The sequence below is a fragment of the Chromobacterium sinusclupearum genome, from assembly GCF_002902845.1.
Taxonomy (GTDB): Bacteria; Pseudomonadota; Gammaproteobacteria; order Burkholderiales; family Chromobacteriaceae; genus Chromobacterium; species Chromobacterium sinusclupearum.
Map to the genome: position 1 here is coordinate 1 of NZ_PPTF01000017.1, position 42557 is coordinate 42557.

At 61.8% G+C, this 42557-nt stretch carries 40 protein-coding genes; 8 read left to right on the forward strand and 32 right to left on the reverse strand.

The window, feature by feature from the left end; translation table 11 throughout:
- Together C2134_RS04695 and C2134_RS04700 are read right to left on the reverse strand one after the other, a co-directional pair.
- Positions 1-530 (reverse strand): hypothetical protein (locus C2134_RS04695; RefSeq protein ID WP_103317950.1); only part of this gene is annotated, 530 nt, incomplete at its 3' end.
- Between the two features lie 97 nt (positions 531-627).
- Positions 628-3198, reverse strand: a complete 2571-nt coding sequence (locus tag C2134_RS04700) for a TonB-dependent receptor (protein WP_103317952.1) — start codon at positions 3196-3198, stop codon at positions 628-630.
- A gap of 737 nt (positions 3199-3935) precedes the next feature.
- Here C2134_RS04700 and C2134_RS04705 point away from each other — a divergent pair.
- The 3 genes from C2134_RS04705 to C2134_RS04715 all read left to right on the forward strand — a co-directional run bounded on the left by C2134_RS04705 (position 3936) and on the right by C2134_RS04715 (position 8179).
- Entirely contained in the window at positions 3936-5573 is a 1638-nt protein-coding gene (locus C2134_RS04705) for a S53 family peptidase (RefSeq protein ID WP_103317953.1), read from the forward strand.
- A 251-nt stretch (positions 5574-5824) separates the two neighbouring features.
- Positions 5825-7444 (forward strand): S53 family peptidase, encoded by a 1620-nt coding sequence (locus tag C2134_RS04710; RefSeq protein WP_103317955.1) that lies wholly within the window; start codon positions 5825-5827, stop codon positions 7442-7444.
- A 102-nt stretch (positions 7445-7546) separates the two neighbouring features.
- Positions 7547-8179, forward strand: coding sequence for a HugZ family pyridoxamine 5'-phosphate oxidase (locus C2134_RS04715; RefSeq protein ID WP_103317957.1), 633 nt, complete (start codon positions 7547-7549; stop codon positions 8177-8179).
- A 7-nt stretch (positions 8180-8186) separates the two neighbouring features.
- Here the strand turns inward: C2134_RS04715 and C2134_RS04720 are convergent, their stop codons facing one another.
- From C2134_RS04720 to C2134_RS04750, 7 genes are all read right to left on the reverse strand, one after another.
- Positions 8187-9632: a PhoPQ-activated protein PqaA family protein gene (locus tag C2134_RS04720; RefSeq protein ID WP_158248694.1), complete on the reverse strand. Its 1446-nt coding sequence runs from the start codon at positions 9630-9632 to the stop codon at positions 8187-8189.
- A 174-nt stretch (positions 9633-9806) separates the two neighbouring features.
- Complete coding sequence (gene argS, locus C2134_RS04725; RefSeq protein WP_103317960.1) at positions 9807-11525, reverse strand: arginine--tRNA ligase; 1719 nt, start codon at positions 11523-11525, stop codon at positions 9807-9809.
- A 144-nt stretch (positions 11526-11669) separates the two neighbouring features.
- On the reverse strand, positions 11670-12716 hold the full coding sequence (locus C2134_RS04730) for an MBL fold metallo-hydrolase (RefSeq protein ID WP_158248695.1): 1047 nt from the start codon (positions 12714-12716) through the stop codon (positions 11670-11672).
- Positions 12717-12820: 104 nt separating this feature from the next.
- Positions 12821-14272, reverse strand: a complete 1452-nt coding sequence (locus tag C2134_RS04735) for a DUF3138 family protein (RefSeq protein ID WP_233196356.1) — start codon at positions 14270-14272, stop codon at positions 12821-12823.
- A 48-nt stretch (positions 14273-14320) separates the two neighbouring features.
- Positions 14321-15160, reverse strand: a complete 840-nt coding sequence (locus C2134_RS04740; RefSeq protein WP_103317965.1) for an ABC transporter permease subunit — start codon at positions 15158-15160, stop codon at positions 14321-14323.
- Positions 15157-16062 (reverse strand): ABC transporter permease subunit, encoded by a 906-nt coding sequence (locus C2134_RS04745; RefSeq protein WP_103317967.1) that lies wholly within the window; start codon positions 16060-16062, stop codon positions 15157-15159. The genes C2134_RS04740 and C2134_RS04745 overlap by 4 nt, the downstream gene beginning before the upstream one ends.
- A gap of 195 nt (positions 16063-16257) precedes the next feature.
- Positions 16258-17358, reverse strand: coding sequence for a polyamine ABC transporter substrate-binding protein (locus C2134_RS04750; protein WP_103317969.1), 1101 nt, complete (start codon positions 17356-17358; stop codon positions 16258-16260).
- Between the two features lie 614 nt (positions 17359-17972).
- Between C2134_RS04750 and C2134_RS21475 the strand changes: the two genes are divergently transcribed.
- A complete protein-coding gene (locus C2134_RS21475) occupies positions 17973-18137 on the forward strand; it encodes a hypothetical protein (protein ID WP_158248696.1) in 165 nt (54 codons plus the stop codon).
- 52 nt (positions 18138-18189) lie between these two features.
- On the opposite strand, the gene trhP is transcribed toward C2134_RS21475, so the two are convergent.
- From trhP to C2134_RS04785, 7 genes are all read right to left on the reverse strand, one after another.
- Positions 18190-19536, reverse strand: coding sequence for a prephenate-dependent tRNA uridine(34) hydroxylase TrhP (trhP, locus tag C2134_RS04755; RefSeq protein ID WP_103318004.1), 1347 nt, complete (start codon positions 19534-19536; stop codon positions 18190-18192).
- A gap of 24 nt (positions 19537-19560) precedes the next feature.
- Entirely contained in the window at positions 19561-19980 is a 420-nt protein-coding gene (locus C2134_RS04760) for a hypothetical protein (protein ID WP_071110401.1), read from the reverse strand.
- A gap of 158 nt (positions 19981-20138) precedes the next feature.
- Entirely contained in the window at positions 20139-20354 is a 216-nt protein-coding gene (locus C2134_RS04765) for a hypothetical protein (RefSeq protein WP_103317970.1), read from the reverse strand.
- A 22-nt stretch (positions 20355-20376) separates the two neighbouring features.
- Positions 20377-21204, reverse strand: coding sequence for a ferritin-like domain-containing protein (locus tag C2134_RS04770; protein WP_103317973.1), 828 nt, complete (start codon positions 21202-21204; stop codon positions 20377-20379).
- A gap of 27 nt (positions 21205-21231) precedes the next feature.
- On the reverse strand, positions 21232-25146 hold the full coding sequence (locus C2134_RS04775; protein ID WP_103317975.1) for an ATP-binding protein: 3915 nt from the start codon (positions 25144-25146) through the stop codon (positions 21232-21234).
- Between the two features lie 2 nt (positions 25147-25148).
- Entirely contained in the window at positions 25149-25880 is a 732-nt protein-coding gene (locus C2134_RS04780; RefSeq protein WP_199179873.1) for a response regulator, read from the reverse strand.
- Positions 25881-25889: 9 nt separating this feature from the next.
- The gene (locus tag C2134_RS04785; RefSeq protein WP_158248697.1) at positions 25890-27110 is read right to left on the reverse strand and encodes an EAL domain-containing response regulator; all 1221 of its coding nucleotides are present in this window, start codon (positions 27108-27110) and stop codon (positions 25890-25892) included.
- A gap of 508 nt (positions 27111-27618) precedes the next feature.
- Here C2134_RS04785 and C2134_RS04790 point away from each other — a divergent pair.
- On the forward strand, positions 27619-28191 hold the full coding sequence (locus C2134_RS04790) for a DNA-3-methyladenine glycosylase I (protein WP_103317979.1): 573 nt from the start codon (positions 27619-27621) through the stop codon (positions 28189-28191).
- Between the two features lie 158 nt (positions 28192-28349).
- On the opposite strand, the gene C2134_RS04795 is transcribed toward C2134_RS04790, so the two are convergent.
- Positions 28350-29024, reverse strand: a complete 675-nt coding sequence (locus C2134_RS04795) for a YiaD family glycine zipper/OmpA-like lipoprotein (protein WP_103317980.1) — start codon at positions 29022-29024, stop codon at positions 28350-28352.
- Positions 29025-29127: 103 nt separating this feature from the next.
- On the opposite strand from C2134_RS04795, the gene C2134_RS21480 reads away from it, so the two are divergent.
- Both C2134_RS21480 and C2134_RS04800 read left to right on the forward strand, forming a co-directional pair.
- The gene (locus C2134_RS21480; RefSeq protein ID WP_158248698.1) at positions 29128-29292 is read left to right on the forward strand and encodes a hypothetical protein; all 165 of its coding nucleotides are present in this window, start codon (positions 29128-29130) and stop codon (positions 29290-29292) included.
- Between the two features lie 140 nt (positions 29293-29432).
- Positions 29433-29900 (forward strand): single-stranded DNA-binding protein, encoded by a 468-nt coding sequence (locus tag C2134_RS04800; RefSeq protein ID WP_043628890.1) that lies wholly within the window; start codon positions 29433-29435, stop codon positions 29898-29900.
- Between the two features lie 196 nt (positions 29901-30096).
- Here the strand turns inward: C2134_RS04800 and C2134_RS04805 are convergent, their stop codons facing one another.
- The 12 genes from C2134_RS04805 to C2134_RS04860 form a co-directional block, all read right to left on the reverse strand.
- Positions 30097-31137: an HrpJ domain-containing protein gene (locus C2134_RS04805; protein WP_103317982.1), complete on the reverse strand. Its 1041-nt coding sequence runs from the start codon at positions 31135-31137 to the stop codon at positions 30097-30099.
- Entirely contained in the window at positions 31130-31795 is a 666-nt protein-coding gene (locus tag C2134_RS04810; RefSeq protein WP_103317984.1) for a protein EsaK, read from the reverse strand. The genes C2134_RS04805 and C2134_RS04810 overlap by 8 nt, the downstream gene beginning before the upstream one ends.
- Positions 31792-32439 carry a type III secretion system domain-containing protein gene (locus C2134_RS04815; protein WP_369406775.1) on the reverse strand — a complete coding sequence of 216 codons (648 nt, stop codon included), beginning with the start codon at positions 32437-32439 and terminating at the stop codon, positions 31792-31794. The genes C2134_RS04810 and C2134_RS04815 overlap by 4 nt, the downstream gene beginning before the upstream one ends.
- Positions 32343-33044: a type III secretion system inner membrane ring lipoprotein SctJ gene (gene sctJ, locus C2134_RS04820; RefSeq protein ID WP_103317988.1), complete on the reverse strand. Its 702-nt coding sequence runs from the start codon at positions 33042-33044 to the stop codon at positions 32343-32345. The genes C2134_RS04815 and sctJ overlap by 97 nt, the downstream gene beginning before the upstream one ends.
- Positions 33041-33292: a type III secretion system inner rod subunit SctI gene (sctI, locus tag C2134_RS04825; RefSeq protein WP_071110394.1), complete on the reverse strand. Its 252-nt coding sequence runs from the start codon at positions 33290-33292 to the stop codon at positions 33041-33043. Before sctI ends, sctJ begins: the two co-directional genes overlap by 4 nt.
- Complete coding sequence (locus tag C2134_RS04830; RefSeq protein ID WP_071110393.1) at positions 33289-33558, reverse strand: EscG/YscG/SsaH family type III secretion system needle protein co-chaperone; 270 nt, start codon at positions 33556-33558, stop codon at positions 33289-33291. Before C2134_RS04830 ends, sctI begins: the two co-directional genes overlap by 4 nt.
- Positions 33559-33586: 28 nt before the next feature.
- Positions 33587-33805 (reverse strand): type III secretion system needle filament subunit SctF, encoded by a 219-nt coding sequence (sctF, locus tag C2134_RS04835; RefSeq protein WP_043627551.1) that lies wholly within the window; start codon positions 33803-33805, stop codon positions 33587-33589.
- A gap of 11 nt (positions 33806-33816) precedes the next feature.
- Positions 33817-34536, reverse strand: coding sequence for a helix-turn-helix domain-containing protein (locus C2134_RS04840; RefSeq protein ID WP_071110392.1), 720 nt, complete (start codon positions 34534-34536; stop codon positions 33817-33819).
- Positions 34537-34631: 95 nt separating this feature from the next.
- On the reverse strand, positions 34632-34853 hold the full coding sequence (locus tag C2134_RS04845; protein WP_103317990.1) for an EscE/YscE/SsaE family type III secretion system needle protein co-chaperone: 222 nt from the start codon (positions 34851-34853) through the stop codon (positions 34632-34634).
- An 8-nt stretch (positions 34854-34861) separates the two neighbouring features.
- Positions 34862-36040, reverse strand: a complete 1179-nt coding sequence (sctD, locus tag C2134_RS04850; protein WP_103317991.1) for a type III secretion system inner membrane ring subunit SctD — start codon at positions 36038-36040, stop codon at positions 34862-34864.
- A 7-nt stretch (positions 36041-36047) separates the two neighbouring features.
- Positions 36048-37523, reverse strand: coding sequence for an EscC/YscC/HrcC family type III secretion system outer membrane ring protein (locus tag C2134_RS04855; protein WP_103317993.1), 1476 nt, complete (start codon positions 37521-37523; stop codon positions 36048-36050).
- Positions 37520-37921, reverse strand: a complete 402-nt coding sequence (locus tag C2134_RS04860; RefSeq protein ID WP_103317995.1) for a protein EsaB — start codon at positions 37919-37921, stop codon at positions 37520-37522. The genes C2134_RS04855 and C2134_RS04860 overlap by 4 nt, the downstream gene beginning before the upstream one ends.
- Before the next feature lie 100 nt (positions 37922-38021).
- Here C2134_RS04860 and C2134_RS04865 point away from each other — a divergent pair, with 100 nt between their 5' ends.
- The gene (locus C2134_RS04865) at positions 38022-38675 is read left to right on the forward strand and encodes a two component system response regulator (RefSeq protein WP_103317997.1); all 654 of its coding nucleotides are present in this window, start codon (positions 38022-38024) and stop codon (positions 38673-38675) included.
- A gap of 16 nt (positions 38676-38691) precedes the next feature.
- Here C2134_RS04865 and C2134_RS04870 read toward each other — a convergent pair whose 3' ends face one another.
- The 3 genes from C2134_RS04870 to C2134_RS04880 all read right to left on the reverse strand — a co-directional run.
- Positions 38692-41442, reverse strand: a complete 2751-nt coding sequence (locus tag C2134_RS04870) for a two component system sensor kinase (protein ID WP_158248699.1) — start codon at positions 41440-41442, stop codon at positions 38692-38694.
- 11 nt (positions 41443-41453) lie between these two features.
- Positions 41454-42002: a lytic transglycosylase domain-containing protein gene (locus C2134_RS04875; protein WP_199179875.1), complete on the reverse strand. Its 549-nt coding sequence runs from the start codon at positions 42000-42002 to the stop codon at positions 41454-41456.
- A gap of 193 nt (positions 42003-42195) precedes the next feature.
- Positions 42196-42557, reverse strand: a 362-nt coding sequence (locus tag C2134_RS04880) for an EscU/YscU/HrcU family type III secretion system export apparatus switch protein (protein WP_199179876.1), incomplete at its 5' end; no start/stop codon positions are given.

Consider the following 42557-nt stretch of genomic DNA (forward strand, 5'->3'; position numbering starts at 1 on the left):
TCGCCGCTGAAATTGAAGCTGGCGTCGCCGCTGTATTTGCCGCTGGCGCCGACGCTGAACACCACGTTCACCACGCCCTGGATTTCATCTTCCTGGGCCTTGGACGGGTATTCCGGCGATTCCAGATGGCTGCAGTTGGCCCTGGCGGACACCGGGCCTTTGGGCGCTTCCACTGCCGGCGCCGGCGTCGGGGCCGGTTGCGGCGTCGGATCAGCCGTCACCGACTGGATCGCGTTCTGCGATTGCACCATCGGCGGCGGATTGACCACTGGCGGCACATAGGCCTGCGGTTTCGGCGCTGTCGGCTGCTGCACCACTTTTTCGATCTTCGGCGGCGGTGGCGGCGGTGGCGGTGGCGGTTCGCTGATCACCGACACTTCCACCTTCTGCTGGATCACCTTCACCACGCCCTGGGCCAAGCCGGTCACCAGCGCGTAGATCAGCACGGCGTGGAATATGATCACCCCGGCCAGACCGGCGCCGCGGCGGCTGCGCAGACCTGACTGTTGCCTTACTGCGGGATATGACATTGTTACGTTCACTTCCTTAACGGCTTTACTGGATTGCCAAGCGCAAAACGCCACCCCAGCAAAATCCAGGCTGAGGTGGCGACCTTCATCAACTGAATTACATCTTGTAATTAGCCTTCAGGAAGTAGGCGCGACCGACTTGATCAGCAAAGCGTGCATCGTAGTTACCTTGGAACAGGTATTGCTGATTGCTCCACGGAGGCAGTTGATCAAACAGGTTGCGCACACCAGCGGTCAGAGTCAGATGCTTGTCCCAGTCATAGCTGCCGGACAGATTCCAGGTCGAATATGGCTTAACCATGTGATTGGTTGCAGCGAAGGCGCCAGAATTCTGATCGGTGTAACCCGACTTATAATTCTGGGACATCAACGCACTCCATGCACCCAGCTTCCAGTTCAAACTCAGATTATGTTGCCAACGGAAGGTGGGCTCATTTTGAGTGGCGACATACTGACCCAGGTTACTGTAGTAATCACCATTTTCCACTAACTGGTAGACGTTTTTAGCTAGATAAGTCCCAGACAATTCAGCCGTAAAATTACCGATCGATGTCTTAGGCAGCGCCCAGCGGAAATCGACATCCAAGCCAGCCGAGCTAGAATTACCCATATTCTGAGTCGTAGCCATACCGGTCAGGTTGCCGCCATTATTCGGATCATAGAACAGCAGGCTATTGTGATTGCCGTCAAACAATGTTGCCTCAGGCATCGTGCTAACCTGATGCTTGATCATCACCCACCACAAATCAGCACTAGCTGTAATACTCTTGATCGGCTCAACTACGATACCGACCGATAATGAAGAGGACTTCTCTGGCTGCAACTTGGTATTACCGCCTACCTTCAGGTAACGCTGCAGACTAGGGCATGTGCTCGATAAGGATGGGCAGCTAATCGGATCGGCATAGAAGTTACCAGTCAACTGACTTTGGTTAGGCTGGTACATATCATACAAAGAGGGAGCTCGGAAGCCGGTACTCGCAGAAGTCCGCAGCAGTACTTGCGGCGACAGCTCATAACGCAAAGACACTTCCGGGCTGACAGAGTCGCCTACGTCGTTATAGTGGTCATAACGAACAGCAACCTTGCCATCCAGATGCTTGATGATAGGAACGTCCGCCTCGGCAAATAATGCAGAGACAGTTCGATTTCCCTTAGTATCCAGAGATTGCTGCATACCAGGACCAATCGCATCTTTGGAAATCGGGTAGTTGTAGTTGTGCTCAAGCGTGTCGTGACGCACTTCCGTACCAAATGCAACTGCCATTGGTCCAGCAGGCAATTGCAAGACTTCTTTACTCATACTGAAGTCTGCACTTGCCACGGTATACTTGCCATCATCCAGATGGCCCTTGATGCCGATCTGATTCCATACATTTGGATCGGTGGCATAGCCTGTCAACAAGCTTATTTGATTGTTCTTATAAGCATTGGCAACCTCATTGTCACCAGTAAAACCACTTACCAGTTCCTCGGTAGCATAGCTCTGACCATAACCTATGCCGGTTTTATAGTCCCAGCCTGCTAACTGACCTTCCAAGTTCAGCTGTATTTTTTGCTGAACATTCACGGCCTCCGTCACGCGATTACCCAAAGGCATGGTGCGCAAGAAGGGTGACAGCGAAGCGGAACCATCAGGCGTCACGATCCCCTGCGTGCCACTAGGAAGGAAAACTTCCAGCCCTGTAGGAGCAGGCGCAGCGATTGTCGTGTTCTTGGTACGAGTTATATTGTAGGTCAGAGACAACTCATGGTTATCACCGATTCGGACCGTTCCTTTAGCCAAACCCGACCACTGCTCTGTTTCAGGTTGTATGCCTACCATAGTGCCAGGATACATTTTGCATACGCCGCCTTTTGCAAAAGCTGGCGCAGGGCAATTCGGATAGCCGCTAGGACCAACCAAGCTATTGCCGCCATCAGGTGTGTAGTTGCCTGGATAACTATTGGAACTTGCCTTCATTGCAGGCGTGATCGCCGAAGCAAAATCTCGCTGCGAGGCCAGTATGCTATCTGTCTTGTGGTAAGAGGCAGTAGCATAAACATTAAACCCGTCTTTCGACAGATTACCGTAGCCATAGGAACCATTTAGGTTCTTTTCATTACCTCCGGAACGTTGCGGGGTCAGGAAATCCCCGCCCAAAGTCAGACCTTGAAAGCTCTTCTTGGTAATGAAATTGATCACGCCGCCAATAGCATCACTACCATAAATAGCTGCCGCTCCATCTGGCAATACATCCACACGCTCAATGGCGGAAAGCGGTATGGCGTTCAAGTCGGCAGCCGTACCATCAAACGGATGATAGGGAACGCGACGACCATCAAGCAGTACCAGAGTGTACTGCTGCCCTAAACCGCGCAGGTTGGCAAATGCGGCGCCACCAGTTGATTGGCCCACGCTAGAATTTGCACCGATATTGGATTGGTTGGAAGCCAAGGCATTAACCACTTGCTCAACCGTATTCAATCCTTGCTTAGCCAAGTCATCGACTTTGATCGTGGTGACCTCGGTAGCCTTTTCGCTCTTTAGTCGCTTGATGTGAGAACCAACAACATCCACGCGCTGTAAAGAGTTGCTGTCAGAGTCATCCGCATGAGCGAGCTGCGCGTAGCCTACGCTACCCACAAGCGACAGGGCCACCACCAGTGTCTTTCTCTTGTAGTTCATGATTTCTCCAAATCCCTTTTGTAGATATGTCGCCCGCTCGCCTCGTGGGCGGCCGGATCTTTGTATTCGTCATGCTGAGCGAATGTGATTCGAGTGTGAAAGTTTGTAATGATCACCGTCAACAGCCATTTACTTTCTCGATACCACTAACAAAAAGAGAGATCACACACTTCTGAAATAACGACAATTCGTCACACAGCCGTTTTATAAATCTCCTTGTAAATCAAGTGTAAAGAATCATTCACGTCACACATCGTCACAAAAACATATCTAAACACACATCTGCCGACCTATCTGATCCTGGCCATTTGTTGCTTTTTTGCATCCCTAACCAAGAGAGTGTTGCCGATTTCACAAAATCCGCACATTCGCACGCTTGCAATGCATTAAAAAAAAACATGACAGGCATGCATATTTGCATTTCTCCAAAAATCAACAAATGGAGCATTTGTACTGCTTTGTCATTTTTCAAGGCACCAACTCTGCCAAAAACCTTAAAATCCTTTAATTTTCATTAATTTTAGGCCTTAAATATGAATTTGTATTAAATGCATTTGGCATTTACAGACTATCTGGACTATTGATTAAGCGTCGCATGAATTTGCGGCATGCCTCCCCAAAAAGGGGGCAATCATGGGTAAACGGTTAAGACATAGCTTCGCAATATAAACCGAACCCTTATCAGGAAAAGGCATACCGCCCACCTGAATTACACACTGCAAAGAGGAGAAATTTGCATGATTGCAAAACAGCACGCTGTTGCACTGATTGTTGCCGGCCTGTTCACCGCCGGCGCTCAAGCCGGTGAAGCCTGGGTCAATACCGCCACCCAGGCTCATCCGCTGGTTTCCACGCTGACGCGTTCCACCACTGCCCAAAGCACTGGTGAAGTTGCCGCCGGCCAATCCGTGCATGTAGCCGTGACGCTGAAACTGCGCAACAAGGCGCAACTGGACGCGCTGACCAGCAGCCTGCTGGCCGGCACCAGCCACAAGACACTGAGCCACAACGAGTTCATGGCCCAGTTCGCGCCCACCCAAGCTCAGGTACAGCAGGTTGTAGCCCACCTGCAAAAGAGCGGCTTCCGCAATATCAAAGTTGCCGCCAACCGCATGCTGATCACCGCTGACGGCTCCGCCGCCACCGCCAAGACCGCCTTCAACGCGACGCTGCATCGCTTCAACGCCAATGGCCGCACCGCCTTCGCCAACGTGACCGCCGCCCAAGTGCCGCAATCGCTGGGCAACATCGTGCTCGCCGTCCATGGCCTGCAAAACGTTCACACCTTCCACACCACGCTGCAGAAAGCCGGCGTTCAAGCTTTCGCCAAAGCCAAGACCAACAGCGTGGTCGGCCATAATCCGACCGACTTCCCCTTGATCTACAACGCCAGCAGCCTGCCGCCGGCCAGCAACACCACCGTAGGCATCATCGCGGAAGGCGATCTGACTCAAACCCTGCAAGACTTGCAGCAGTTTGAAGATTCCGCCGGCTACAGCTATGTGCAGACCAATGTGGTCAACGCCGGCGACGCCTCTTCCGACACCGACGGCGTGGGCGAATGGAACCTGGATAGCCAGGACATCCTGGCTGCCGCGGGCGGCGCGCTGCAACAAATGAATTTCTACGTCGCCACCTCGATGACCAACGCCGACATCACCGCGGCATTCAACTCCGCGGTCAGCGATGGCTCGGCCAAGGTGATCAATGTCTCGTTGGGCGAGTGCGAAACCGGCGCGCAAAGCGACGGCATGGTTGCCTCCGACGACCAGATCTTCCAAACCGCCGTCGCACAGGGCCAGACCTTCTCGGTGTCCACCGGCGACTCCGGCTCCGCCGAATGCGGCAATAGCGCAGGCCAGAGCTATCCGGCCACCTCGCCGTACGTGATCGCAGTGGGCGGCACCACGCTGTCCACCAGCGGCACCAAGTACTCGTCGGAATCGGTATGGAACGGCGGCGGCGGCGGCCCCAGCGTCGTAGAAGCCGCACCGGCTTGGCAAACCAAGGCCGGCGTGCTGACCACGTCCAAGACCAAACGCGGCGTGCCGGACGTGTCCTTCGACGCAGATCCGAATAGCGGCGCGCTGGTGGTCGTGAACGGCAGCAACGAACAGATCGGCGGCACCAGCCTAGCCGCTCCGCTGTTCACCGGCTTCTGGGCCCGCATCCAGTCCGCTCACGGCAACAGCCTTGTATCGCCGAACCCGGCCATCTACCAGTACTTCAAGGCCAATACCGGCCTGTACCATGACGTGACCACTGGCAACAACGGCGGCTACAAAGCCACCAAGGGCTGGGATTACGCCACCGGTTGGGGCAGCCTGAACGTGTCCGCGCTGAACACCTTCATCGGCAGCCACTCCGGCTTCTGATCGAAGCGGCTACGCTGACGGAAACCCCGGGCTTGCCCGGGGTTTTCTGTTATCCACGCGCCAATGCCGGTGTATCCAGCCATCCACACTTTCCGGATGCAATCTGAATTTTGCGTAAACAATTACAAATAAACCGGGTAATTTAAGAGCAATTACTTTACAAAAGCCAGCACGCTCGCTATCTAGTAAAAACGCGTACTTCCCCGTCTATCATCCAAGGACGGGACGCGGTTTCTTCAGGGAGAAATGGCATGCGGGCAAGATATTCCACCCTTCTGCTGCTGATTGGCGGCGCATTCGGCATCCCGGCGCAGGCCGCCGGCAACTGGACCGCCACCACCACTCAGGCGCACCCGGTGCAACAGCTGATACCAGGCGCAGTAGACAATGGAGAACTCGCTGGCGGTGAGCTGGTTCATGTGGCTATCAGCTTGGCGCTGCGCAACCAATCTCAACTGGACGCGCTGACCAGCAGCATCCAGTCCGGACAAAACCAGCCGATCAGCGACGCGCAGTTCATGGCCCAATACGCGCCCACCTCGGCCCAGGTTCAGCAGGTGGTGAGCCATCTGCAACAGAACGGCTTCCGCAATATCACCGTCTCTTCCAACAATCTGCTGGTAACGGCCGACGGCAGCCACGCCACAGTTTACAAGGCGTTCCAAACCAAGTTGCATCGTTACAGCGTCAATGGCCGCCAGGCCTACGCCAACACCGCCAATGTCCAGGTGCCGGCCAGCCTGTCCGGCATCGTGCTGGCGGTGCACGGCCTGCAAAATGTCCATCAATTCCATACCGCCTTCCATGCCCAGAGCGTGGCCAAGGCCAGCACCGACATCGTCGCGCACAAACCGACCGACTTCGCCGCCATCTATAACGCGGCCAACCTGCCGGCCGCCAAGAGCGGTGTGGCCGGCATTATTGCGGAAGGAAACCTGAGCCAGACGGTTGCCGACCTGAACAGCTACGCCCGAAGCGCCGGCTTTGCCGCGCCCAGCGTGGCCATCGTCAATGCAGGCAGCCCCACGTCAGACACTTCCGGCATCGTGGAGTGGAATCTGGATAGCCAGACCATACTCGCCGCCAGCGGCGGCGCGCTGAAGCAACTGCAGTTTTATGTGGCGCCGTCGATGAGCAATAGCGACATCGCCGCCGCCATCAATGCCGCGGTCAGCGCCAACAGCGCCAAGGTGGTCAATGTATCGCTGGGCGAATGCGAGCTGAGCGCGCAATACTCCGGCATGACCGCCAGCGTGGATCAAATGCTGCAAGCCGCCGTGGCGCACGGCCAAACCTTCTCCGTTTCCAGCGGCGACTCCGGCTCTTACGAGTGCGGCGGCGGCACGCCGTATCAAAGCTATCCGGCGGTATCGCCTTATGTGATCGCAGTCGGCGGCACCACACTGACCACCAGCGGCGCCAACGCGTACAGCAGCGAAAAAACCTGGAGCGGCGGCGGCGGCGGACCAAGCTACACCGAAGCCGCGCCGTCATGGCAAACCGCAGCCGGCGTGCTGACAACCTCCAAGACCCGCCGCGGGGTCCCAGATATCGCTTTTGATGCCGACCCGAACAGCGGCGAGCTGGTGCTGGTGGCCGGCAGCACCTATCAAGTAGGCGGCACCAGCTTGGCCGCGCCCTTGTTCAGCGGCTTTTGGAACCGTATCCAGTCGCTCAACGGCAATAAGCTGGTTTCGCCCAACCCTGCCATCTACAAGTACTTCAAGGCCAATCCCACGCTGTACCATGACGTGGCCAGCGGCAGCAATGGCGCATTTTCGGCCAAGGCTGGCTGGGACTATGCCACCGGCTGGGGGAGTTTGAACGTGGCCAATCTGAACGCCTTCGTCTCCAAGACCGCAGGCTTCTAAGCTCAGTGCGCGTTGACATCGACGCCCCGCCTCTCGCGGGGCGTTTTGTTTTGCCCGCCCGCGTCCTAGAATGTCGGCATCTTTCCCTGCCGGAAGCCCGATATGAAACCGGATCTCGCCATCAGCCTGCTGCATCAATGCCGCCACGCCACGCTCGCCACCCAGTCGCAGCATGATCCGGGCTACCCCTACGCCAGCGCCATCCAGTACTGCTGCGACGAGCATCACCGCCCGGTATTCGTGGCCAGCAACCTGGCCGAGCACAGCAAAAATCTGCTGGCCGATCCGCACATCAGCCTGTCTTTGCTGGCCCCTGGCGACGATGCCGCGCAATCGGCCTCGCGGATGACGATATTGGGAGATGCGGAATGCTTCGAGGCACCGGACGCTTTGCGTCAGCGCCTCTTACGCTATATCCCGGAGGCCGAAGAATGGCTGGCGCTGGATTTCATGTTCTTCCGGCTGCGGCCAAAGCGTCTGCGATTGATCGCTGGCCTGGGCCGCATGGGCTGGATAGACCAGAGCGGCTGGCAGGCGCTGCCGGCGCTGGTGCCGGATGTGGAGTCGGCGCTGCTCGAAGAGGCGCAGGCGGCGCTGCCCGCGTCCATCCGCTTGCTGGGCTGCGATTATTTTGGCGCCGATCTACTGGAAGATGGCCGCTACCGGCGCGCGGACTGGGAGGGAACGTCAAACGCCCCGGTCCAGATCCGCGACCGCCTATTACAGCTTGCGTGAAGCGGCCTCAGCCGCCCAGTTGCAGTCGAGGCGCGGCGACAGGCACGTTCGAGCCATCGGGATAGCGCTTAGGCCAGATCAGCGGCGGCGTGGTCCAGGTGAAATCCTTGGCCTCGAACTCGATGAAATAAGCCTGCCAGCCCGGCTGTGCCGCGTCCGGCGTGAATTCGAAGCGGCACTCGCCCAGCCGGCACTTGCCCTTGATCGGCTGCTCCTGATAGCGGATGCCGGAACGGAGGCGGAAATCGCGGCTGTCCGGATTGCGCGCCAGCCATAATCTGGCGTGGACCGCCGGCTCCCGGGTGCTCACGCTGATCCGGCCATTGCGCTCGTCCCCGTCCACGCTGGCCTCGGGCAAAGGCTTGCCAGCCAGCCAGCGGCCCATGAACTGTCGCAGCGCCTCGGCCACCTGCTTGCTGCCCACGTAATGGGACTGATTGGGCAGATAGCGCAGCTGCATCGGCCCCTTCAACATCGGCAGATAGCTCCAGGCGGAGTCCGGCACCGCGAAGTCGTCCCCGGACGCGGAAATCATGTATTTCGCCAGCCGCGCCATGCTTTCCGGGTAGTTGACCACGTCTTCGAACCGCAGCAAGGCGTCGAAGCCGGGACTGCCGTTCAGCACCTCGCCGGTGATGCCGTTTCTGTCATAATCCCGCAGCGCCACCGGCCATTGCTTGCCGTAGCTGTTGTACACGTGGGTGAAATTGACGCGGATGTTCCAGAAATCGGCGACCACCGGCACGATGGCCTGGACCCGCTCGTCATTCAATCCGGCCAGCCAACTGGTCCAGCCGCGCTTGGAGCTGCCCGACAGCACGAAGGCGCGCGCATCCGGCAGGCTGGCCTGGATCGCATCCATCGCCGCGACGGCGGCCTGTGTCATCGGCAGATGCAAGGAGCTGAAACGGTCGGCCTCCGGCTGGTCCACGCTCTTGCGCCAGCTATAGGCGACCAGCGCATCCTCGCGGCCGAGCGGCCGTCCGTCCAGATGCAGGCTCTGGTTGGGAACGTAATACAGCTCAGCTACCGCGATGCCCAACCCGCGCGCCAGTTCTGCGATCGGCAACGGATCCCGCGGCGCTTGCGGGCCCTTCTCTGCATGGTTGCTGCCGCCGCTGACATACAGCAGCACCGGCGAGCCCGGCTTGCGTTCCGGCGGCAGCGCCAGTTTCAACTCATGCTCCCACTGAGGCGCGTCGCTGGCCAGCGTGCTGCCTAAGCCCGGCCAACGCTGCGACACAAAACCGTAGCTGCGCACGGTGACGCCATCCTGCTCGCTTTCGCCAAGTAGCCTGGCCGGTTGCTGGCTGGCTTTGGCCTGTTTCAGATATTGCGCTACCGTTTGCGGATCAGCGGGAGTCGGGGCGAGCCCCGCTTGCGAGGCGATGGGAGGCCACAGGCAGAGCGCGATGCCGGCGCTGCGCGCGGCGATGGATAATGAAGCGTTCATCGGGATACCATTCATATGGTTGGCGAATTGTTTTTTACCGCGCGCGGATAGGGCAAATGCGGCGCTGCGCCACAATGGACCGCCATCACGGCAATCCGTTCCGGCCCTATGCCTAACCATGAAAAACCCCGCCGGGTAAGGCGGGGTTTTTGGCGATGATCCGGGCAGCGGCGCTTACATCGACTCCAGCACCTTGATGCCCAGCAGATCCAGGCCGGTGCGCAGGGTCTTGGCGGTCAGCGCGGCCAGTTGCAGACGGCTGGCGCGGACCTCGCCCTCGCTCTTCAGGATCGGGCAGGCTTCGTAGAAACGCGAGAACAGCGTGGCGATGTGGTACAGGTACTGCGACAGATAGTGCGGGTAGCAGCCTTCCACCACCGCGTTCAGCGTGTCTTCGAACTGCGCCAGCGCGGCAGCCAGCTGCTTCTCAGCCGGTTCGGTGATCACGATCTTGGCGTTGGCGTCGTAGTCCTCTGCCTTGCGGAACACGCTCTGCACGCGGGTATACGCATATTGCAGGTACGGCGCCGTGTTGCCCTCGAACGCCAGCATGGTGTCCCAGTTGAAGATGTAGTCGCTCATGCGGTTCTTGGACAGGTCGGCGTACTTCACCGCGCCGATGCCCACCGCGTTGGCGATTTCACGCTTTTGCTCGTCGGACAGGTCAGGGTTTTTCTCGGACACCAGCGCGTAAGCGCGCTCCTCGGCTTCATGCAGCAGCTCGATCAGCTTGACGGTGCCGCCGGAACGGGTCTTGAACGGCTTGCCGTCGTCGCCCATCATCACGCCGAAACCCACGTGCTCCAGCTTCATGCCTTCCGGCGCGAAACCGGCCTTACGGCAGATGGAGAACATCTGGGCGAAGTGCTGGCTCTGGCGCGCGTCCACCACATAGATCACGCGGTCGAGCTTCAACTCGCGATGGCGGTAGCGCACCGCGCCGATGTCGGTGGTGGTGTAAATGAAGCCGCCGTCCTTCTTCTGCACGATCACGCCCATCGGCTTGTCTTCCTGGGTGCGGAACTCCTCCAGGAACACCACTTGCGCGCCGTCGTCCTCAGTCAGCAAGCCCTTCTCGCGCAGCTCCTGCACGATGACCGGCAGGTCGTCGTTGTACGACGATTCGCCGCGCACATGCTCGCGCTTCAGGCCGACATTCAGCTTCTCGTATACGTCTTCGCAATGCTTCAGCGACACATCGACGAACTGGCGCCACAACTTCAGCACTTCCTCATCGCCGCCCTGCAGTTTCACCACGTAATCGCGGGCGGTGTTGGCGAAGTCTTCGCTCTCGTCGAAGCGGATCTTGGCGTTGCGGTAGAAGGTTTCCAGGTCGGACAGCTGCAGGTCGGCGTCGCCGGCGTGGCTGGTTTCCACCAGGTAGGCCACCAGCATGCCGAACTGGGTGCCCCAGTCGCCCACGTGGTTGGCGCGAACCACATCATGGCCCACGTATTCCATCACGCGCGCCAGCGCGTCGCCGATGATGGACGAGCGCAAATGGCCAACGTGCATTTCCTTGGCCAGGTTAGGCGAGGAATATTCCACCATCACGCGCAGCGGCTTCACCGGCGCGATGCCCAGCTTGTCGTCTTTCAGGGCGGCTTCGCTTCGTCGGGACAGATATTCAGGGGCTAGATGAATATTGATGAAACCCGGACCGGCGATTTCCACCTTGTCGGCGATGCCGGCAAGATCCAGCGCGGCCACGACCTTTTCGGCCAGCGCGCGCGGGTTGGTCTTCAGCGCTTTGGCGGCGCCCATGACGCCGTTGGCCTGGTAGTCGCCGAATTCCGGCTTGGAAGCCGGCTGGACCACGGCAGGCGCATCAGGGGCGCCAGCCGCTGCCAGCGCCGCCTGTACCCGTTCGTTGATCAGTTGATGAATAGTCATTAGATAGCCCCACGAATTGCCGCGAAAACGAAAATTTGCCTTCGCTTTTGAAAAATAACTGGATTTTGATTGTATTCGCCCAGGCCGGTGCGGGCAATGCTTGATCCACCTTGAGGTGCCTGCAATTGCCCTTCTTTTGATCCTTTACGGCTTTTCGCTGCGTATCGGTTCATCCAGCCAGACGGTCTCGCCCAAGGCCGGCACGCTGAAATCAGCCGGCGCGATGCCATGTCGGCGCAAGGCTTCGGCCAGATCCAGCGGCGGTTGATGCAGCGGCTCATCAGTCAGGACAAAGGTGCCCCAATGCACCGCCAGCGCCCGCTTCGGGCGCAGAATGCGGAAAATCTCCACCGCCTCGTCCGGATTGATGTGCTGCGGCGCCAGAAACCAGCGCGGCTGGTAGGCGCCGATGGGCAGCAGCGCCAAATCGACCTCGCCCAGATGCTCGGCAATGCGCGCGAAAAGCTCCGGATGATACCCGGTATCGCCCGGATACCAAAGCTGGACGCCGTCGCCCTTTACCGCGAAGCCGCCCCACAGCGCGCGGTTGCGGTCGCCCCAGACCCAGCGTTTGCTCCAGTGCTGCGCCGGCGTCAGCGTCAACTCAACCGCGCCGTGGCGATGACGCTGCCACCAGTCGAGTTCGACGATGCGCTCAGCCGGCGCCCCGGCGCGCAGCAAGGTCCGCCCCACGCCCAAGGGCACCACAAACAACGGCGATCCGCCCGCCTGAGCCGCCAAGCGGCGTAGGGTAGGAAAATCAAGGTGGTCATAATGATTGTGCGTCACCATCACCACGTCGATGCGCGGCAAGTCCGGCAAAGCCATGGCGGGCGGCAGCAGGCGCTTCGGCCCCATCCACTGCACAGGCGAGGCACGCGGCGACCAAACCGGGTCCAGCAACAGATTCACCCCAGCCAGCTGAATCAACCCGCTGGCGTGGCCTATCCAGGTATAAGACGGCCGCTCGCGATTGGCCGTCAACGCCGCCGCGTCAGGCTCGACCCTGCGGATGTCTTGCAGGCGATGCGCGACTTTCAGCCGTCTTCGCTGCCAGTTCCAGCGGGCCAGATCAACAAAACGCGGCTGCTGGAAAGGATAGAGATTGCGGTAGCCATCCGAGCCGTGATGGCCGCGGGAAGCGTCGGGACGGTAGCGCGGCAGCGGCCAGCGCAGCAGATCAAGCAACATGAATAAGGGACGATATCCGGAATGATGCAGGCATTCTGCCGCAAGCATGGCAAATTAAAAAGCGGCGGGACAGGCCCGCCGCCGCTGGAAAACCGATGCCGAACTCAGAAGGTGTAGACCGCCTGGGCGCCGATCAGGTCGTTGCTCTTGCGATAGCTGCCGTCGTTGCGCAGGAAGACGCTTTCGCTGGCCCAATCGTGACGGTATTCCAGCTTCAGCGTCAACTGATCGGTGGGGAAGAACAGCAGGTCCGCCGTCAAAGCCTGGCGGTTGGCGCCCTTGCAATCGGACGATCCGCTAGCTAGGCAGACGGCGGATACACCGAAGCCATTCACACCATCGACTCCATTACTACCCAAAGCAATCCCGCCGCCGCCGCCGCCGTTCTTGCTGTTGTTCAGATAGTCGTAACGCAAAGTGGCGCCCATCTTACCGACGGTCTCGGTCATCCATTTGCGGTGGCCCAGGAGGGAGGCGCCGTACCACACGGCATTGCCGCCATTCCAAGCGGCTCGCTGCTGCTGGCCGTAATCCAGTTCGGCGTTGTACTGGATATCCCCCAAGGTGTAGCTGGCGTCGGCCTCGGTGAAGAAATAGTTGCTGTAAGGCCCCGGCGCAGTGCCTTGATAACCGTAGCCGCTGCCGGTAGTGGTCGATGGGAGCGTTTGCCTGCCCGCATTCATTGACATGCCAAGATCCAGCGCACTGCTCCAGGTGTAATCGACGCGGGCGGTGGCGGTAGGCGTATTGTTGCTGCGGGTGCCGTTGAACGTCTGGTTGTTGGCATGCGTGCGGTACTGCTCATTGGCCAGCAGGAACTTCCACGCCCACACGTCGTGGCTCCAGTTGAAGCCGGCGCCGATATAGCTGCCCGGATCGCTGAAGTCGTACAGCAGGCCGTGGGTCAAGGTCACCATCTGGTTGGACTGTTGCACCTCGTAGCCGCCGAAACTATTCATCAGGCCGGCATTGAAAGTCCAAGTGTCAGTCAACGGGAAGTTGATCACCGCGGTATTGATGATGTTGTTGCCGCTGCCGCCATCCAGCAAGGTGTTGCCGGAGCCGCGGTTGGGCATGATGGTGATTTCGGCGCTGGGCGCGGTGGGACCGATGCCGAAGGTCTTCTTGATGTCCAGGTAGACATCGCCGAAGGTGCTGTTGCTGTAAGCGTAAGTATTCTGGTGGTTCAGGAACTGGAAGCCGGCGCTGTTAGGCCCGCGGTTGTAGATATAGGTGGGGTCGAGATAGCCGGTAATGCTCAGGCCGGCGATCGGGCCTTCATTGGCGGCGGTGTTGAGCCTATCCACCTTCAACTCCATGCCGGCTACCCGCTCTTTCAGCTCAGCATTGGCATCATCGCCACTGGCGGCTGCCGAGGCGGCCGGGGCCGGTTTATCGGCCGTCGCCGCTTCCACCGCCTTTTGCAGCTCCGCCATCTGCTGCTGCAGTTTTTGCATCTGCGCCTTCAGCCGGACGATCTCGTCGGACTTGGCATCGGCCATCGCCACGCCGGGCAGCGCGGCGATCAATGCGCTGATCAGAACCTTCTTCATCATCATTTCTCCTTGTGCTGCACTGCTTTGTGGTTTACATCGCAACCCTGCTCAGCCGTTGGCAAAGGCCAACCGCATCTCTTTCTCGCGCTTGCGCGTCATCGCGCCCATATAGATATTGGCGACGACCACGCCCACCGACACCAGCACGATGAACAAGGTAGCCAGCGCGTTCATTTCCGGATTCAGACCCAGCCTCACCCGCGAGAAGATGACCATGGGCAGGGTGGTGGAACCTGGACCGGACAGGAAGGCGGTCAGCACCAGATCGTCCAGCGACAGCGTGAACGACAACAGCCAGCCGGACACCAGCGCCTGCGAGATCAGCGGCAGCGTGATGACGAAAAACACTTTCAGCGGCCGCGCGCCCAAGTCCATCGCCGCCTCTTCTAGCGACAGGTTCAACTCGCGCACCCGCGACTGCACCACGATGGTGACGTAGGACACGCACAGCATCACGTGGCCGATCCAGATGGTGAACACCCCCCTGCCCTCCGGCCACCCCAGGCTTTGCTCCATCGCCACGAACAGCAGCAGCAACGATATGCCCTGGATCACTTCGGGAATCACCAGCGGCGCGTTGATCATGCCGGTAAACAGCGCAAACAGCCGGAAGCGGCCAAAACGCCCCAGCACGAAGCCGGCCCAGGTACCCATCACCACCGATGCCGTCGCCGTCATCAGCGCGATCTTCAGGCTGAGCCAGGCGGCATTGATCAGCTCATCGTCGTCCAGCAAGGCGGCGTACCATTTGAAAGAAAACCCCGACCACAGCGTCACCAGTTTGGACTCGTTGAACGAGTAGATCACCAGCAGCACGATGGGCAAGTACAGAAAGGTGTATCCGAGTCCCAGCACCAGAAAGGACAAGGGTTTGCTTGGCTTGATCATTTCGCCTCCTCCATTGTCTTGACCTGGTAATGCTGGAACAGCGCCATCGGCACCAACAGCAGCAGCACCATGCAGCAGGTCACCGTGGCGGCCATCGGCCAGTCATTGTTGCTGAAGAATTCTTCCCACATCACGCGGCCTATCATCAGCGTGTCCGAGCCGCCCAACAGCTCCGGAATCACGTACTCGCCCACTGCCGGGATGAACACCAGGAGGCTGCCGGCGACGATGCCGTTCTTCGACAAAGGCAGCGTCACCTGCCAAAACGCGCGCCAAGGCTTGGCGCCCAGGTCGTAGGCCGCTTCCAGCAGCGTCAGATCCATCTTCACCAAGTGGGCGTACAGCGGCATGATCATGAACGGCAGGTAGGAGAACACCATGCCGATGTAGACCCCCCAGTTGGTGTGATACAGATGCAGCGGACTATTGATCACCCCCAGCCATAGCAGGAACTGGTTGAGAAAACCGTCGTTCTTCAGAATGCCTATCCAGGCGTAAACCCGAATCAGATACGAGGTCCAGAACGGCAGCATCACCATCATCATCAGGGTGTTGCGCGTCGCGCCCTCGGCCCGCGCGATGTAGTAGGCCATCGGATAGCCGATCAGCAGACACAGCACGGTGGAGAAGAACGCCATCTTCACCGAGCTGACATAGGTGGCGAAATACAGGTCGTCGGTGAACATGAAGCGGTAATGGCTCACGTTGAGCGCAACCGTGTAGACGTCGTTTTCCAGCTTGGTCAGCGGCGTGTAAGGCGGGATGCCCAGCTGCTGCTGGGAGAAACTGATGCCCACCACCAGCAGGAAGGGCAACAGGAAAAACACGAACAGGAACAGGAAAGGCACGGCGATCGCCGTTGTCCTGCCCGATGGCAACCATTTCAGATCCGGTAGTTTCATGGCAGCACCACAACGCCTGAGGCGTTTGAACATTGCGTCCCCATCGGCGAAGCGCCTTCGCCGACACCATCAGACCGCCCAACAAGGGCGGACAATGTCCCACGGCTGTCCGGCCGTCCCGGCTAGGCCGGGCAGCGGACTATTGTTGTGTGATCCAGACAAGAGCCGGATGGCGGCACCCGGCTCATGACAGGCTTAGCGCCCGGTCTTCAGCTGCGTCCACAGCCGGTTCTGCAGACGGGTGATGTCCGCCGGCAACGGCTTCAACAGGAACAAGGTTTTCATCACCGATTCCGGCGGGTAGATGGTCGGATCATTGGCGATTTCCGGCTTGACGAACTTGCGCGCCGCCGCGTTGACCGTCGGGTAGAACACCTCGTCGGTAATCGCCGCGTTGACCTCAGGCGTCTCGATGTAGTTGATCCACTTGAGCGCGGCTTCCGGGTGCGGCGCATCCTTCGGGATCACCATCACGTCGAACCAGATCGGCGCGCCGGACTTGGGGATCACGTAACCCAGCTGATAGGAACGCTTGGCCTCGGCCGCGCGGTGCTTGGCGATGTTGACGTCGCCGGACCAGCCCAGCGCCAGACAGATGTCGCCATTGGCCAGGTCGTTGATGTAGCCGGACGAGTTGAACTGGGTGATGTAGGGGCGAATCTTCTTCAAGGCCTCGAACGCGGCCTGGTAGTCGGCCGGATTCTTGCTGTTCGGATCCTTGCCCAGATGGTGCAGCGTAACGGCGAACACATCGTTGGCCTGATCCAGCACGGACACGCCGCAGTCTTTCAGCTTGGACACGTATTTGGGATCGAACAGGATGTCCCAGCTGTCCAGCGGGGCGTTGTTGCCCAGGATGGCCTTGACCTTGGTGAAATTGTAACCCAGGCCGTCAGTGCCATAAGCCCACGGCACGCCGTGCGCGTTGCCCGGATCGGCGTCGACGATCTTGGCCATCAGAGACTTGTCCAGATTGGCCAGATTGGGCAGCTTGGATTTGTCCAGTTTCTGGTAGATGCCGGCTTCGATCTGCCTGGCCATGAAATTGGAGGTAGGCACCACGATGTCGTAGCCGGCGCGGCCGGTCAGCATCTTGGCTTGCAAGGTGTCATCGCTGTCGTAGACATCGTATTTCACCTTGATGCCGGTCTGCTTTTCAAAGCCGGGGATGGTGGACTTGGCGATGTAATCCGACCAGTTGTAGACGTTAAGCGACTTGTCCTCCGCCAGCGCACCGGTGGCTGGCAAAAGCAACAACAAGGAATACAGAACTTTGTGAACCAGTTTCTTCTTCATGACAGGCTTCCTAAGTAGCACGACCATAAATGCTCCCGCCGATGACGGGAGATCCCGAGGAACTGCATTCTTCATTGCGTCGTCTGCCCATTGCGCTGGCTTGCCGCGCAGACGGCGGCATTAAGCCAACATACACCCAAGGCAGGCAAACGTAATATGCTCAAGCGTTACGGCATGTAACCCGAATTCACCGCGCTCACAAAACCACCCTATCCCGCGCTGGCTAGCCTTGGCTTACCATTGCGTTGTCTGCGTTAACGCCTTGCTTCAGGCGCGCGGAGAGGTGCTGTCAGCGGTTTGACGCCGGAGTGAACGGATAGACGGAACGGTTCAGAAAGAAGCGGGCGGGCTATGCAGGAAACGAGGCGGCGAGTGAAGCGCAAACGCGGGGGAACCGGCGCGGCAGGATGGGGAACAGTCAGGCCAAGGGCGGGCTGCTTGCATCATGATTTCCTCTCTCTCGCTCCAATATGCGATGGTGGCGTTTAATAAATTTGACGCCATATTTTTTTATGTAACTACTTTTTAATCAGGTTTACGCAGAGTTGCAATAGAAAAGCCAGTTTCTTCACAAAAAAATCAACACACTGTCTATTTGTTGCCAACTAGCGTTTATGATCATCAACGCCGCGATGATCTATCGGCCTAAGCGCGAGCTTGGCCGGCCTTTGATTCAAGACATTATCATCAACAAAACTCGATCAGGAAATCGCTGGCTTTCCTGGCGCCGCCACAATCAACCATCCCGCAACACCGACGCAACACCTGCTGCCGACTGATAAAGCAAAAAGGCTGCCAGCGGCAGCCTTTAAATGCGAAAAACAGCGGCAATCACAACAGGCGGGTGATCAGGGCCTTGTGGTCATAGCCGGCAAAACCGGGAATCCGCACCTGCATGCCGTTGCCGGCAGCCACTTGCACCGACTCGCCATTGCGTATCATCTGCGCCAGTTCGATGATGCGGTTGCCGGACGGATGGATCACCTCCAGCTTGTCGCCGACGGCGAACTTATTCTTCACTTCCACCAGCGCCCAGCCTTCGGCATCCACTTCGATCACATCGCCGACATACTGGCTCTGCTTGGCCTTGGAGTGCCCGGTCAGGTAGTTCTGGTAATCCTGGCTCTGGTGCCGCTCAAGAAAACCCGGGGTATAGCCGCGGTTGGCCAGACCATCCAGATCGGACAGCAGGCTCAGGTCGAACGGACGGCCTGCGACGGCGTCGTCGATCGCCTTGCGGTACACCTGGGCGGCGCGCGCCACATAGTACAAACTCTTGGTGCGGCCCTCGATCTTCAGCGAATCGACGCCTATCTTCACCAGCTTCTCCACCTGCTCGACGGCACGCAGGTCCTTGGAATTCATGATGTAGGTGCCGTGCTCGTCCTCGATGATGGGCATCAGTTCGCCCGGACGGCTGCCCTCTTCGATCAGATAAGTCTTGTCCGCCAAGGGGTGGCGCTGCTGGCTGCCGCAGGACGAGAAATTCTGGTTGGCTTCTTCCAGCGCCTTGTTGAAGTCGAACTGGATCACCTGCACATCGCCGGCGTCGTCGCCCTGCGTGTCGTGCACCTTGTAGTCCCAGCGGCAAGCATTGGTACAGGTGCCTTGATTCGGATCGCGGTGGTTGAAATAACCAGACAGCAGGCAACGGCCGGAGTACGCGATGCACAATGCACCATGAACGAACACTTCCAGCTCCATGTCGGGGCATTCCTGGCGGATTTCCGCAATCTCGTCCAGGGACAGCTCGCGCGACAGGATGATGCGCGACACGCCCAGCTTCTGCCAGAACTTGACGCCCATATAGTTGACGGTATTGGCCTGCACCGACAGGTGGATGGGCACTTCCGGCCACTTCTCGCGCACCATCATGATCAGCCCCGGGTCGGCCATAATCAGCGCGTCCGGCTTCATGGCGATCACCGGCTCCATGTCGGCCATATAGGTCTTGATCTTGCTGTTGTGCGGCAGAATGTTGCTGGCGACAAAGAACAGCTTGCCGCGCGCGTGGGCCTCGTCTATGCCCTGCTTCAGTTCTTCCAGCTTGAAATCGTTGTTGCGGGCGCGCAGGCTGTAGCGCGGCTGGCCGGCGTACACGGCGTCGGCGCCAAAATCATAGGCGGCGCGCATCTTGTCCAGCGTGCCGGCCGGCAGCAGCAATTCGGGGGCTTTGATCATTGGGTGATGACTTCTTGGTATTCAGTTGAGCAGGCAGGAAACCGGCAGCGGCTTGCGGTCCGGCTTGACGAAAGCCTTGCGGGCAGAGTCTGCGGCCAGGCGTTCGGACGAGTAGTGCTGCTCCAGCACGGCCTTGGCATCCTGGGCCAGATCGCGGCAGCTATCCAGAAAGGCCTGCCAGTCTTCCATCAGCGCCGGGTCGGACTCCACCCGGCTATAGGCGATGGCCAGCAGCGCCATCGTCAGCGTGTGGTTGTACTTGGTCGCCGCGCCATTCGCCATGGCGAAGCGCGACAGCGCATGCGCGCAACGCGCAGCCGCCTCCGGCGCCGGGTACTCCCGACGATAGCCCCAGGCTGCGTACAGGTGGGCTTGATGATTGAAATCCGATGCTGCCAGCGCATTGGCTTCCAGCTTACGCAGGAATACCTGGTGCTCCATGATGCAGACGCTCCGCAAGTGCAAAAAACGACAGGCCCCGCACCATAGCGGAGCCTGTTTGAGGCTTATTCGGCCGCGATTATGCGCGGGTGGACATTCAGCGTCAAGCCCGCCTGACGCATCGCCGCAACTTTAAGCCGCTGTTTTTTAAAGCCGTTTTATTTTCGTGGTTTTTGCAACAACGCCGCCAAAGACAGCAACTGCCCCGCCATGGCAAGCAATAGCAGCATTGGGCACAGCAGTCGCAGCAACAGGCTTTCCGTCTCGCCGCCGCGCCATAGCACGGACATCGCCATGAATAACAAGGTGGAAGCCAGCAACATCGCGATGCCGAACTTGCGATTGCCGCGCAGGCGAATGATCAGATTTTTCATTAAGGTGATCCAGATAAAAAAGTCAGGCGTCGGCCGGCTGCTCGCCCAGCCGGGCCAGCGCCGCCAATTCATCGGCGAAGAAACCCGCGGCTTCGCGCGCGGGCAGATTGTAGTCGCCGGGATGCAGTTGCATCGCGTACTCATCGAGTAGACGGCGGAAAGTCGCCTGTGGTTCCAGCCCGCGCTGCCGGCATAGCTCGCAGAACCAACGGTTGCCGATCTGCACATGGCCGATTTCGTCGCGCAGGATGATGTCCAGCACGGCAACGCTGGCCGTATCGCCGATGGCGGCCAGCCGCCGCTGGATGCCTGGCGTCACGTCCAGCCCGCGCGCCTCCAGCACCCTGGGCACCAGGGCCATGCGAATCATCACATCATGATCGGTCTTGCGCGTCATCGCCCACAGGCCGTCATGCGCCGGAAAATCGCCGTAGGCGAAACCCAGCTCCCGCAACCTGTCCTGCAGCAGCCGGAAATGGCCGGCCTCCTCCGCCGCCACCCGCAGCCAATCGTCGACAAAGCCGTCCGGCATGTCGCGAAAGCGCCAGGCCGCGTCCAGCGCCAGATTGACGGCATTGAATTCGATATGGGCGATGGCGTGCAGCAAGGCGCCATGCCCCTGACGGGTAGAAAGGCCGCGCCGCGGCACCCTGGCGGGGTGGACCAACTCGGGACGTTCCGGCCGCCCCGCCTCCGGCAAGGCGTAGGGATCGGCTGCCGCCAGACGGGCCAGCGAGCCGGCGCGCCAATCCTGGAAAAGCCGTTCGGCAAGCGACAGCTTTTCCTCGACGTCGCGGCACAACAGCGCCTGCTCCAGCAAGGGATAAAGCGATACGGTTGAGTGCGTCATGCAGCGGATTTTAAGCGCCGCGCGTCCTCAGGCCAAGTCTGCCTCGGTTTGGGCTGTGAGCCAGTCCTCGAAACGCGCCAGTTCCTCGTCGAACTTCAGCATCGCCTGATGCGCCAATTCGACATTGCGGTCCTTGCCGGCTTTTTCCACGGCCTCCGCCGCCGCGCCCAGGTCATTGGCGCCGACCATGCGGCTGGCGCCCTTGATCCGGTGGGCGGCAAACCCGATCTTGTCCGGATCCCGGCTTTGCAGCGCCTCGCGCAAGGCCGCCACGTCCTCCTGGTTGCCGGTCTGGAACTCACGCAGGATCTCCAGCTCCATGCTCAAATCGCCGTTGCTGTAGACCTGCAGCACGCTACGGTCGATCGGCACTGAGAGGTTATCCTCCCCGTCTTGCGCGCCTGCCTGCCCAGCTGACTGGGGCAACGGCTCCATGGCGGCCTCCGGCGGCAAGATAGTCTGCTCTCCTGAGTCGCCGACAGACCGCATCCATTTGCTCAAGGTCGATTGCAGGGCATGAATCGACAAGGGCTTGGTGAGGAAGTCGTCCATGCCGGCCTCGCGCGTCTTGTCCACCTCCTCTTTCGCGGCGTTGGCGGTGCAGGCGACGATGGGAATACGGCCGCACTCGGGATGCGACGCCTCATAGGCGCGCACCAGCCGGGCCAGTTGATAGCCGTCTATGCCAGGCATGTGGCAATCGGTCAGAATCAGGGAATAACGTCCAGCCAGCCACTTGCTGAAGGCGCGGTCGCCGTCTTCCGCCCAGTCCGCCGGGTAGCCTAGCTTTTCCAGCTGTTTCAGCGTCAGCTTGCGGTTGGTTGGATTGTCCTCGGCAAACAGAATGGGATAACCCTTCTCGACGCCGGCAGACGCGCCGCCACTGGCAAGAGGAGCGGAAACCGACTCCAAAGGCACCCGCTGCTCCGGCAGCACCACCGGCTCGACCTGCTCCGCCAGCCACTCCAGTTCCAGCAGCAGGCGCGCGCAGCTGCCCTTGCCTGGCTCGCTTTCCATTTCCACATGCCCGCCCATCAAACCGGCCAGCCGCCGGCAGATGGCCAGCCCCAAGCCAGTGCCGCCAAAACGCCTGGTCGTTTCGGAATCCGCCTGGGTGAATGGCTGGAACAGTTTGCTCAACTGCTCCTGCGACATGCCGATGCCGGTATCTTCGACTTCAAATGCCAGCACCTGGTAATTGGCGACGGTATCCATCACCCTCACCCGGATATCCACTTTTCCGCCGGAGGTGAACTTGATGGCATTGCTGATGAAGTTCTGCAAGACCTGCCGCACCCGCAACGGATCCATCACCAGCGTCGGCGCCAGCTTGTCGTCCAGCGTCAGCGTCAGCGCCAGGCCTTTCTTGTTGGCATTCTCCTGATACAGGCTGCGCAGACTGTCCATGAACGGCTGCACGGCCGTCCGGGTGGGGATGATTTCCATCCGGTCCGCTTCGATCTTGGAGAAATCGAGAATATCGTCGATCAGCCTGAGCAAGGTATTGGCAGAGTCTTGTATAGTGGACACGGTATCGCGTTGCTCCGCGTCCAGCTGCGTCATCGCCAGCAACTCCAGCATGCCGAGCACGCCGTTCATCGGCGTGCGGATCTCGTGGCTCATCGTGGCGAGGAAGGCGCTCTTGGCCCGGTTGGCGGCATTGGCCTGGTCGCGCGCCATGCGCAGCTCGAACTCGGCCATCTTGCGTTCGGTGATGTCCAAGCAGGCCAGAATGATCACCGACTCGGCGGCGTCCGGGAACAACAGCTGCCCCTCGAACAGCACCCAGATCGGTCGGCCGGTGCCGGTCAAGCACTCCAGCTCGCAGTGGATGCGCGCGTTTTCCTGCTGCATCTTGGACATCTGCTCGGCCAGCTCGTACCAGCCATGCTCAGAAGCCAGCAGCTCCATCAAGTGCATGCCGGACAAGCCGTATCCATCGCCGACATCGAAAATGCTTTCCGCGGTGAGGTTGGCGCGGGTGATCTGGAAGTGTTCGTTCAAGCGCAGCAAGCCCACCGGCGAAGCGGAGTACACCGCCTCTTCCTCTTGCAACACCGCGCGCAATTGAGCTTCAGACAGCTTACGGCGGTCTTCCTCCGCGTAAAAACCGAGGATATTGGCGTAGGCGCCCAGCAAGGGCAGGATGCTGATGCCGAGCTGCGACAGCGTTGGCCGCATCAGGCACACCCCCGCCGCCACCTCTCCGGCCAGCATCACCGGCAAGGAGACCCAGGACGGTTGCGCCGACAAGCTGCGGAACAGGGCCGGCAATGGCGCCTCGGCCATCGACAATTGCTGTATCTGCGGCAGAAAATCCGGCCACTCCCCGGCCTGCAAGCGCAGGGACTCGTCGCTGTTGTCCAATGCCGACCAGGCCACCAAAACACACTGCTCGGAATGCGTGAAATCCAGGAACGTATCATGCAAGCGCGCAAACACCGCCTCGCGCGATGAGCGAGAAAGCAGCAAAGCCTCGATTTCCGAAATGACCGACAGCAATTCGACGCTGCGCTCCAGCGAGGCTTCAGCCAGCCTGCGCTTGTGCTCATCCCGCACGATCAAGATGTGCAAAGGACGGTTATTCCCGTCCAGATAGCGATCTATCGTGAGCAAGGCATGAAAATGCTCGCCGCCACTGCCCATTCCCTCTACCTGCAGCGAGCGCCCCTCCTGAATTTCCAAGGCAGACAACACGGAATGCAACTCATCGTTCATCACGAAAAGCTGCTTGACGGGCATGCCCGCCAACATGCTCATCGAGTAGCCGAACATTCTTCCGGCGCCCTCGTTGGCCATTTCGATGGCGCCGCTCTGATTGATCACCAGCATCGCATCGCCGGATACGTCGAGCATGCGCTGCAGAAAGTCCAGCGGCTTGAGCACCTTGCGCACCATCACGTACAGGAGGAAGCCCAGCAACACGATTTCCACCAAGGCGAACAAGCCGGCTCGCAGCAGCTCGCGCCTGGCATCGGACAGGCTAGCCTGGGCCGCGGCGGCAGTATGGCCGGACACATCCTGCAGCGTCTGCGAAAACGCCTCCGTCAAGCGATCCAGATTGAGAGAAAAGTTATTGGCCTGAGCGAATTGCAAGCGGCCATCCAATTGATCCAGCTGCAATTGCGCCAACAACTGTTGCCGCTGCGCCAGCAGCGCAAGCGTGGTGAACTTGGCCGACAAGCTCGGATCCTGCACGCTGTCCACTCGGGGCCTGAGCTTGTCCAAGGTCAGCATCCCGGCAGCCAAACGGCGCGCCAGATCCTCTTCCACGTGCCGGTCCAGCCTATGCCCCAACATCATGCGCAATACCAGTGATTGCGCATTGGCGCGCAGCCAATAAGCGGACATCCACAAATCCTGCCGCAACCACACCAGATTATTGATGCGCGGATCGCCGCTCGCCGCCATGGAAACCACCGCGTCGCTCAGCAAATGCTGCACCTGCTCCTGAACATCGCGCGTTTCTTCATAAAGCCGGGTAGTCAAGGCCTCGTTGGGACCTGTGTGGGCACGCCAGGTTTCGCCGGCCAGCGCGCGCAACTGCTGGAACTGGCGCAGCGTCTGCTGCAGATGGATCAATTTTTCCTCGATCCGGCCGTTCTGCCTCTTGCGCAAAGACGTGGCCAGCGCGAAATAATCCTCGTCCACCCGTCGGCCCAGCTGGTCCAGCCGATTTTGCTGGTCCGCGGTAGGCGGCTTGCCGAGCAGCAAGGCGCGCAATTGTCCGCTTTCGCTCAGCTGCGCTTCCGCAAAGCGGTAAAGCAGATCGGCATCGCCGCTCCATTCGGTCAACTGGCTGGCTTGCTGATATCGTTCCCAAGACGCGATCTGCAGCTGCAACATGACGCCAATTTGCAGCATGCCCAGCAACAGCACGATGACCAACACGCTGCGCCCTATCGCGCTTGCTTGACTATGCTGCGGCCGAATCCGGGTCATGGCTAGCTTCTCACAACCGGATTGACCGCTGTCTCCGAATTGTCCAACACAAAAATCTGCGCGACGCCATAACGCTCAGAGTAATCCTTCAATACCGACAACTGGTTGGCGGAGATGGTGGCCCCGCGCGGCAACAGCAGATGCCCCGACCTGCTGCGCAGGTCGCGCGTCAGTAGCGCGCCTGGCTTGACCTTGTCCAAAGTCAGGCAGCTCTCTTCCGGCCCATCGTGAGCGATGGGCGTCCTCGTCTCGAACAGCCGGCCAAAGACTTTCTTGTCATAATCCGTGCCCGTGGAGATGTGATAGTAGCTGAATGGATCGATCTCCGGCCGCGCCCGCTGCAGGGCCGTCTGGATCGCCTTTTCCACATCGGCCGGCTTAGGAGGCTTGACGACGAAACCATCGGCGTGCAGCTGGCTGGCCATCATCACATTACTGCGGTCCGCATGGCCGGACAAAAAGACGAAGGGCAAATTGGAAACATTGGCGGTATGGCCGCAGCGCAGTTCCTTGAGCAAATCCATGCCATTCATGGGCTGCATTTGCACGTCGCACAAAATGATGTCGACCATGCGGATATCCAGCATCCGCATCGCGGCGGTACCATCTGCGGCCTGATAAATATGGTCCTGCCGGACACCCATGCTCTGCAAAGCCTGCGAAATCAGCGTGCGCACCAAGGTCTGGTCATCGACGATCAAAATGCGCAAGCGGACCAAATCGACCGAAATCATCGCGTCTCCTCAAGTAACGGATACCGCGCCATCCGCAGCAGAACTGCTTCCCCAAATGCTTCTGGTCGCCGCGACCAACTCGCCTTCCGGGATGGCCGCGCCCAGAAACTGACCCATTCCGCTGACGCACCCAAGCGATCGCGCCAACGCCAGGCTCTCTTCATTATCGATGCGCGTTGCGCAAACAGCGGCCTGCGACAAGCCGAAATAGCGCAAAAGGCGAAAGGCGCCCGCATCCTCTCCCAGCAATACCCGCATCCAACGCAAGGTTTCCACCGGCACGTTAAGCTGGTCGAATGGAAACTTGAACAAATTGCTCACCGCGAGGGCGCCCTGCCCGAACTCTCCCGCCAGCAAGCGGAATCCCAGATAACGAACTTTGGCGATATTCTCGAAGCACACCGCGTCTGCGTGCCTGCCCAAGCCATCGGTCAACTCAAAGCCGATGCGCCGGGCCGCGACGCCATATTGCTGCAGCACCATGTAGCAATGGTCGAATACGTTTTCCGCGCGCAGGCAGGCCTCATCGATCTGCACGCTGATTGGGCACTCGGCAAAAGACGTATGCCGAGCGATATCCACCAGCAGCTTGGCTATCCGCTCCACCACCGTTTCCAGCATGACGGCCGACGCCATCCTCCGGCCGGCCAGCCGCGAAAGCAGATAGTCCATCGGATAACGCTTGCCATTCTGGATCAATCCAGCCAGGTGAAAACCACTGAGCTTGCGCTCCGCCAGCGTAAGCACCGGCGCAAACTCCAGCCTATAGTCGTCCTCGCCTATCATCGACAATAGCTGCTCGATATCCAACGGATCCAGCGGGAGCAGCCTTTCCATTTCATTGAAGATATCGTCGAGCGTGGCGACAAAGGCTTCCGCCGAATACGGTTTGGTCAGAAATCGGGTGCAAGACATGCCCAGGGCGCTGGACATGTCGGCGATGGTTTGCAGCGTTTTGCCGTCGTAGCCGGAAATGATCAGCAATGCGGACTGGTAGCCAAGCTGCGCCACGTTCTTGATGAAATCGATGCCGTTCATGCCGGGCATGCCGATATCGGTGATCACCAGGTCATAGCCGCCTTCCACCAGGCTCCGCAACGCCTCGGCCGGATCGCTGAATTCGTCTATCTCCACCGCGAAACGGCTGAAGAAGCTGGCTTGGCGCGAGATCAGCTTGCGCAATACCAATTGGTCATCGAGTATCAAGAACCGCTTTGGCTTCAGCTCCATGCTGATCATCCCCTTCCAGGCAATACCGCAGCGGTTTCAACGCTATGCACTCGGCCTCTGGCCACCAGTAAGAGGCTTCTCTGCGCAGCATCACCTCCTCCGCCCGCCGCTACGACATTCGCGTAACTTTGCACCGCGTAATACCATGTATAGGCTGACATACTTGCCAGCACAAGCGGCCATCCGTCGCCTTGAATGACGCCGCCCTGCGTCTCGCCATTCCGCCAGCAGATCGCCTGCGCGTCGACGCCCAGCCCTTGAGTCGACCCGAACAGACTCAGGACCACGCTAACAATCTAACTGCAGCTATTTCCGGACGATCAGGGCCTGCTCTGCCTGGCTCTCCTACAACCACTCGGCGTACACTTTCAGACTAGGCCGGCGCAACTAGCCGCTTGACGCGAAACCCGCCGCTGGCCAATTTGCTCCAACCAACGTTGACCGGCCTTTTCGCAGCGCGCAGCCTCCAGAATGCCGGCCTGCCAATCCACGCTCTACTGCATATGCCATGAAAAATACCAAACGATGCCCATGGTGTGGCGACGATGCTTTATATACCGCCTACCACGACGAGGAATGGGGGCGTCCCGAACGGAACGACCGCAAGCTGTATGAAATGCTGGTGCTGGAAGGCGCGCAGGCCGGACTGTCCTGGATCACCATCTTGCGCAAGCGCGAAGGCTACCGCGACGCCTTCCACGGCTTTGATCCGGAACGAGTGGCGGCGATGACCGACGATGACGTCGAACGGCTGATGCAGAACCCCGCCATCGTGCGCAACCGCCTGAAAATCCGCAGCGCCATCCGCAACGCCAAAGTATTTCTGCAGATGCAACGCCAACACGGCAGCTTCGCCGACTGGCTGTGGGCGCACGTCGATGGGCAGCCCATCGTCAATCGCTGGCGCAGCCACGCCGAATGTCCCGCCTCGACCGAGCTATCCGACCGCATCAGCAAGGCGCTGAAAAAGGCCGGCATGAACTTCGTCGGCAGCACGGTGATCTACGCCTACCTGCAGGCCTGCGGGGTGGTCAACGACCATCTGCTGGACTGCCATCGGCACCCGGACCAAGCGGGCTGAATTTGCAAACTGACCATGGCATGGCGCCTTAGCGCATCACATCGGCAGCATTCACGAATGAAAAAAACCGCCGGCGACAAAAGTCACAGGCGGTTTGAAAACGGCTGCGGCGGAGAGTCTTGCTTGAATAAGCGGACGCCTCCCGCCAGACAGACGGCTTACTTCTGTTGCGGGGCCGGCTCTGCCACAAAGATCTCCACGCGACGGTTCATCGCTCGGCCGGACAGCGAGCCGTTGTCCGCCACCGGCTCGCGCGAACCGCGGCCATCGATGGCGATGCGGCCCATGGCCACGCCGCGCGACACCAGATAATCCTGCGTAGCCTTGGCGCGGTTGATCGACAACGGGCCGTTGATCGCATCGCTGCCGGTGCTGTCGGTATGGCCGATGATGCTCACCGTGGTAACCGGATTCTGCTTAAGGGTGGCGGCCAGCTTGTCCAATACCGGCTTCAGGCTGGGCTTCAGCGCATATTTGCCGGAATCAAACGAGGCGTCGCTGGGAATATTGATCTTGAGCCGGTTATCGGCAGTTTGGCTGACATCAATGCCGGTGCCCTTGGTCGCCTGCTCCATCGCCTCTTTCTGCTTTTGCATGTGCTGCGACCACAGGTAGCCGCTGCCCGCGCCGATCAGGCCGCCGATGGCCGCGCCGGTGGCCGCGCTGCGGCCGGTATGCCCGCCGGCGGTCAGCGCGCCGATAGCCGCGCCCACGCCGGCGCCAATCGCCGCGCCGCCGCCCACGCCCTTTTGCGTGTCGCTCATATTGGCGCAACCGCCCAGACCTGCCAGGCTAGCGGCCACCAAAGTAGACACCATCGCGTTCTTGATCATGCTTTCATCCTTTTCATACTGATTGCGAAGAGACCGCCTCTGGCGCGGCGGGTTCCCCACACCGCGCCATCACGCGCCGCGCGGCTTGCGGTAATATTGCAGCTTGCCACTATCGGCACGTCGCGCCGAACCAAGCAGCGGCATCGATGGCGGCGCAACCGCCATCGTTCTGATCGATACCAAAGCCGGCGCGATTGCCGTGTATAATACCGCCCAATCGTTCGGCCCGCGCCCGATCTACCGCATGACGGTCGATCTGGCCTTTTGACCTGCGCAATCATGAAACGGCGCGCCGGTTTGGATAGCATGGTCGAACCCGCTGGCGAGCGGCCACCTCGCCCTCCCCGCGCAAGACAGGGCCGCTCAGGCGGCGCAGGCCAAGCAGTATGAACTTATCCGGAGAATTGAATGAACAGCATCACCTTTGACGGCCGCCTGGCCGCCGACGCCGAACTGCGCTACACCCCGAGCGGCGAGCCCGTTCTGTCGTTCCGCGTGGCCAGCGACATCGGCTTCGGCGAGCGCAAAAGCACCAACTGGTTCAGCTGCCAGGTGTGGGGCAAGCGCGGTGAGTCGCTGAAGAACTACCTGGCCAAGGGACAGCAAGTCACCGTATACGGCCAGCTGACGCTGCGCGAGTGGCAAGACAAGGACGGCAACAAGCGCCTGTCCCCGGATGTGCGCGTCAACGAACTGAGCCTGCAAGGCGGCCGCAGCGAAATGGGCGCGTCCTCCGGCGGCATGGGCGGCGGCATGGAAGAAAGCTACGGCTACAACGCCCCGGCCCCGCGCCAGGAAGCCCCGGCCGCGCCGCGCCGCCAGGAGCCGAAGCCGGCTCCGCGCATGGACGATATGGACGACGATATTCCGTTTTGACCGGAACATGAGGCAGCCCGCCTAATCTGGCCGGAAGTCCCAATGCAATCCATCGCATTGACGGGCATCCGGCCTTTTCCAATTTGGGCAGGCAAGACGCCTGCCGCTTCAACCTTATGCATGGAACAGAATTGACCGAACGCCGCCTTGGCTCAGCCACGGCCGTTCAATCCGTCTCGGTCAACCGTTCAAACGCTCAATCCAGACTGCGATCCCGCAGCTCGGCAATCGCGTCTTCCAGTTGCGTTTTCTGCTCGGCGTCGCCAAAGCAATCGTCCGATAGCAGTTGCACCAAACGTCCCAAGGCGTGGGCCACGCGGTAGCGCTGGCCATCCGGCAGCGGCGGCAGCGCTTCCGCCACGCTGTCGGCATTGACCCAAACCTGCTCCACCAGCGTCACCACGCTGGCCAGCAAGGCCTCGCCGCGCAGTTCCGGCAGGGCCAGGGCTGCGGCGGCCTGGTCGCAATGCGCTTCCAGCCCGAGGATGCGCAACAACTGCTTGAGATCGCCGATGACGGCGGCGAGATGGCTGCCGACGATAGGTTGCCCGCTAGCCGATAGTTCATAGGACAGCACGCTCAGCATGACGCGCAGCTTGCGCTGCCGCCCTTCGCGCTCGCCCAGCGCTTCCAGCCATTGCGACAGCTTCTGCTTGGGCGCGCTGGCGCGATGGTAGAGGCGGGTCAATTCCTGGCGCAGGGCCGGCGTGGGCGCGCCATACTCCAGCGCGCCAAACAACGAAAGCGCCAGCGTATCGTCCTCGGCCAGGCTGGCCAGCGCCTCCTCCAATCGGCGGCGCAGCCGCGGGTCAGGCCGGCCGCGGGCCAGCCAGGCCGCAAGCTGCAAGGCGGCGCGGCCTGGGTCCGGCGTTTGCGACTGCAAGGCCACCAGCAGTTGCGGCGCGCGCAACCAGTCCTGCGGGCCGGACAGCAGGCTGTCCAAGTCCGCAGCCTCCACCGCGGCCAACTCCGCCACCAGCTTTTGCATCAGTACGCGGCCACGCACATTGTCCTGCCCGGCCGGTCCGCGCCGCGTGTCGCGCAGCCTGCCGCCCAGGGCGAAGCCCAGGTCCTCCTGGGTTTCCGCCAGCGCGTCGCTTTCAAATTCCAGCAACTCAGCCTGCGCCAGCGCCAAAACCGACTCGGTTGGCGCGGCGCGGTCATAACGCGCCGTCGCCAGATTGTCTTCGACATTGCCCAGCGCGCCGCCGGGGCTGATCTGATCCAGTCTAAGCATGCGCTACCCTCCCTGGCTCTCCCGCCAGTTGTTGCAATACCCTGGCCTGGTGCGCGGGTTCGTCCAGATGGACGCGCACCAGCCCATTGTCCAGCCTGGCCTGACCGGTCGCCAGGCCGGGATCGGCCATCACCTTGACTTCCGGCGCGCTTGCCCAGGCGCGGGTGGCCGCGGCCAGCGCAGAGGGCGACACGCAAAGCGTGACGCGTCCACGCGGCAATAATTCGGCCACCTTGCGCTCCACTCGGCGCAGCAGCAATTGGTTTTGGTCGCTTTGCCCCAGCACCTCATCCAGTACGCGTGCGGTGAGCGTCCGCCAACGCTGCGCCAGTTCACGGGCGATCAATTGCTCCATCTCCTGTTCGCAGCACAGCCATTGCACGGCTTCGTCCACGGCCTCATCGCGCGCCTGGTGGCGGATGGCGGCGGCATCCTGCCTGGCGGCCTCGCGCAAGGCCTCGGCTTCGCGCCGCGCCTGCTCCAGCTCTGCCTGAGCCTGGCGGCGGAGCGCCTCGGCATCCTCGCGCGCGGCCGCATGCAAGGCCTCCAGCGCTGCGGCTTGATCGCGCCTGGCGGCCAACTCTGCGGCGGAGACTATGGTTCCTGCCGGCATGGGGCCTGGCAACAGAATGACCGGTAGGTTCAGAGGATTGTTCATAACCACCTCAGCAGCTTCTGCAGCACCGGCTCCACCGGCTGCGGCGGCGCCAGTAAGGCAGATGGCGGCCACAGCAGCCTGCACAGACGCAGCGCCGGGGCCGCAGCGTCCGCCAGCCAGGCGGCGCCGATCTCGCAGGCTCGTGCCGGCAACATGGCCGGCGTCAGATCGGCGCGCGTGCCTTCCAATGGCAGCAATGCCTGCAACTGCGCTAGCGCCCTGCCGTCCAGCCTGCTGGATAGCGCCTCGCGGTACGGTTTGAGCAAGACATAGTCTGGGCAACGCAATGCCCAAAGTCCCAAGGCCATGCACAAGGCCTCGCGACGCTGCTCATCGGCCAACAAGGGCTCGGCGATAGCCGGCAACGGCGGCGCGGCCCCCGCCTGCCCCAGCCGGCGGGCGATCAAATCGTCCAGCGGCGGACGCAGCAAGGGCTGCTGCGCGTAAGGCTCGCGCCAGGACGCAAGATCCAGCGCCGCCCACCAGGCAACATCCATGTCTTGTCCAGGCTGATGCCATAGCGCATACAAGCGCCGCAGCGCCGGGCTCATCCGGCGACTCCCGGCCGACGGCGCCGCCACATCGCCACGGCGGCGCACACACCTAGCAGCGCTGTCCCGCCGGCCGCGGCGATGGCTGGCCATGGCGTCTGGCGCGCGACGGGCGCCGGCGGCAGGTAGCGGTATTCGGCGCGTTGCAGCGTCAGCGTGATGCGATCCGCCGCCAGCCCCGGAATGCCGTCGCGCACCAAGGCGCGGATTTCCGCCCCGCGCGCCGGCAGGTTGATCTCCGGGCTGTACTTGATGAACACCGCGGCGGATGACGGCGCCGGCGCCTCGCCATCGACGGCGCGCGGCTCGGCGACCGACACCTCGGCCGTGATCACGCCGTCCATGCTGCCCAGCATCTTCTCCAGCTGCTGGCTCTTCAGATAATTGAGCTTGGCCTCTTCCTGCGCCGGAGAAGACACCAGCTGCCCGCTGGGAAACAGGTTCTGCATGGTCACCGTCTTGCGCTTGGGCAGGCCATTCTGGCGCAGCACCTCGACGGCATCGACGAAGCGGTCCTCTTCCACCCGCAGCGAGACGCCGTCCTTGCCCACCTGCTTTTCCGCAGGGATTTTGTTATAGATGAGCAGCGCCAGCATCTGATTGGCCTCGGTTTCGTCCAGCTTGCTGTACAGCTCGCTCTTGCAGCCGGCCAACAGCGGCAAGACGAGCAGCAGCAGGACCCATGGCGAGGTTTTCATTGCATGTTCACCAGCTTGTTGATGGACTGGGTCAGCGATCCGGCCACCTTAGCCGTCAGTTCGGTGCCGACGGCCAATTCATTGAACGCGCTTTGCGCGGCGAACAGCGCGCCGGGCTCGTCGGCGGCCTTGGGGTTGTTCAAGAGTTCCGCGAAGCGTTGCTGCGCCGACTGGCTCGGCTGAGCCGGCTCGGCCTCGCCCAGGGGAGCGATGGCGGCCAGGGCATGGGTAATGGCTTCGATAGTCATGATTCGGACTCCTTTGAGGAAGACTTCAGCAAGGCGCGCAGCGGGGCGCAATCGTCATCCGGCAGGCCGGCGAGCTTGGCCGCGGCGGCGCTATGGCGGCCCAGGCCAAACAGCAGCAGGGCTTCGCAACGCGCCAGCTGGTCGGCATCGTCCAGCCAGTCCGGCAGCGCGGCCAGGATGTCGTGCATTTCGGCGCGCAAGCCGTGATTGACGGCGGCAAAGCCAGCCTCGACGATGGTGCGCGCGATGGGGTGAGAGGCGTTCATGGGTCTTCTCCTGATCCAGCTGGCGCGCTTAGCCAATTTTGGAAATGATGCCCATCATCATGTCCTTGACCGCCTTCATGACCGAGCTCTCGTAGCCGATCATCACCGAGTACTGCTGCAGCGCGTATTGCGACTTCAGCATGGCTTGCGGATCGTTCTGCACATTGGCGTTCATCGCCGCTTCCGCGTCGTTGGCGGAGCGGGTGACCTGGCTGCCCATCTGGGCGACAAGCGAGTCGATGTTCATGTGAATCTCCTTCAGAACAGCAGCGACGGCGCCAGCGTAAGCGGCAGGGATTCGCGGCGGACATCGCTGGGCGACATCTGAAAATGGCGGCGGAAGCTGTCGGAAAAGTGCGCGGCATTGCAAAAGCCGGACTCAAGCGCCACATCGATCACCTTTTTGGTGGTGGTCTCCAGCAAGCCGCGCGCATGCTCCAGGCGCTGCGCGAGCAGCCAGTGCTTGGCGGACATGCCAAACTTTTCCTTGAACAATTGGTTGAACTTGCGCGGCGGCAGGCCCAGCGCGTCGGCGTAACGCGCGATGGGCCAGGGCTCCAGGCGGTGGCGGTGGATGAAATCGAAAAGGTCGATGTCGGCCGCCACCAGATAGCGCAGCAGCGCGGCGCAGCGTTCGCCATCGATGGCCAGGCAATACGCCAGGACGAAACGCAGCATGGTCTCGTCGTCGACATCGGCCAGTTGCGCCACCGCATGCAGCAGGCCCTCATCCGCCGGCACCGCGTACGGCGTGTTCGGCGCCGCGCAACCGCCATGGTCGGCGAGCAGAGGCTGCATTTCCCGATAAACCGGCTGCAGACAAGAAGCGGGAAAACTGTAGCAACGGGCGGAGGCCGGCAGCTCGAACGCCGCGCCGCCCGCCATCAGCCACAAGCCAGGCCGCTCTACGGCGGTGTCGTTCCCGTCCAAGCGCAACGCGCCGGCTTGCGGGGCGAGGATGATGTGCAGACTGAACATCGCGCACTCCTTGGTTGACTTGGTGGGACCATCATCACGCGGGGTCAGCCATGACCCCATCAGGTCATCACCTGAATTGGGGAAAATGAAACTCGCTACGAGTGCAAGCGGCTCCATACCGTATCCACCACCCGCATCGCCGCCAGGGCGGCCAGGCGCTGCCGCTCCAGGCTGGCGTAGCGCTCTGCGCTCTGCGGCTCGCGCTGCGCCCGTCCCAGCGCCATCACCGTCGCGTTCAAGGTTTCGAGCAAGGCCCGGCGCTGATGGCCGGACGCATCGGCCGCAAGGCGGTCTTCCAGTTCGGTCAGGGTGTGCATGTCTAGCCTCAACTGTGCAAAGGAAGGAATATCAGTTCACGCGCACCGGCCAGCGATACGCCATCGGCGTCTATCGCCGCCACGCGCAAGCCCTGCAGCACCGGACTGCCCGGCAGCAGGCGCATACCGTTGGCCAGCTGCAGGTATGGCGCCTCGGCGTTGCCGCCCACGCCGGCCATGGCGGCGGGCAGATAGTCGGCAGCCTTGGCGCTGCTGGCTGCGCCGACGAAACGCAGCGGCAGCGCCCGGCCCGGCTCGGCATTGACGATTTGCAGAAACGCCGCCAGCCGCGCCTGGCGGGCCTCGTCCAATTGGCCGGACAGCAACCAGCCCTGGTCGCCGCGCGCGGCGCTGAGGCCGGCGAGCAAGCCGGCGGCCTTCAGCCTCGGCAACAAGGCGGCCAGCTCATCGGCACCGCGGTCGGACAGGCGCCAGCCCACCAGCCCCGGCAGCTTATCCAGCGCAGCCGCCAGCGTGGCGGTATCGCCGGCCACCGGGCCGTCGATGTCGGCATGGCCCGCCGCATCCAGCGTGACCGTCGCATCGGGGTAGCCATAGCTCGCCATCAGCGCCCGCACCGAACGCCGCAGCTCGTCGTCGCACACGGTTTCCTGCCGCAGACGGACGCCGGCCGCGCGCAACCTCGTGGTCAGCGTCAGCAACTGGCCGCTGTCGCGGCAGCGCCCGGTCAGCTCCAGCACATCGCTGCCCAGCCAGCGCGCCGTCAATCCGGGTTCGGCGCGCAGCGCCTGCGGCAGCCAAGCGCGCGGGGCCGGCGGCGGCGCAGGCGCGGCCGGCGTCAGCGTCCACCCCAGCGCGGCGGCCAAAGCCAACGCGGCCAGCAGCACCGCCGCCGCGCGACGATGCGCCCCGCCGCGCGGAGGCACCGGCGGGCTGCCCAGCTCGCCGTCGGCCGGACCCAGCACCAGATGCACGCCGGCCAGATCGACGGCCCGCCGCTGCGGCAAGGGACCGGGCGCGCAGCGCCGGCCGTCCACCCAGCACGCGGCCGGGCTGGACAGCATGACCGCGTCGGCCGAAACCTCCAGCGTCGCCGTTCCCCCGCCTTCCAGCGGCAGCGACAGATCGCTGTCGCCATCGCCTACGGTGAACGCGCCTTCGGGCAGGAAAAGCTCTCGCCCCGCCAAAGGGCCGTTCAGCAATTTGAGTTTGAATGCAGCTTCCATGACAACCTCACAACTTCCGCGGCTCGGCCTTGATCAGGAACAGGCGCACCACGTTGCGCTCGCTCTTGGTGGTGCTGCGGAACAGCCCGCCAATCAGCGGCAGATCGCCCAGCAGCGGAATCTTGCGCACGCCTTCGATGTTTTCGTCCTGGACAAAGCCGCCCAGCAACAAGCCCTGGCCCAGATTCAGCGTGGCCTGGGTGGCGATTTCGGCGTTTTGCACCTGCGGCAGCGGTTCGGCGCGGCTGATCGGCTTGTCCTGCCGGCCATCCTGGATGTTCAGCGTCAGCAGCACCTTGTCGCCATCGGTTTCATGAATCAGGCGCGGCGTGACGCGCATCAGCGCCCCGGCGGTCACCGACTCCAGCTTGGCGTTCTTCTCGCTGACCAGCTTGGTGTAGAACGTGATGCTGCGGTCCAGCACCGCCTGCACGTTATCCAGCGTCACCACCGACGGACGGGACACGATCTTGGCCTTGGACTTCTGCTCCAGCGCGGACAGCCGCAACATGAAGTTGCCGGAGTTGGACACCAGCGAGGAGAAGCTGTCCGAAGCCAGGCCGCCATCGGTATTGAAATTGACCGTGCCACCGCCGATGCGGGCCGATGCGGACCAGTCTATGCCCAGCTCGTTGATGTCGGCGGCGTCCACGTCGATGATGGCCACCGAGATTTCCACCAGCGTCGGACGCTGGTCCAGCTTGGGAATCAGATCAGCATACAGATTCATGTTTTTGCGGCGATCGCGGATCAGCACGGCGTTCTGCCGGGTATCGGCGGAGAAAGTCGGCAAGCCGCTGGCATCGGCCGGCGCCGGCGTTTTGTTGTCCGGCAGCGGCAGCGCCCGGCCCTGCGCCATCTCCCGCAGCACCGACACCACGCCCGGCACCGTCACCGTCTGGCTGCGGTAGGAATAGCTGGTATCCGCGGCGCTGGCGTACTTGAGGGGATAGATGGCCACCGTTTCCTTGTTCTGCTCCTGGTTGAGATTCTGCTCGTCCAGTTGCTTGGCCAACGCACTCACCCGGGTCAGGCACACCGGCACGCCGCTGACTTGCAGCGAATTGGACGCGCCCACCGGATGCAGCCGGCAGGCCGGGCCATCCAGCAGCCCGCTTTGCGCGATCAACCGCGACAACTGGTCTGCGCCGACATAGGCCGGCGCCAGCAATGCCTGGTCCACCTCCTGGGCCTTGTAGACATACAGCGAGTTGCCATCGTAGTAAGGCAGCAGCTGATACAAGCGGGAAAGCTCGGCCAGCGCCTTTCCTTTTGGCTGGTCGCGCAAGGCTCCGGCGTAGGCCTCGGTGATCTTGGGGCTGACCACCACCGGCAAACCGTAATTGGCGCCCAGGTCCTTCAGCACGGAAGCCAGCGGCGTATTGCGGCTGGACACGAAGAAAGGCTGGCCGCGCCAAGGAATGGGCTGGGCGCCCGCGCTGGCGGACGCCAGCGCGGCGGCGATCAGAATCGGGGCTTTCATGCATACCTCCCGGCAATAGGCAGCGGAACGGGAGCGGCGCGTTCCCGCGCAGCCAGCAGCGCGGCCATCGCCTGCTGCTGCTTGAACAGCAAGTCCAGTTCCACTTCGGTCAATGCCACCGGATACCGCCGCAGCAGCCACAGCCTGTCGCCAGACAGATACAGCGCGTCATCGCCGGCCTCCGGCGTGGCGGCAAGCAACAGGCAAGCGCCTGCCGCCTGCCGCGGCGAGCGGTCCAGCGTCAGCGCCACCGTCAATCCGGTATCGAAGCGGCGGGCGCGCGCGGCGCGCTCGCCCAATTGCCCGGTCACGACGGTATCGGCAAGCGACCACTGCGGGCGGGCCAGACGCGCGGCCAGCCAATGCAGCGCGGCGGCGGGATCAAGTGTTCTGTTCATGTCGCCTATGCTGCCGGGGGGCGGCGCATCCGCGCATCAGGTGCACACCTGAAATGCGCTTATAATCATTCGACAATGAACAATAAAAGGATTGACGGTGATGACTCTAGCTTCCGCCTCGGCGCTTCGCGTCCTGATCGTCGAAGACCACGCCTTGCTGATAGACGGCATTCGCAACCTGCTGGCCAGCCAGCCGCGTTACGAGGTGGTCGGCACCGTTTCCGATGGACTGGCGGTGTATGAGGCCTGCCAGCGCCTGGCCCCTGACATGGTGCTGCTGGACCTGGGCCTGCCCGGCATGGACGGCATCGACGTGATCCACCAGTTGCGCCGCCGCTGGGAAGCGTTGCGCATCGTGGTGGTCACGGCCTCCACCGAAGAGCATCGCGGCAGGGCCGCGCTGTCTGCCGGCGCCCTGGCCTATGTGCTGAAGCAAAGCCCGCAACAGGTGCTGCTGGCCGCGCTGCAACACGCGGCGCTGGGCAAGAGCTATGTCGATCCGGCGCTGAAGCTGGAAACGCTGGACGCGGCGGAACGCGCGCCCATGCCCGGCGACACGCCGCTGACGCTGCGCGAGCGCCAGGTGCTGAAGCTGGTGGCCGAAGGCCGCCGCAACCGCGATATCGCCGAGCTGCTGTCCATCAGCCTGAAAACCGTGGAAACGCACCGGCTGAACCTGATGCGCAAGCTGGATGCGCACAATGCCGCGGAGTTGAGCAACTGGGCGCGCCGGCTGGGGGTGCTGGAATACTGATGCGGCCGGCGCGGCGTCAATCGGCGCCCAGCTCGCTCTCTATCAGGCGGCCGAACACTTCCCATGTGCCAGGCGACAAGGCATCGCCCTGGTTCAACAAAGCCTCCCAGTGCTCCGCCGCCTCCCGCAGCAGATCCAGCCCCGCCTGGCCGGCCAGGCCCTTGAGCGTGTGCAGCAGCATCCGGCACTCGGCCTCGTCTCGCGCCTCCAACGCCTGGCCCAGGCGTCGATAGTATTCGCGCAGGTCCGCCGCCACGCGCGACAGCAGCGCCGGGTCCGTGCCCAACAGCGGCTGTTCGCTGCCGGCATTAGGCTCCAGCTCCATGCCGCGGGCCAGTTGCTGATCGGCGGCGAAATCCAAGGCCCGCGCCAACATCTCCGGCGATACCGGCTTGGTCAGGTATTCATTGAAGCCGGCCCCCAGCAGCCGCTCGCGCTCGCCAGGCTGGGCATTGGCGGTAAGGGCGACGATGGGGCAATCCGGGTCTAGCATGCCGCTGGCCTCATCCCGCCATAGCGCAACCGTTTCTCCGCCGGACAAGCCCGGCATGCGCATATCCATCAGCACCAGATCGAACACATGGGCGCGCCCCAGGGCCAAGGCGTCCTCGCCGGATGCCGCCTCCCACACCCGATGCCCCTGCTGGCGCAACATGCGGCCGACGATGTCGCGATTGGTGTCGACATCGTCCACGAGCAGCACGTTCAGCGACCACGGCGACACGGGCAAGGCCTCCTCCCTCAGGCTAATGTTAGGCGTGCGATCTGGTTCCAGATGCTGGCGCAGCCGGGCGGGCAGGAAAGCCAGCTCCGGCGCGTCCAAGGCTGGATTGTCGCCGGCTTGCGGCGCATAGCCCCAGGCGCGCAGCTGCGGATGCAAACGCTCCGGCGCCGCGATGGGACCGCAGTCGGCCACTCGTCCCGGACTCGCCTCTCCCAGCGGCAGCTCCAATTGAAAGCAGGCGCCGCTCTCCACCGGGATCAGCCGCAGATCGCCGCCCAACAGCTGAGCCAGGCTGCGCGCGATGGGCAGCCCCAACCCGCTGCCTGCCACAAAGCCTTCCAACTGGCGGAAGGCGATGAAGACCTCAGCGTATTTTTCCGGCGGAATGCCCGGCCCGCTGTCGCGCACGCTGAAACAGACCCGGCCATCGGCGCTCCAGGCCGATAAGGTCACGCACCCTTCCTGGGTGAACTTGACGGCGTTGCCGAGCAGATTGATCAGGATTTGCCGCAGGCGCAGGCCATCGGTCAGAAACTGGGACGGGAAACTCGAATCCACCAGACAACGCAGCGCCAGGCCCTTGTCCTGCGCCGGCAGCTGCACGGTCAACATGGCCTGGTCTATCAACGCCAGCGGGTCTTGCAGCGAAAGCGTCACCACCATCTGCCCGGACTCGATCCGCGAAAAGTCCAACAGGTTGTTGATGATTTCCAGCAGATGGCCGGAACACTTCAGCGCGGTATCGACCAGATCGTGCTGATTGGCGTCGCACTCGGTGCGCCCCAGCAGCCTGAGCGCGCCTACGATGCCGTTCAGCGGCGTGCGGATCTCATGGCTGATATTGGTGAGCTGCTCGCTCTTATTGGCATTGGCCCGCTCGGCGCGGCAACGCGCTTCGTTCAACTCCGCGGTGCGCTCCTCCACCTTGGCTTCCAGCTCGGCGTATTGCGCTTGCACCGCGTCCAGCAGCCGGTTGTAGGCGTGGGCGATCTGTCCCAGTTCGTCCTGCCTTTCCTCAGGCAGACGCTGCTGTTTGCTCACCGCCTCTTGCGGACTGATGATGTGCACGATATTGGACAGCGTGCGCCCCAGACTGCGCTGCAGCACGACATACAGCAAAACCACTAGCCCCAGCAAAGACAGCAATGCGACCGGCAGATGCTTGGGCAGCTCCGCCAGCGCACGCTGGGTGATGCGCTCTGTTGGATAGATCTCGATCAGACGCCAGCCGGTAGGCTCGACGTTGACGCAGATGATGCTGACCCCCTGCATGCTCTGGATGAACGGCTTCTTGCAAGCCGGCAGCTGCTCTATCAAGCCGGTCGGCGCAATTGCCGGCAGCGGAGCGAACGGCCAGCCATCCTCTCCCAGCCAGATCAGGGCGCCGTCGTCGGTCTTGCTTAGCCACTCCAGGGCAAAGCGCAGCGAAAGATGCACCGTCACGCCCACCATGGCGCCGGTCGCAGGATCGCGCGCGGCGACGGCCACTTGCCATCCGCCGTCAAGGGCCTGATAAGGACGCCCCCACACCAGGCCGGCGCGCGGCGGCGAATCGCGCAGCTTGTACAAATCTTCCAGGTGGCGGGCGGTTTCGCGACGCGAGCTGTTGGCGCTGGAAATCACGATGCCGCTATCCAGCACGACAAAGGTATCGACGAACTTGCCCACGCCGCTGCTGCCGTAGGACTCGACGAAATCCATGGCGCGCCGCACCTGGGCAGGCGGATCGCTGCGCGTCTCATCGAGCAGGACATAGTGCGTCACAAGATAATGCTTGTCGCCGCGTTGCGTCTTGTCGTCCAGCGTTCGCCAGGAATTGAACAGCGTCATCACGTCGCGCGCCGCGCCTCTCAGCTCTGCGCTCTGCTGCTCCCCCACGCTGCGGGTCATGGCCTCCACCTTGTGCGCCAAGGCCTCGCGGGTTTCCTTGAAGTCCAGAAACAGCACCGCGCTGGCGCTGAGCAGCCAGAACAGCGCGATGGCCCCGCCCAGGACCAAGGCCAGACGGAATGGCAGCGACGAGCGCCAGGGCAGATTCGGCATAGGGTCTCTCATCAGGTTCCGTTCGCTCCGCCGGCATTCGAGCCGCCGGTGAAGATGCGCCACAATTGTCCCATATCGCCCACGCCGCCAATAGCGCCCTTCGGCTTGCCCGCGCGCCGGGCTGCCGCCACGGCGGCGGCAGGCACGTCCGACGCCGGGACATCAGGGCGGGCGCCGCCGCGCAAGCGGGCATAGCGCGCCATCACTTTTCGCACATACGTCTGGGTTTCCTCATACGGCGGCACCGCATTGCCGAAGCGCGCCACCGCGCCCTCCCCTGCGTTATAACCGGCCAGCGCCAATTCCAGGCGGCCATCGAAACGGCGCATCAACCAGCTGAGGTAGGCGGCGCCGGCTTCCAGATTGGCGCGCGGCTCGGTCAGCGCGCGCTGGCCGAAGCGCATGCCGGTTGCCGGCATCACTTGCATCAGTCCAATGGCGCCCTTGTCCGATATCGCCTCCGGCCGATAAGCCGATTCCGTTTCCACCACCGCGTGTACCAGCAGCGGATCCAGGGCGTAGCGCTGCGCCACGTCGTCGATCAGCTCACCATAGCGCAAGGACTTCCCCTCCGCTCCAGAGGGGGAAGCGGGCGCGGGCATCGCTTTCGGGGACGCTGGCAGCGGCGCCATGGCGGAAGGCCCATCGCCGCCAGGCGGGACGACGTACCACTGCAAGCCCTCGGCAGAAACCATACGGCTCAGGCCGCATAAGGCCCAGAACAGCAGCGCCAGTCTGCGCCACGGGATTCGACTAAGCCTCATCGCCATCCTCCATCGCATCCATAACCAGGCTCAGCACCTGAGCCACTGCGGCGAACAAAGGCTCCGGTATGTAATCGCCAGGCCGGGTGGAGGCTAACAGCGCGCGCGCCAGCGGCACGTTCTCCACTACGGGGATGCCTTGTTTCTCGGCCAGGCTGACGATGTGCAGCGCCAGCGCGTCGCGGCCGTACTCCAGGACCTGCGGCAAGGGGGTCTCGCCCTCTTCGTAGCGCAGGCAGACGGCGATATGGGTCGGATTGCGCACCACCACCGACGACTTGGCCACCTTGCCGGCCAGGCTGCCGCTTTGCACCTCGCGATGCATTTCGCGCCGGCGCTGCTTGACCTCAG

Excerpts from the sequence above, each read along its gene's own strand:
- C2134_RS21475 (WP_158248696.1), top strand. The coding sequence starts at position 17,973 with ATGATCATCAACGCCGCGATGATCTATCGGCCTAAGCGCGAGCTTGGC.
- sctI (WP_071110394.1), bottom strand. The coding sequence starts at position 33,292 with ATGACTATCGAAGCCATTACCCATGCCCTGGCCGCCATCGCTCCCCTG.
- C2134_RS04800 (WP_043628890.1), top strand. The coding sequence starts at position 29,433 with ATGAACAGCATCACCTTTGACGGCCGCCTGGCCGCCGACGCCGAACTG.
- C2134_RS04790 (WP_103317979.1), top strand. The coding sequence starts at position 27,619 with ATGAAAAATACCAAACGATGCCCATGGTGTGGCGACGATGCTTTATAT.
- C2134_RS04805 (WP_103317982.1), bottom strand. The coding sequence starts at position 31,137 with ATGCTTAGACTGGATCAGATCAGCCCCGGCGGCGCGCTGGGCAATGTC.
- C2134_RS04860 (WP_103317995.1), bottom strand. The coding sequence starts at position 37,921 with ATGAACAGAACACTTGATCCCGCCGCCGCGCTGCATTGGCTGGCCGCG.
- C2134_RS04760 (WP_071110401.1), bottom strand. The coding sequence starts at position 19,980 with ATGGAGCACCAGGTATTCCTGCGTAAGCTGGAAGCCAATGCGCTGGCA.
- C2134_RS04735 (WP_233196356.1), bottom strand. The coding sequence starts at position 14,272 with ATGATGAAGAAGGTTCTGATCAGCGCATTGATCGCCGCGCTGCCCGGC.
- C2134_RS04845 (WP_103317990.1), bottom strand. The coding sequence starts at position 34,853 with ATGCACACCCTGACCGAACTGGAAGACCGCCTTGCGGCCGATGCGTCC.
- C2134_RS04770 (WP_103317973.1), bottom strand. The coding sequence starts at position 21,204 with ATGACGCACTCAACCGTATCGCTTTATCCCTTGCTGGAGCAGGCGCTG.
- C2134_RS04870 (WP_158248699.1), bottom strand. The coding sequence starts at position 41,442 with ATGCCGAATCTGCCCTGGCGCTCGTCGCTGCCATTCCGTCTGGCCTTG.
- C2134_RS04830 (WP_071110393.1), bottom strand. The coding sequence starts at position 33,558 with ATGAACGCCTCTCACCCCATCGCGCGCACCATCGTCGAGGCTGGCTTT.
- sctJ (WP_103317988.1), bottom strand. The coding sequence starts at position 33,044 with ATGAAAACCTCGCCATGGGTCCTGCTGCTGCTCGTCTTGCCGCTGTTG.
- C2134_RS04780 (WP_199179873.1), bottom strand. The coding sequence starts at position 25,880 with ATGATTTCGGTCGATTTGGTCCGCTTGCGCATTTTGATCGTCGATGAC.
- sctF (WP_043627551.1), bottom strand. The coding sequence starts at position 33,805 with ATGAACATCGACTCGCTTGTCGCCCAGATGGGCAGCCAGGTCACCCGC.
- C2134_RS04740 (WP_103317965.1), bottom strand. The coding sequence starts at position 15,160 with ATGATCAAGCCAAGCAAACCCTTGTCCTTTCTGGTGCTGGGACTCGGA.
- C2134_RS04855 (WP_103317993.1), bottom strand. The coding sequence starts at position 37,523 with ATGAAAGCCCCGATTCTGATCGCCGCCGCGCTGGCGTCCGCCAGCGCG.
- C2134_RS04765 (WP_103317970.1), bottom strand. The coding sequence starts at position 20,354 with ATGAAAAATCTGATCATTCGCCTGCGCGGCAATCGCAAGTTCGGCATC.
- C2134_RS04715 (WP_103317957.1), top strand. The coding sequence starts at position 7,547 with ATGAAACCGGATCTCGCCATCAGCCTGCTGCATCAATGCCGCCACGCC.
- sctD (WP_103317991.1), bottom strand. The coding sequence starts at position 36,040 with ATGGAAGCTGCATTCAAACTCAAATTGCTGAACGGCCCTTTGGCGGGG.
- C2134_RS04730 (WP_158248695.1), bottom strand. The coding sequence starts at position 12,716 with ATGTTGCTTGATCTGCTGCGCTGGCCGCTGCCGCGCTACCGTCCCGAC.
- C2134_RS04745 (WP_103317967.1), bottom strand. The coding sequence starts at position 16,062 with ATGAAACTACCGGATCTGAAATGGTTGCCATCGGGCAGGACAACGGCG.
- C2134_RS04720 (WP_158248694.1), bottom strand. The coding sequence starts at position 9,632 with ATGAACGCTTCATTATCCATCGCCGCGCGCAGCGCCGGCATCGCGCTC.
- C2134_RS04705 (WP_103317953.1), top strand. The coding sequence starts at position 3,936 with ATGATTGCAAAACAGCACGCTGTTGCACTGATTGTTGCCGGCCTGTTC.
- C2134_RS04710 (WP_103317955.1), top strand. The coding sequence starts at position 5,825 with ATGCGGGCAAGATATTCCACCCTTCTGCTGCTGATTGGCGGCGCATTC.
- C2134_RS04840 (WP_071110392.1), bottom strand. The coding sequence starts at position 34,536 with ATGTTCAGTCTGCACATCATCCTCGCCCCGCAAGCCGGCGCGTTGCGC.
- C2134_RS04775 (WP_103317975.1), bottom strand. The coding sequence starts at position 25,146 with ATGACCCGGATTCGGCCGCAGCATAGTCAAGCAAGCGCGATAGGGCGC.
- C2134_RS04865 (WP_103317997.1), top strand. The coding sequence starts at position 38,022 with ATGACTCTAGCTTCCGCCTCGGCGCTTCGCGTCCTGATCGTCGAAGAC.
- C2134_RS04785 (WP_158248697.1), bottom strand. The coding sequence starts at position 27,110 with ATGGAGCTGAAGCCAAAGCGGTTCTTGATACTCGATGACCAATTGGTA.
- C2134_RS04795 (WP_103317980.1), bottom strand. The coding sequence starts at position 29,024 with ATGATCAAGAACGCGATGGTGTCTACTTTGGTGGCCGCTAGCCTGGCA.
- C2134_RS04815 (WP_369406775.1), bottom strand. The coding sequence starts at position 32,439 with ATGGCCAGCCATCGCCGCGGCCGGCGGGACAGCGCTGCTAGGTGTGTG.
- C2134_RS04810 (WP_103317984.1), bottom strand. The coding sequence starts at position 31,795 with ATGAACAATCCTCTGAACCTACCGGTCATTCTGTTGCCAGGCCCCATG.
- C2134_RS04750 (WP_103317969.1), bottom strand. The coding sequence starts at position 17,358 with ATGAAGAAGAAACTGGTTCACAAAGTTCTGTATTCCTTGTTGTTGCTT.
- C2134_RS04700 (WP_103317952.1), bottom strand. The coding sequence starts at position 3,198 with ATGAACTACAAGAGAAAGACACTGGTGGTGGCCCTGTCGCTTGTGGGT.
- argS (WP_103317960.1), bottom strand. The coding sequence starts at position 11,525 with ATGACTATTCATCAACTGATCAACGAACGGGTACAGGCGGCGCTGGCA.